Origin of the sequence: Enterococcus sp. AZ191 (genome assembly GCF_051713845.1) — a bacterium.
Taxonomy (GTDB): Bacteria; Bacillota; Bacilli; order Lactobacillales; family Enterococcaceae; genus Enterococcus_B; species Enterococcus_B durans.
Map to the genome: position 1 here is coordinate 2631613 of NZ_JBIOQS010000001.1, position 57671 is coordinate 2689283.

Annotated in this window: 53 protein-coding genes, 3 rRNA genes and 2 pseudogenes (2 of these 58 only partly in view); 12 read left to right on the top strand and 46 right to left on the bottom strand. The window is 38.8% G+C overall.

Features of this window, described 5'->3' with window-relative positions; all coding sequences use genetic code 11:
- The 3 genes from IGI47_RS12770 to IGI47_RS12780 all read right to left on the bottom strand — a co-directional run.
- Positions 1-248 carry the 5' end (the start) of a histidine phosphatase family protein gene (locus IGI47_RS12770; protein ID WP_438784382.1) on the bottom strand. 409 nt of this gene lie to the left of the window's left edge, so only the first 248 of its 657 coding nucleotides appear in the window; the start codon lies at positions 246-248; its stop codon lies off the left edge, out of view.
- Positions 249-397: 149 nt separating this feature from the next.
- The gene (gene trmL, locus IGI47_RS12775; protein ID WP_438784383.1) at positions 398-901 is read right to left on the bottom strand and encodes a tRNA (uridine(34)/cytosine(34)/5-carboxymethylaminomethyluridine(34)-2'-O)-methyltransferase TrmL; all 504 of its coding nucleotides are present in this window, start codon (positions 899-901) and stop codon (positions 398-400) included.
- A 223-nt stretch (positions 902-1124) separates the two neighbouring features.
- On the bottom strand, positions 1125-1982 hold the full coding sequence (locus IGI47_RS12780; protein WP_311931222.1) for a methyltransferase domain-containing protein: 858 nt from the start codon (positions 1980-1982) through the stop codon (positions 1125-1127).
- Positions 1983-2117: 135 nt separating this feature from the next.
- Here IGI47_RS12780 and IGI47_RS12785 point away from each other — a divergent pair, with 135 nt between their 5' ends.
- Positions 2118-2756 (top strand): copper homeostasis protein CutC, encoded by a 639-nt coding sequence (locus tag IGI47_RS12785; protein ID WP_438784384.1) that lies wholly within the window; start codon positions 2118-2120, stop codon positions 2754-2756.
- 263 nt (positions 2757-3019) lie between these two features.
- Here the strand turns inward: IGI47_RS12785 and mgtE are convergent, their stop codons facing one another.
- From mgtE to IGI47_RS12805, 4 genes are read right to left on the bottom strand one after another with little or no spacing between them, the layout of a single operon-like run.
- Positions 3020-4381, bottom strand: a complete 1362-nt coding sequence (gene mgtE / locus IGI47_RS12790; RefSeq protein ID WP_438784385.1) for a magnesium transporter — start codon at positions 4379-4381, stop codon at positions 3020-3022.
- A 17-nt stretch (positions 4382-4398) separates the two neighbouring features.
- The gene (locus IGI47_RS12795; protein WP_438784386.1) at positions 4399-5298 is read right to left on the bottom strand and encodes an RluA family pseudouridine synthase; all 900 of its coding nucleotides are present in this window, start codon (positions 5296-5298) and stop codon (positions 4399-4401) included.
- A gap of 1 nt (position 5299) precedes the next feature.
- Positions 5300-6097 carry an NAD kinase gene (locus tag IGI47_RS12800; RefSeq protein WP_005879010.1) on the bottom strand — a complete coding sequence of 266 codons (798 nt, stop codon included), beginning with the start codon at positions 6095-6097 and terminating at the stop codon, positions 5300-5302.
- Entirely contained in the window at positions 6075-6779 is a 705-nt protein-coding gene (locus IGI47_RS12805) for a GTP pyrophosphokinase (protein WP_438784387.1), read from the bottom strand. The genes IGI47_RS12800 and IGI47_RS12805 overlap by 23 nt, the downstream gene beginning before the upstream one ends.
- Positions 6780-6909: 130 nt before the next feature.
- On the opposite strand from IGI47_RS12805, the gene IGI47_RS12810 reads away from it, so the two are divergent.
- The gene (locus IGI47_RS12810) at positions 6910-7485 is read left to right on the top strand and encodes a CYTH domain-containing protein (RefSeq protein ID WP_438784388.1); all 576 of its coding nucleotides are present in this window, start codon (positions 6910-6912) and stop codon (positions 7483-7485) included.
- 117 nt (positions 7486-7602) lie between these two features.
- Positions 7603-8274, top strand: coding sequence for a ClpXP adapter SpxH family protein (locus IGI47_RS12815; RefSeq protein ID WP_311931231.1), 672 nt, complete (start codon positions 7603-7605; stop codon positions 8272-8274).
- A gap of 293 nt (positions 8275-8567) precedes the next feature.
- Here IGI47_RS12815 and IGI47_RS12820 read toward each other — a convergent pair whose 3' ends face one another.
- The 9 genes from IGI47_RS12820 to IGI47_RS12860 all read right to left on the bottom strand — a co-directional run bounded on the left by IGI47_RS12820 (position 8568) and on the right by IGI47_RS12860 (position 16913).
- Complete coding sequence (locus tag IGI47_RS12820; protein WP_311931233.1) at positions 8568-9080, bottom strand: type 1 glutamine amidotransferase domain-containing protein; 513 nt, start codon at positions 9078-9080, stop codon at positions 8568-8570.
- A gap of 123 nt (positions 9081-9203) precedes the next feature.
- Complete coding sequence (pheA, locus tag IGI47_RS12825) at positions 9204-10061, bottom strand: prephenate dehydratase (RefSeq protein ID WP_438784389.1); 858 nt, start codon at positions 10059-10061, stop codon at positions 9204-9206.
- Between the two features lie 2 nt (positions 10062-10063).
- Positions 10064-10564 carry a shikimate kinase gene (locus tag IGI47_RS12830; protein WP_438784390.1) on the bottom strand — a complete coding sequence of 167 codons (501 nt, stop codon included), beginning with the start codon at positions 10562-10564 and terminating at the stop codon, positions 10064-10066.
- Positions 10561-11847, bottom strand: coding sequence for a 3-phosphoshikimate 1-carboxyvinyltransferase (gene aroA / locus IGI47_RS12835; RefSeq protein ID WP_438784391.1), 1287 nt, complete (start codon positions 11845-11847; stop codon positions 10561-10563). Before aroA ends, IGI47_RS12830 begins: the two co-directional genes overlap by 4 nt.
- Before the next feature lie 4 nt (positions 11848-11851).
- Positions 11852-12928, bottom strand: coding sequence for a prephenate dehydrogenase (locus IGI47_RS12840; RefSeq protein ID WP_438784392.1), 1077 nt, complete (start codon positions 12926-12928; stop codon positions 11852-11854).
- A gap of 11 nt (positions 12929-12939) precedes the next feature.
- Positions 12940-14106 (bottom strand): chorismate synthase, encoded by a 1167-nt coding sequence (aroC, locus tag IGI47_RS12845; RefSeq protein WP_438784393.1) that lies wholly within the window; start codon positions 14104-14106, stop codon positions 12940-12942.
- Positions 14107-15171 carry a 3-dehydroquinate synthase gene (gene aroB / locus IGI47_RS12850; protein WP_438784394.1) on the bottom strand — a complete coding sequence of 355 codons (1065 nt, stop codon included), beginning with the start codon at positions 15169-15171 and terminating at the stop codon, positions 14107-14109.
- A gap of 16 nt (positions 15172-15187) precedes the next feature.
- A complete protein-coding gene (gene aroF, locus IGI47_RS12855; RefSeq protein WP_311931238.1) occupies positions 15188-16207 on the bottom strand; it encodes a 3-deoxy-7-phosphoheptulonate synthase in 1020 nt (339 codons plus the stop codon).
- Positions 16208-16736: 529 nt separating this feature from the next.
- Positions 16737-16913, bottom strand: a complete 177-nt coding sequence (locus IGI47_RS12860) for a hypothetical protein (RefSeq protein ID WP_167592163.1) — start codon at positions 16911-16913, stop codon at positions 16737-16739.
- A gap of 395 nt (positions 16914-17308) precedes the next feature.
- Between IGI47_RS12860 and IGI47_RS12865 the strand changes: the two genes are divergently transcribed.
- The 3 genes from IGI47_RS12865 (at position 17309) to IGI47_RS12875 (ending at position 19473) form a co-directional block, all read left to right on the top strand.
- Positions 17309-18700 (top strand): Y-family DNA polymerase, encoded by a 1392-nt coding sequence (locus tag IGI47_RS12865; protein WP_311931239.1) that lies wholly within the window; start codon positions 17309-17311, stop codon positions 18698-18700.
- Positions 18663-19157, top strand: a complete 495-nt coding sequence (locus tag IGI47_RS12870) for a hypothetical protein (RefSeq protein WP_438784395.1) — start codon at positions 18663-18665, stop codon at positions 19155-19157. Before IGI47_RS12865 ends, IGI47_RS12870 begins: the two co-directional genes overlap by 38 nt.
- A 61-nt stretch (positions 19158-19218) precedes the next feature.
- A complete protein-coding gene (locus IGI47_RS12875) occupies positions 19219-19473 on the top strand; it encodes a hypothetical protein (RefSeq protein ID WP_311931242.1) in 255 nt (84 codons plus the stop codon).
- A gap of 652 nt (positions 19474-20125) precedes the next feature.
- Here IGI47_RS12875 and IGI47_RS12880 read toward each other — a convergent pair.
- The 22 genes from IGI47_RS12880 to IGI47_RS12985 all read right to left on the bottom strand — a co-directional run bounded on the left by IGI47_RS12880 (position 20126) and on the right by IGI47_RS12985 (position 43300).
- Entirely contained in the window at positions 20126-20575 is a 450-nt protein-coding gene (locus IGI47_RS12880) for an ABC transporter permease (protein ID WP_438784467.1), read from the bottom strand.
- Between the two features lie 5 nt (positions 20576-20580).
- Complete coding sequence (locus IGI47_RS12885; RefSeq protein WP_438784396.1) at positions 20581-21243, bottom strand: ATP-binding cassette domain-containing protein; 663 nt, start codon at positions 21241-21243, stop codon at positions 20581-20583.
- Complete coding sequence (locus IGI47_RS12890; protein WP_311931245.1) at positions 21240-21662, bottom strand: hypothetical protein; 423 nt, start codon at positions 21660-21662, stop codon at positions 21240-21242. Before IGI47_RS12890 ends, IGI47_RS12885 begins: the two co-directional genes overlap by 4 nt.
- 270 nt (positions 21663-21932) lie before the next feature.
- Positions 21933-22415, bottom strand: a complete 483-nt coding sequence (locus IGI47_RS12895; RefSeq protein ID WP_438784397.1) for a hypothetical protein — start codon at positions 22413-22415, stop codon at positions 21933-21935.
- Complete coding sequence (locus IGI47_RS12900) at positions 22416-22634, bottom strand: hypothetical protein (RefSeq protein ID WP_311931248.1); 219 nt, start codon at positions 22632-22634, stop codon at positions 22416-22418.
- A complete protein-coding gene (locus IGI47_RS12905; protein WP_311931250.1) occupies positions 22631-22918 on the bottom strand; it encodes a S16 family serine protease in 288 nt (95 codons plus the stop codon). The genes IGI47_RS12900 and IGI47_RS12905 overlap by 4 nt, the downstream gene beginning before the upstream one ends.
- 1000 nt (positions 22919-23918) lie before the next feature.
- Positions 23919-25298, bottom strand: a complete 1380-nt coding sequence (locus tag IGI47_RS12910) for an FAD-dependent oxidoreductase (RefSeq protein ID WP_311931251.1) — start codon at positions 25296-25298, stop codon at positions 23919-23921.
- A 383-nt stretch (positions 25299-25681) separates the two neighbouring features.
- On the bottom strand, positions 25682-26845 hold the full coding sequence (locus IGI47_RS12915; RefSeq protein WP_438784398.1) for a pyridoxal phosphate-dependent aminotransferase: 1164 nt from the start codon (positions 26843-26845) through the stop codon (positions 25682-25684).
- Positions 26846-26872: 27 nt separating this feature from the next.
- A complete protein-coding gene (locus IGI47_RS12920) occupies positions 26873-27973 on the bottom strand; it encodes a M20 family metallopeptidase (protein WP_438784399.1) in 1101 nt (366 codons plus the stop codon).
- Entirely contained in the window at positions 27933-29282 is a 1350-nt protein-coding gene (locus IGI47_RS12925; protein WP_311931256.1) for an aspartate kinase, read from the bottom strand. Before IGI47_RS12925 ends, IGI47_RS12920 begins: the two co-directional genes overlap by 41 nt.
- On the bottom strand, positions 29279-30280 hold the full coding sequence (locus IGI47_RS12930) for an aspartate-semialdehyde dehydrogenase (RefSeq protein WP_438784400.1): 1002 nt from the start codon (positions 30278-30280) through the stop codon (positions 29279-29281). Before IGI47_RS12930 ends, IGI47_RS12925 begins: the two co-directional genes overlap by 4 nt.
- 14 nt (positions 30281-30294) lie before the next feature.
- A complete protein-coding gene (gene dapD / locus IGI47_RS12935; protein ID WP_438784401.1) occupies positions 30295-30990 on the bottom strand; it encodes a 2,3,4,5-tetrahydropyridine-2,6-dicarboxylate N-acetyltransferase in 696 nt (231 codons plus the stop codon).
- Positions 30991-31006: 16 nt separating this feature from the next.
- Positions 31007-31711 (bottom strand): 4-hydroxy-tetrahydrodipicolinate reductase, encoded by a 705-nt coding sequence (dapB, locus tag IGI47_RS12940; RefSeq protein WP_438784402.1) that lies wholly within the window; start codon positions 31709-31711, stop codon positions 31007-31009.
- Positions 31708-32589, bottom strand: a complete 882-nt coding sequence (gene dapA, locus IGI47_RS12945) for a 4-hydroxy-tetrahydrodipicolinate synthase (RefSeq protein ID WP_311931259.1) — start codon at positions 32587-32589, stop codon at positions 31708-31710. Before dapA ends, dapB begins: the two co-directional genes overlap by 4 nt.
- Entirely contained in the window at positions 32590-33393 is an 804-nt protein-coding gene (gene dapF, locus IGI47_RS12950; RefSeq protein ID WP_438784403.1) for a diaminopimelate epimerase, read from the bottom strand.
- A complete protein-coding gene (gene lysA, locus IGI47_RS12955; protein WP_311931261.1) occupies positions 33390-34637 on the bottom strand; it encodes a diaminopimelate decarboxylase in 1248 nt (415 codons plus the stop codon). The genes dapF and lysA overlap by 4 nt, the downstream gene beginning before the upstream one ends.
- 345 nt (positions 34638-34982) lie before the next feature.
- Positions 34983-35621, bottom strand: coding sequence for a PAQR family membrane homeostasis protein TrhA (gene trhA / locus IGI47_RS12960; RefSeq protein WP_311931262.1), 639 nt, complete (start codon positions 35619-35621; stop codon positions 34983-34985).
- A 99-nt stretch (positions 35622-35720) separates the two neighbouring features.
- Positions 35721-36545: a class C sortase gene (locus tag IGI47_RS12965; protein ID WP_311931263.1), complete on the bottom strand. Its 825-nt coding sequence runs from the start codon at positions 36543-36545 to the stop codon at positions 35721-35723.
- 27 nt (positions 36546-36572) lie between these two features.
- On the bottom strand, positions 36573-38423 hold the full coding sequence (locus IGI47_RS12970; protein WP_438784404.1) for a SpaA isopeptide-forming pilin-related protein: 1851 nt from the start codon (positions 38421-38423) through the stop codon (positions 36573-36575).
- A complete protein-coding gene (locus IGI47_RS12975) occupies positions 38407-39819 on the bottom strand; it encodes a SpaH/EbpB family LPXTG-anchored major pilin (protein WP_311931560.1) in 1413 nt (470 codons plus the stop codon). Before IGI47_RS12975 ends, IGI47_RS12970 begins: the two co-directional genes overlap by 17 nt.
- Positions 39816-42755 (bottom strand): SpaA isopeptide-forming pilin-related protein, encoded by a 2940-nt coding sequence (locus IGI47_RS12980; protein ID WP_438784405.1) that lies wholly within the window; start codon positions 42753-42755, stop codon positions 39816-39818. Before IGI47_RS12980 ends, IGI47_RS12975 begins: the two co-directional genes overlap by 4 nt.
- A gap of 71 nt (positions 42756-42826) precedes the next feature.
- On the bottom strand, positions 42827-43300 hold the full coding sequence (locus tag IGI47_RS12985) for a hypothetical protein (RefSeq protein ID WP_438784406.1): 474 nt from the start codon (positions 43298-43300) through the stop codon (positions 42827-42829).
- 354 nt (positions 43301-43654) lie between these two features.
- Between IGI47_RS12985 and IGI47_RS12990 the strand changes: the two genes are divergently transcribed.
- Positions 43655-45145, top strand: coding sequence for a helix-turn-helix domain-containing protein (locus IGI47_RS12990; RefSeq protein ID WP_438784407.1), 1491 nt, complete (start codon positions 43655-43657; stop codon positions 45143-45145).
- Positions 45146-45210: 65 nt separating this feature from the next.
- On the opposite strand, the gene efp is transcribed toward IGI47_RS12990, so the two are convergent.
- Positions 45211-45774 carry an elongation factor P gene (gene efp, locus IGI47_RS12995; RefSeq protein ID WP_123862674.1) on the bottom strand — a complete coding sequence of 188 codons (564 nt, stop codon included), beginning with the start codon at positions 45772-45774 and terminating at the stop codon, positions 45211-45213.
- Between the two features lie 365 nt (positions 45775-46139).
- Here efp and IGI47_RS13000 point away from each other — a divergent pair.
- The 4 genes and pseudogenes from IGI47_RS13000 to IGI47_RS13015 all read left to right on the top strand — a co-directional run bounded on the left by IGI47_RS13000 (position 46140) and on the right by IGI47_RS13015 (position 49602).
- A pseudogene (locus IGI47_RS13000) lies at positions 46140-47056 on the top strand (PLP-dependent cysteine synthase family protein).
- Between the two features lie 63 nt (positions 47057-47119).
- Positions 47120-48268 (top strand): cystathionine gamma-synthase, encoded by a 1149-nt coding sequence (locus IGI47_RS13005; protein ID WP_438784408.1) that lies wholly within the window; start codon positions 47120-47122, stop codon positions 48266-48268.
- Positions 48269-48400: 132 nt separating this feature from the next.
- Positions 48401-48859, top strand: a complete 459-nt coding sequence (locus tag IGI47_RS13010) for an S-ribosylhomocysteine lyase (RefSeq protein WP_104660926.1) — start codon at positions 48401-48403, stop codon at positions 48857-48859.
- A 272-nt stretch (positions 48860-49131) separates the two neighbouring features.
- The gene (locus tag IGI47_RS13015; RefSeq protein ID WP_438784409.1) at positions 49132-49602 is read left to right on the top strand and encodes a glutathione peroxidase; all 471 of its coding nucleotides are present in this window, start codon (positions 49132-49134) and stop codon (positions 49600-49602) included.
- 46 nt (positions 49603-49648) lie between these two features.
- Here IGI47_RS13015 and rrf read toward each other — a convergent pair.
- The 3 genes from rrf to IGI47_RS13030 all read right to left on the bottom strand — a co-directional run bounded on the left by rrf (position 49649) and on the right by IGI47_RS13030 (position 54637).
- A 5S ribosomal RNA gene (rrf, locus tag IGI47_RS13020) occupies positions 49649-49764 on the bottom strand.
- 92 nt (positions 49765-49856) lie between these two features.
- Positions 49857-52770, bottom strand: a 23S ribosomal RNA gene (locus tag IGI47_RS13025).
- A gap of 307 nt (positions 52771-53077) precedes the next feature.
- Positions 53078-54637, bottom strand: a 16S ribosomal RNA gene (locus IGI47_RS13030).
- Together the 16S, 23S and 5S rRNA genes form the textbook arrangement of a ribosomal RNA operon.
- A gap of 531 nt (positions 54638-55168) precedes the next feature.
- Between IGI47_RS13030 and IGI47_RS13035 the strand changes: the two are divergent.
- A pseudogene (locus IGI47_RS13035) lies at positions 55169-55363 on the top strand (ABC transporter ATP-binding protein); the annotation flags it as partial.
- Positions 55364-55373: 10 nt separating this feature from the next.
- Here the strand turns inward: IGI47_RS13035 and IGI47_RS13040 are convergent.
- From IGI47_RS13040 to IGI47_RS13055, 4 genes are all read right to left on the bottom strand, one after another.
- Entirely contained in the window at positions 55374-55586 is a 213-nt protein-coding gene (locus tag IGI47_RS13040; protein WP_142422731.1) for a hypothetical protein, read from the bottom strand.
- Positions 55587-55779: 193 nt separating this feature from the next.
- Positions 55780-56406 carry a hypothetical protein gene (locus IGI47_RS13045; RefSeq protein ID WP_438784410.1) on the bottom strand — a complete coding sequence of 209 codons (627 nt, stop codon included), beginning with the start codon at positions 56404-56406 and terminating at the stop codon, positions 55780-55782.
- A 454-nt stretch (positions 56407-56860) separates the two neighbouring features.
- Entirely contained in the window at positions 56861-57202 is a 342-nt protein-coding gene (locus IGI47_RS13050; RefSeq protein WP_005876101.1) for a YlbF family regulator, read from the bottom strand.
- 65 nt (positions 57203-57267) lie between these two features.
- Positions 57268-57671 carry the end of a PBP1A family penicillin-binding protein gene (locus tag IGI47_RS13055; RefSeq protein ID WP_438784411.1) on the bottom strand. It continues 1768 nt past the right edge of the window, so the window shows 404 of its 2172 coding nt (coding positions 1769-2172); its start codon lies off the right edge, out of view; it ends in the stop codon at positions 57268-57270.

A 57671-nucleotide genomic window follows, 5' to 3' on the forward strand; every position in this document is an offset into this window, starting at 1 on the left:
CTCAACTTATCTATATAAATGATTTCAACTGGATGGGCTAGCTCTTTATTTATCCCTTCTGCTGTATCACGTGCGCGTTTCGCTGTACTGGAGTAGATTGCCTTGAACGGCACATATCTCACTTTTTTACCAAAAGCTTTGATTTCTTCATAGCTTTCTGCTAAAAGGGGGGAGTCTCCGTTGCTGCCTTGAAAACGGCGTTCAAGATTCCATTCTGTTTTTCCATGTCTTGTAAAATATAATTCCATTTGCATCGGACTCCTTGCTGTCACTTTTTAAAAGTAGTGTCTGCTAATTAATAGAATAATGGCTCTGCTGAGTAAATAAAATTGCTAGTAAAGGGCATTCCCCTTTTCCTTTGCTTAATGCTTGAGCCAGGACATTTGCTAAATGGCCTCTAGTCTAGCTTATCATTTTCATAGTGATGTGTTAACTCTAAATTGGGAAATCCTTGTTGTCGCAATGCTTCGTAGACGATCATTGCCGCAGTATTTGACAGATTCAATGAACGGACATGTTCATCATTCATCGGGATTCTTAAACATTTTTCTTTATTTTCACGCATGAATTCTTCTGGCAAGCCCGTTGTTTCTTTCCCAAATAAGAAGAAGTGTTCTTCTCCATCTGCAAAATTTTCATCACTGTATACCTTATGGGCAAATTTTGAAATCAAATGAAGTTTTCGATCACCTAGATAAGACAAAAAAGCGTCCAAATTAGGATGGTATGTGATGTTCACGTCATTCCAGTAATCTAATCCAGCACGTTTCAAATGTTTATCATCTGTTGAAAATCCTAGAGGTTCAATCAAATGGAGTGGTGTATTCGTTGCAGCACAAGTCCTTGCAATATTTCCAGTATTGGCAGGGATCAATGGTTCAAATAAAACGATATGGTTCATAAGGATCAATCCTCTCATTTATATGTTAGTTCATTACTCTCTTTATTTTTGCATAAAAAAAAACGTATCAACTCGGTGTCAGTCACTGCGAGTCGTTACGTTAGTGAAGCTCTTCTCACTAACTTTTATCAGAACAGGAACCTGATAAAAACCAATGAAAAAACAACTTGTGGCTACTATACCACCTATAAACTCTTTTTGCAACCTTTCAAAAACAATATTTCTATTGGAATCGTTTTCTCTTATTTCCTTTTAATAATTCTACATCAATTGTAATTTTTTTCAAAGGATCCTGGGCTAATTGCTCTTTTATCGCTGGGCTGACCTGCCATTCTAAAGGTGACATCGCTAAGAGATCTTGCTGATTTTTTTCAGGTATCTCAAATTCATATGTCACACGTTGACGTCCAACTAACTCCAGAGAATCAGCGAATTTGGCTACTACTCGCTCATTTGAGTACTGTTGTTTTTCTGGTTGATCCGGATAAAAAGCTTGTCGTAGTTCTTTTAGATAATTTTCTTGAGGGACGATTTTTAAGATTTCTCCATCATTGGCCAGTACCCGTTGAAATTCTTGGTAATGAGAAGGTGAAAAGATATTCAAGACCGTATTGAATTGCTGATCTTCAAAAGGAAGATTCGTCAAATCCGCCACACACCAAAATGCAGAGATAGGATGCTCTGTCGCTGCGTACACCCCTTCTTTTGAAATATCAAAACCCACAGCGCGGTTTAACGGATGCAACTGGTCGAGAGCGAACAAGAAACTTCCCTCTCCACACCCAACATCTAACACATCTGCCTCTTGGGGCAATTCTTGTGCTAATAATTCGAGAACCGGTTGATACATTCCAGATTGGATCATTCTGCGCCTAGGTTCGAACATTCCTTGATCATATTCTGTCTTCACAGCATGGGATAAGAAATATAGCGTGCCTTTTCTGGAGAGATCGAAATGATGGTTCTGCCGACACACCAAACCATTATTCGTTGTTTCAATCTTTGTGTGACACAGTGGACAACGAAATAGTCCTTTATTCTCCAGCAAAAACTGGCGTCCTTTGTCGATTTTTTTTAACATTTTTCCGCTCATTTCTCGTTTCAAATAGTAAACGTTGATTTTACACTTTCATCTTACCGTTAGAACAAAACTTTAGCAACTACAAAAAATATGTTACAATCTCCATGACTAAGGCGAATATAAAGGAGCAAGAAAATGATCAAAGAATTTTGCGCAGAGAACTATACAGCGATCCCTTTAGCAATCTCAAGAGGAGCAAACCGTATTGAACTATGTGACAACTTAGCTGTTGGAGGAACAACTCCCAGTACAGGTGTCATTGAGGAAGTGTTAAGTTACGCAGGGGAAAAGGAAATACCGGTTATGACGATCATCCGTCCGCGTGGAGGCGACTTCGTCTATAACGATATCGAATTAAAAATCATGCATACAGATTTGATTGAAGCAAAAAAATTAGGAACTGATGGTGTCGTTTTGGGCTGTTTAACTCCTTCTGGCTGGATCGACGAAGAAGCAATGGAATTATTGCTTGAAACAGCGGAAGGATTACAGACCACTTTCCATATGGCATTTGATAGTATCCCTAAAGACCGCCAGTTTGCAGCAATCGACTGGTTAGCAGAACATGGCGTTGATCGTATTTTGACTCATGGTGGCGATGCAAGTGACTTAATTGAAGCTCATCTTGATCATCTCAAACAATTGATTGCTTACGCTAATGGGCGCTTGATCATTCTTCCCGGCGGAAAAGTCAATTATAAAAACGCCGAATCTGTAGCAACGGCGCTAGGTGTTACTGAAGTCCACGGCACAAAAATCGTACCATTAGACTAAAAAAGAGGTCGAGACAAAAGTCGTTTAGGTTTGAGAAATTGGCAAGAAAAACGAACAATACGTTTTTTGTATTGCTCGTTTTTCTTTTGAAATTTCCGAAAAGCCTGACTTTTGGACGCCGTTTATTCGAGAGTCTGTAGCAAACCTGATTTTTAGATTTATCTCGCGTTTTTTTATTCATTCCATCATTGTCTGTTTATATAAATAGTATTCTAGTCATTTCACTTCGGGAATTCATCAAAATACTTTGAACAGAATCATTTCTACATAAAATATCCCATAAATAATGAAGCGATATTGAAATAAATCAATACACTTGTCAAATCACTCAACGTTGTGATGAATGGTCCACTTGCAACTGCCGGATCAAAGCCAAGTCGGTCCATCAACATAGGAATCAGACTGCCTGCTAAGTTGGCAACCGTAATCGCAAACAGCATCGCAATCCCTATAACAAAGCCCAGAATGAAATTGTGCTTCCAGAAACCAACAATCAAGAAAATCGTTAATCCAGTAACCGCACCAGTCACTAGTCCAGTTAATACCTCTGCCAAGATCAAACGAACAAACCCATGATCTTTTTCATCTGAGATAGCTAATCGCCTTACAGCAACCGCCAAGGACTGTGTACCAGCATTTCCAGCTGTACCAGTTATCAGTGAAATAAAGACAGCTAGAATACTTGCTTCACTGACTAAATCTTCATAATGACTGATAAGTGAAGCTGTTGACATTCCTAGAAAAAGAAGCGTAACTAACCATGGCAAACGCCTGGAAGCTGCCTTAACAGGGTTCTCATTGATTTCCTCTACGTTGACCCCTGCTAAACCAGAATAGTCACTCGCTGCTTCATCATCAATAACATCAATGATATCATCGACTGTAACGATCCCTAATAGATGATCATCATAATCTGTGACTGGTAATGCCAGAAAGTCATAGTCACGGAAAGTTTGAGCGACATCTTCTTGGTCATCGCCTACATGAACAGACAATACCCGTTCACTCATGAGGTCAGAAATCATCGTGTCATCATCATTTACAATCAAATCACGCAAAGAAATAACACCAACTAACTGTCCTTCTTGATTGACTACATAGATATAGTAAATCGTTTCTGCAACATCTGCTTCATTTTTCAACACGTACATTGCAGAACGTACGGTTTGATTAGCAACGATCGAAACAAACTCAGTGGTCATGATCGCACCGGCTGTTTCATCTTCGTAATGCAGCAATTCTTTGATCTCGCTGGCATCATCTGTCGACATCAAGCTTAAATATTTCGCGATTTGTTTTTTATCTAGTGTATTCAATAAGTCGACAGCGTTATCCGTATACATTTCTGACAACATTTCTGCTGCATAACTCGGACGCATTTCGTCTAAATACTCTTTCATGTGCTCATTGTCTTCTTCGATCACATCGAACATATCCGCTAATTCTTTAGGAGACAAATACGTGTAGATCAGTTGGCGGTCTTCTTCGTTAAGGGATTGATAAAATTGCCCCTGCTCATAAATATGCATCTCCAAGAAGCTGTTTCTAAATTCCTGAATATTATTCTCTCTCAAATCCTGAGATAACTGGGCAAATCTTTCCTCTAATTCTTGATTTTCATCCAAACCAATCTCACCTCACCTTAATCTTCAAACCGTTGAACGATAGCTGCCATGTCCTGTGCCAAAGGCTGCTTAAATTCTAATAATTTTTGTGTGAAAGGATGATAAAAACGTAGATCATAACAATGCAATGCTTGCCGTTCAATACCTAGATCCATTCGTCCACCATACATTTCGTCACCTAAAAGGGCACAACCAATCTCAGAAAAATGAACTCTGATCTGATGGGTTCTTCCAGTATGCAACTGAATATCCACCAATGCAATTTCAGAGTCTCTTTTTTCTAACCAGTATTCGGTTTGCGCACTTCGACCATCGACATGGACCTGACGCTTCAACAATGATGAATAGTCCCGTGCAATGGGTAAATCGATCCAACCATGTTCCTTTAAATCAGCTAAACTTCCACTAATAAGTGCTTGATATTTTTTGATAAACTTTTTTTCCCTAAGCTGAACGTCTAATTTCGCATGTGCAAAACCATGTCTTGCAAACAGCATCAAACCAGAGGTATCGCGGTCAAGCCTCGTGACAACGTGAACGACCTGATCCTCATAACCTTGTCGTTTATAGTATGCTTTTACACGATTCGCCATAGTTCCATTCGGGTGGTATTGTGCTGGAATCGAAGAAGTACCAGCTGGTTTATTGACCACCAAAAGATGATCATCTTCATATATAATGTCAATCGGTGTCTCATCTAAGAGTACCGTTTCATGCTCACCTTCAGCAGGAATCACAATGGTTACCTTATCATTGTCTGAAAGAGAAAACAAGACATTTTCTCTTTTGTCATTTACTTTGATCGTTCCACCTTGAAACTTTATTTTAGCTAGCAAACCTTTAGAAATACCTTTTTCTTTTAAAAAGTATTTTAATTGTTGCGGCTGCTCTTTTTCATATCTCCATTCAAATTCCATACTATCCCTCACCAATAAAGGCATCTTTTACACGATGCCAAAAATGCATATGACGATACGACGCAAAATGGATCCGTTCTTTCGCGATTCGATAGTAGATGGAACGGATATTTGATTCTGCAATATCGAGTTGATCGACCGTCACAAGATAGTCTTCTGTATTTTCTAGTTTTATTTCTACCCACTCATCCTGTGCGATGACCATCGGTGAGCCTAATGTTCGAAACACTCGGTTGTTCAATGAAGCAATTTCTGCTAATTGAAAGGCATTGATACTTGGGTGGATCACAGCGCCACCAATACTTTTATTATATGCTGTTGAACCAGTAGGCGTTGAAACAGCTAGACCGTCTCCTCGAAAACTTTCAAAAAGTTCGTTTTTAATGTAGACATCCGCCACCATCGTTCGATTGGAACGCTTGATTGTCGACTCATTCAACGCAAAATAATGTTGATCTGGCTTGTCATCTACGTAGCTGATACGGACATCCAACAAGGGATAACTGACACTCTGCTCACGATTGGTCTGCAAGCTATCCACAAGTTCTTCTAATTCGTAATCTCGCCAATCGGTATAAAAACCTAAATGACCGGTATGCACACCTAAAAAACGAACATCGTTCAACAGATGCGTATACCGATGAAAAGCCGATAGTAAGGTGCCATCTCCACCAACAGAGATCACTAACTCTGGCTGTTGTTCATCTGTTTGGATCCCCGCTTGTTCCAAAAGATGCTTCAATCGCTCAGTTACTTCTAAGGTTTTGCTTTCTTGATTATGAACGATCGCTACCTTCATCTTTTGCCTCCTCTTTCAGCCTTTCTCTGGTGAGTAATGTCCGATAATAGATATCATCCGATTTTCCTCTGCCATGAGAAAATAGGCGTTGTGCCTCCTGGATTTCTTCTCGTATATTCGACATCTCTTCATCTAGTTGGTAGGCTGCTTCCGCCGCCCGTTGAAGTCGTTCACTCATTTCTTCTGGAAATACGCCTTGGTATTTATAGTTTAATGAATGTTCGATCGTTGCCCAAAAATTCATTGCTAATGTACGAATTTGAATTTCAGCGAGTATTTTCTTTTCGCCACTGATCAATTGGACTGGATACTCGATGACCAAATGATAAGAACGATAGCCACTTGCTTTTTTATTCGTGATATAGTCTCTTTCTTGGATAACCTTCATGTCTTTACGATTACGAATGATCTCTACCACTTGATGGATATCTTCAACAAATTGACACATGATCCTCAAACCAGCAATATCCGACATTTCTTCTTCTAAACGTCCCATGGGGATATGTCGTAACTGTGATTTTGTGATGATGCTATCAACCGGCTTCACTCTTCCCGTCACAAATTCAATCGGAACATGACGATTCTGTTCTCTGAATTGTTTACGGATCCCACGTAGTTTTACTTTTAATTCTGATACTGTTTGCTCATATGGTGCTAAAAATTCTTCCCAGTCTCGTTCCATAGCTGATCCCTCTACTTCATTAACATTCTTTTTCATTTTACCATATAAATGTAGTTTTTTTGTACCTCTCGCCTTTTTGTATTGACCAAAAAAGAAATTTTAGGCAGAATAGATAAAAGGAGTGTTACATATGTCTAAAATGTTAGAGATCGAATATAAATCTATGTTAACTGAAAAAGAATACGATCAGTTGATCCAACACTATCAATTAGAACCAAAAGATTTTACCGTCCAAACAAATATTTATTTTGATACACCTGATTTTCAATTGGCGAAAAAAAATTGTGGGCTGCGTATCCGCCTTTTAGATACATATGCAGAATATACGTTGAAAACTCCTGAAGTAGCAGGTCGGCTTGAAACAACCGATACATTGACAATGGAAAAGATCGATTCCTACTTGAATCAACATGTTCTACCTACATCAGGGGCTGTCTTTCAGAAACTTTCTGAATTAAACATCGATCCAGAACTATTGATCGAAACTGGAAAATTAACGACTAAACGTGCAGAATTCAAAGTAGCAGAAGGTCTTTTAGCGATTGACCAAAGCTTTGGAGAAAATCTACATGACTTTGAATTAGAACTAGAGGTCGCTGACGCTACTGTTGGAAAAATAGCTTTTGAACAGTTTTTAGAAGCCCATTTTTTACCTTATCGTCCAGCAAAAAATAAGATCCAACGCATGATTGAATCTAAAGATTAAAATTCTATCATTTTCACAAGGCACTTGAGTTCATTTTTTATCATTTTTCTGTTAAGTTATAGGTTGTGAATGAAAGAATTCACTAGTTGTATAGAATCTATTTTGGGGGAGATTCATATGATCGAAATTTATTTATTTGTTAATCCTTTGGGGAAACGCTGCTTTAAATTAGAACAACAATTGTTACAATTTATTGGCGAAGAATACGGAAAAAAATCGAAAGACAAGATGCAATTTCGCTTTCTTCCACTGGTTAATTTGCAGACAATTGGGGATGTCATGCAAAGTAACGGAATTTCTCAAAAAAATCTAACCGAACGGAACCAACTATTTTCAATGACTTACTCTGCTGCATTAGATTGTAAAGCTGCACAGTTCCAAGGAAAGAAAAAGGGACGGCAGTTCTTGATCAAATTGCAAGAAGCAGTGGGTTGTAGAAAGTTACCATATTCTCCAGCGCTTGCTGAATCCCTCTTTGCCGAAATCGGGGGCGATCTAAAAATGTTCAAAGAAGATCGTCAATCAGAATTTGTCAAAGAAGCCTTTTTCTCCGATCAAAAAATTGCTCGTGAGATGGGAATCACTAAGCATCCTTCAGCTGTAGTATATAACTACTCCTGTGAACACGACTTTGGTGTATTAATCGAAGGTTCTAACACCGTTCGACGTATCAAAGAAATTTGTAAAACAAAAGATGACTCTTATCAAGTTTTCAATGGTGAACATTTACATACAAATGCTTCTCGATTAAACTCAGGAAATAGCCATTTATATTTACTTTCTAATTAAAAGTTGTGTTGAATAGACTATTACGAAATTCTTTCGTGGTAGTCTATTTTTTGTTCAAAAATGGATTATTTTGTTTCCCAGTCGCTTGTTTAGGTGATGACACGAAAAAAAAAACAATGAACATCATCATGGAATTCCCACAAGTTGTCATCACTTGATTTCTAGCTACAAATACACTCTTTTAAACAAAAAAACGACCAAGTGTCTAATTCAAGATTCTTGGTCGACTATTTCTGTACTATTGTCGTTATTATAGATTTTGATTCAGTTTGTTGAGAAATACCCTTTTACACTTACTTAGCTAATACTTCCACGATCGTACGATCAAATTCAGGTAGATCATCTGGATTACGGCTAGTCACTAGTTGTTTATCCACTACTACTGCTTCATCTTTCACTACGGCTCCGGCATAACCAATATCTGGTCGAACGGTGTCATAGGCAGTCATCGTACGCCCTTTTATTAAACCCGTTTGGATGAATAATTGTGGTCCGTGACAGATTGCAAATAATGGTTGGTCATTTTTTAAGAAATAAGAAACAAAATCAACGAATCGTTGATCTGCTCGTAGTTGATCCGGTGAAAATCCCCCTGGTATCAATAGCGCGTCAAAGTCTTCAGGAGACACTTCATCGATGCTTTTTTCAATCGTAAATTCAGTTCCTTTTTTCCCTTTGATCGTTTGTTTTGCTTCAAACCCAATCAAAGTAACAGAATGCCCCGCTTTTTCCAAAGCTTCTTTTGGTGATGATAATTCTACATCTTCCACCAAATCAGTAACGATTGCTGCAACTTTTTTTGTCATTTATCCTCTTCCTTTCTTATCGCTTAATTTAAGCCTAAAGGAATTGAAGAAAGTGTGCAACTAATCTGTTTATACTAATAGTAATAAGGTGTAATAAAGCATTCTGACCGAATCGTCCTTTGTTTATTGTGCTGGTTTCACTTGATCGATTTGATACACTGGATATTGACCAATCAAATGTACTGGAAATTGTTGCTCTTGGAGTAAGCTTATCGCTTCTTGTAATTCTTTCGCTTGTGCTTTGACTGCTACGTCGATCACAAAAAAGTATTCCCCTAGCTGCGTTTTTTGCGGACGAGATTCGATTTTTGTCAAATTCAATTGTTTCTGGGCGAAAACAGCTAATACCTGATACAGTGCCCCCGGATGATTTTCTGGCAGATCAACAAATAACGTTGCTTTATAATCGACTGCCTCTAGATTTGTGGCGCTTGGTTTTGAACCAAGTAGCCAAAAACGAGTTTCATTATTCACGATCGTCTGGATATCTTTTTGAACGACAACGAGTCCAAACTCTTTTGCTGCAGATAACGGGCCAATTGCCGCTAATGCTTGCTCCGGATGATTTGCTACTTGTTGCGCGCCTTGAGCGGTTGAACCAACTTGTTCGATCTCGACTTTTGGAAAATGAGTTCTTAGAAAAAGCTGTGACTGTGCCAACGCCTGGGGATGACTACAGATTTTTTTTGTCTGTCTCCACTCTTTTTGTTGCTCTTTGTGAACCATCAATTGCTGACGAATCGGAAGAATGATTTCCCCTTGAATAGAAGGCAACGTTTCATAAACATGATCTAATGTCGTTAGGACAGAGCCTTCGATCGAATTTTCGATGGGCACCATCGCATAAGTTATTTCCTGATTCAGCTGTGCATCGATCAAATCAATCAACGAGTCATACGATATCCACTCACCATTTTTAAAATAGCTAGTTACTGCACTATAAGTAAATGATCCCTTCGGACCTAAATAACCGATTTTCATCATCATCCAACCTGCTTTATGATTTCTTTTACGATTTCTTCTGGCATTTTTGCAGTTGTCTCAATCGTTAGTTTTGCTAATTTTTCATACATTTTTTCTCGTGTTGCCAATATCGTTTTTAGCTTCTGATCACTATTTTCTACAGCCAAAGGACGAATATTGTCTTTGTCTTGCCGTATACGGTCGATCAGAATTTCTGCTTGTCCTTTTAAATAGATCACGAACTGATCTTGCAATACTTTTTGATTCTCTTTTTGTAAGATCACACCGCCGCCAGTTGCGATAATGGCATCATTACTTAATGCTTCTTTTAATAAAGCGGTCTCCTGCTCCCGAAAAGCTGCTTCACCAAACTCCGTGAAATAATGATTGATGGAACACCCCAAACGAGCCACCAATACTTCATCCATGTCGATCACGGGTTGCTCCAAGCAAGCAGCTAATTTTTTACTGATTGTCGTTTTGCCAGCACCCATGAAGCCAATCAAAACAATGGCCGTCATGCTTGCTCCTCCTTGATCAGTTGTGCAAGATCCTTAAAGAATGCTGGATAAGAAATATTTACCGCTTCTGGATTTTCCAGCTCCACAGGTTCCTCTGTCAATAAAGCCGCAATCTGCAACATCATACCGATTCTGTGATCCCCATGACTGTCGACTTTTGCCCCATGCAAAGGCGTAGGACCATGGATAATCAATCCGTCATCTGTCGCCTCGATCGAAGCACCCATCTTCGTTAGTTCAGCGGCAGTGGCATCGATCCGATTCGTTTCTTTGACTTTAAGTTCTTGCGCATCTTTGATAATTGTGGTGCCATTTGCCTGAGTCGCTGCTAAAGCAATGATTGGTAATTCATCGATCAATCGCGGAATGATTTCTCCTTTAATCTCACAGGCATTCAATGTAGCCGATCGAACAATCAGATCAGCAGCTTGATTTTTTTCATCTTCATGAATTTGTTCGATTGTTGCACCCATTTGTTTCAACACATCAATGATTCCTGTACGTGTCGGGTTGATACCGACTTGTTTAAGGATAACTTCACTATTTGGCAAGATACTTGCAGCGACTAGATAAAATGCAGCAGAAGAAATATCTCCTGGAACTGTTACTTCTTGACCGCTAAGAGATTGTCCACCTTTCAAAGTGATTACTCGGTCCTCTATGTCGATTTGACCACCAAATTGCTTGATCATTTCTTCTGTATGATTCCTTGATTTTTCTTTCTCGATGATTTTCGTTGTCCCTTTTGCTTGTAACGCTGCAAAAAGAATGGCCGATTTTACTTGCGCACTCGCAATCGGCATCTGGTATTCAATCTCATGTAATGTATGACCAGATACTCTTAGTGGCGGAAACTCGGCATGTTCGATTCCCTGTAATTCAGCACCCATCTCTCGAAGTGGTTTCATCACACGTTCCATGGGACGGCGATTTAACGAAGCGTCTCCAGCGATTTCAGAAGTAAAGTCACTTCCTGCCAAGATGCCTAAGACAAGGCGCATCGTTGTCCCTGAATTTCCTGCATCTAATCGAGTAGCAGGGGCTGTCAATCCGCTAAATCCTTTGCCATCAATATAAATCTTTTCATTTTTTTCTATGATGGTGACGCCCAATTGTCTGAATACAGCAATCGTGCTCAAGCAATCCTCTGCTTTTAAGAAATTGTTCACGATTGTTTGCCCCTGACTAATCGCACCAAACATGATACTGCGGTGAGAAATCGATTTGTCAGCAGGAATGGTTAATTCCCCATTGATGCCATGTTTTGTGGTCAATAACTTCATTCACTCAACTCCTTACCCGACATTGAAAATTTTCTGCTTCTATCAACGCTTTTCCTTTTAGCAAGTCGGCTTGATTTTTAAATGACAATTCTAATACGCCAAAAACATCTTCCCTTGTTTCCTGGATCTTTAAATTGATGATCGAAATGCTTGCATGACTCAAAGAAGTAGTGACTTTTGCGACTGCTCCAGCGATATCGGGGATATCGACGTACAGATCATAAAAGGCAGGGATTGCCCCTTGTTTTTTCTGTGGTAAATGATCCCTAGTCTGTTTTGCTTGTGTAAAAAAATCATAAACAGCTTGCTGATTATTAGCTGCTAATTCATTTTTCAGATTTCCCATAGATATTTGCCAGTTTTCCAGCAATTTCAATAAAATATCTTGATTCGTGATCAAAATATCTGTCCACATCTTAGGATCAGAAGAGGCAATCCGAGTAATATCTTTAAAACCGCCAGCTGCAAGTTGCGAAGCACGTGGATATTTTTGACTTAGCGTTTCACATGCCCGCACTAAGCCAGCTGCAACGATATGTGGCAGATGACTCAATACGCCAATGATTTCATCATGGCTAGAAGCATCCAAGACGACAAACTTCGCTCTCGTTGGCTGCAGAAGATCTTTTAATTCGTCAATACGATCACTCTCAAGGTCATTCGTAAAGATATAATATGCTTCTTCAAACAAATTAGGGTTGCCCGCTCGAACACCGGACTTATGCGACCCCGCCATTGGATGGCCACCAATAAATGTAAATGGTAAGTCTTTTGCTAATTCCATTACTTTTGCTTTCGTGCTTCCTGTATCACTCACTAACACCGAATTTTTAAGAGGAAGATTTGCCAATATTTTCAGATATTCCAGACTGACTTGAACAGGTACAGCCATCAAGATGATATCCATCTCACTTGCTACTTCAATCCCAGAAACGACCTGATCCACTAGTTGGACCTCTTTGGCTATTTCCCTTGTTTCCTCCGAATAATCCCAGCCGTAAAGAGTGACATTGGGTCCTTTGATCGCTCGACACAATGATGCACCGATTAATCCTAACCCTATTACCAATACTTTTTTCATGGTTGCCTCCATTAAAATTCTTGGATCATTTGTCGGTGGTCATTAACTGCCTTTTTCAGCTCAGTTAGATTATCTGCCGGAAAATGGTCGAGAATTTCCATAGCTAAAGTTGTAGCAATCACGTGTTCTGCAACCACGGATGCTGCTGGGACAGCTGTGCTATCCGAACGTTCAACGCTTGCTTTATAAGGTTCTTTTGTATCAATATCCACACTCATCAATGGTTTGTACAAAGTCGGGATAGGCTTCATGACTCCTCGAACAATGATCTGCTCTCCGTTGGTCATCCCACCTTCAAAGCCACCTAAGTGATTGCTTGCTCTTTGATAGCCGTTTGTTTGATTCCACGTGATTTCATCCATCACTTTTGATCCTGGACGAAAAGCCGACTCGAAACCGATCCCAAACTCTACCCCTTTAAATGCATTGATACTTAACATCGCTTGTGCTAATTTCCCATCTAGTTTTTTATCCCATTGGACATAGCTGCCTAACCCAGCTGGTACGTTCTCCACTCGAACTTCTACAATACCACCTAAAGTGTCTCCAGCTTTCTTGGTTTCATCAATCAGTGTTTTGACTTGGTCTTCAATGGTCAAATCAACCATGTTGACTTCTGATATTGCTATTTTCTCTTTGATTTCAGCAACCGAAAGTGTCATCGGTACTTCTGCCTTGATTCCGCCCAAAACAGCAACATGGCTCACAATCTCAATATCCAGTGCGGCTAAAAGCTGCTTCGACAAAGCCCCAATAGCGACGCGCATCGTTGTCTCTCTGGCAGAAGAACGTTCCAATACATTTCTAAGATCACGATGTTGATATTTCATGCCACCAACTAGATCTGCATGTCCTGGACGTGGTTTTGCCACACGGCGTAATTGTTCATCTTTTTCAGAAACCGGTTCTACAGACATCACCGTTTGCCAATTTTTCCAATCACGATTCTCAACGATCATCGTGATTGGAGAACCCAATGTTTTGCCATGACGGATACCTGACGTAAGTTGTACTTGATCTTTCTCGATCTTCATTCGCCCGCCTCGGCCATATCCTCCTTGACGTCTTGCAAGTTCCTGATTGATTTGGTCGACTGATATCGCCAGACCAGCTGGCACACCTTCGATAATCGCAGTTAGTTGTGGTCCATGAGATTCTCCTGCAGTTAAGTAACGCATCTAATCACCTTCTTTTAAATAGTCGTTCATCTCTTTGATTGGTATCGTCTGCACCTTCGCTTGACCGATCTTCTCTAATAAAATGATTTTCAAATTTTGTCCACGTGCTTTTTTATCATGTGTGATTGCTTGGAACAATTCATCTTCTTGCCAAGGTGTATAAGCAGTCGGTAAATGATATTTTTGATTCATTGCAATGATTTGTGCGGTGATTCCTTCTGGCATTTCTCGTCTTGCTTCTGCTTTCCGACTGATTTGGACCATCCCGATTGCTACCGCTTCTCCATGGCTGATTTTCCCATATCCCGCGGTATTCTCGATGGCATGACCAATCGTATGTCCAAAGTTTAGTAGCAAACGACTGCCATTATCATATTGATCTTCTTCAACTACTTTTTTCTTTACACGTAAAGCTTTTTCAATGACCGCTTCACTATGTGCCACTAGATCAGCGATACCTGTATAAGCAGCTAAATCATCCCATAAACTTTTATCATTGATTGCTCCGCACTTGATGATTTCTGCAATGCCTTCTTGGATTCGTTTTTCAGGAAGTGTCTGCAATGTTTCTGGATCAATCAGCACTCCATCTGGCTGCGCAAATGTCCCGATCATATTCTTCGCTTTTGGTCCATTCACCGCTGTTTTTCCACCGATACTGGAGTCAACTTGTGCCAACAAAGAAGTCGGTACTTGGACAAAGGCGATCCCCCGCATATAAGTAGATGCGACGAAGCCAGCTAGATCGCCGACTACGCCTCCCCCTAATGCAATGATCCCATCACGTCTAGTGAATTGTTCTTCCGCTAGAAAATCATAAAGCACAGCTGCCATTTCAAGGGATTTACTTTTTTCACCAGCTGGTACCACATAGTGGACTACTTCATAGGTTGCTTCCAATTGTTTTTGAATCTGTTCTCCATAAATCGGAAATACATTTGTATCGCTGATGATAGCAATTTTTTTATTTCCCCATAAACCACCGATCCATTCGGAGATTTGTTCGAGAGAATTTCGCTTAATGACAATCTCATAGCTTTTTTCTGGTAAGACAACTTCTAACATTTTCCGCTCCTCTTTTCTATAAAGCGTTGATCTCTTTCATTGCTTCCACTAAAATATCTACTTCCTTCATCATCTTCAAGTAGTTCTTTTCATTCAATGATTGTTGTCCATCTGACCAAGCATGAAGAGGATCTGGATGGATCTCTACGATCATTCCATCAGCACCACTTGCTACACCAGCTCTAGCCATTGGAGAAACAAGATCCCAAACTCCTGTACCGTGACTTGGATCAACAATGATCGGGAAGTGGCTTAATTTTTTGATGATTGGGACAGCGCTCAAGTCAAAGGTATTTCGCGTCGCACGCTCGTAAGTACGGATACCACGTTCAATGAAGATGACGTTGAAATTATTTTGGACAGCAATGTATTCTGCCGCATTTAACCACTCTTCAATTGTACCCGAAATTCCTCGTTTCAAGCCAATTGGTTTACCTGTTTTACCAACAGCCTCTAACAAACGGAAGTTTTGCATATTGCGGGCACCAATCTGAATGATGTCTGCGTATTCGCAAACAACATCGATATGTGCTTCATCCATTACTTCGGTGATGACTTTCATACCGTAATGATCTGCTGCTTTACGCATCATCTTCAATCCTTCTACACCTAAACCTTGGAAAGCGTAAGGTGAAGTTCTTGGTTTATATGCACCGCCACGTAAAATTTTTGCACCACCAGCTTTTGCCATACGTGCCGTTTCCATGATTTGTTCTTCTCCTTCAACGGAACAAGGTCCAGCCATTGTCACAAAACTACCGTCACCGATTTTGACCCCGTCCACATCAACGATCGTATCTTGTGGATGAAATTCACGTGAAGTTAATTTATACGTGTTTGAGATAGGTACTGCTCGTTCCACGATGTCGTATCTTTCAAAAGGAACATCATTGATAACTTTGGGATCGCCTAAAAGTCCTAGAACAAAGCGATCTTTTCCATGATTGATTTGAACATCTAGCCCCTCTTCTTTAATACGTGAAATAACGGGTAGTAACTCATTTTCTTTGATACCTGGTTTAATAATCAAAATCATAAAATAACATCCTCTGCTCTTTATTTTTTAGTTTACAATTGCTTCATGGCTTTTTTATTCAATAGAATCGATAGATATTCCGTTTGCTTTCTAACGACCTAAGTGTTTGCTTCTCTTTGCTCCTCCTTTATGTATTAAAAAAGCCCACCGTAGAAAATCTACAGTGGGCCATGAATAAATCAAAGAAAAAAGCCACTATAGATTTTTCATCTATGCGGCGAGCAAGTCATCTCAAACATCCTTAGCCATCATAGATACAAACAAGCGCTGATGTTTGTACCCATAACCTCATGAATACAAACCTATCTAAAATAGCTAAAGTAATAATTATTCAGTTGTGTACATAGGGTCATTTTCATAAAAAACCGCTCCAAACTGATTTAAGATTGAACTTAGTATAGATTTGTTTCTGAAAGATGTCAATATCTTTTTCATGATTTTCTTTTTTATTTTTCAATCTAGAGAATATACGAACAACTCCAGCTGCAAAACTTCGTATATTTTGATCCTTTTCATTATTTGTTTATAGTTACTTTTCTAACCTTTTATCTTGTTTTCTACTTCCCGCCCAAAAAGCAAAACATACAGTACATTCGGTAATAATAAATGCCACTACCGACCAATGATAAAAAATCGTCAATCCGAGAATAATAATAATAGCAACAGCTAACATCGCATCTTTCGTTCCAATATTCAGCATATACATTTGTTTTCCCCCATTTCTTTAGTAACCAACTCTATTCTCAATAACTTTTCTGTAAAACAAGTCGAAAAAAGAAAAGTAAATCTCTTTATCCTGTTCAATGGATTCTTTTACAAATCATTCACATTTGAGGCACTCAGCATCCTATCGAATCGATTTCGTGCTCATTGGCAATATCTAAGGCAAAAGTAAAAATAACTTTTCATTTAATAATTTTCCATGAAATGATCATTTTTCTTCTATTTATTACCGCTAGTATAGCGCTTTTCATTTCTATCAGCAATCATAAACAAAACATTTCTTCAAAAGAATGACTGTTTTTAGAACTAAGTTATGTGATTTTTCCATTGACATAAAATGCGAACGTGTGTTCTAATTGCTAATGAGAGGTGACTGTTATGTTTAAAAATCAAAACCCTAAATTTGATTATACAAAAGAACCTTCCAGGGATATTCTTTGCATTGATTGTAAATCTTTCTACGCTTCTGTTGAATGTGTAGAGCGTAACTTAGATCCTTTAACGGCCAAACTTGTTGTTATGTCTTATCCGTCTGATCGCTTAGAAGAGCGAGGAAGTGGATTGATTTTAGCCTCTAGTCCGGCTGCAAAAAAAGCCTATGGTATCACAAATATCAGCAGAGCAAGAGATTTGCCTTTCCCCTATCCGCGTGATTTATACATTGCACCGCCGAGAATGGCCTATTACATGAAAAAAAATCAACAAATCAATGCCATCTACAAGACTTATGCAGATGAATCGAACCATCACGTCTACTCCGTTGATGAAAGTTTTCTTGATGTCACGAATAGTCTGAAACTTTTTAAAGTAAAAAACGCTTGGGATCTAGCAAAAATCATCTGTAAGGATGTTTATCAGCAAACTGGTATCTACACGACTGTCGGTATCGGTGATAATCCATTGCTCGCAAAGTTAGCTCTAGATAACGGAGCCAAAGATAACCCAGAGCGAATCGCTGAATGGCGCTACGAAAATGTGGCAAATAAGGTTTGGCACATCCCATCACTGACCGATTTTTGGGGGATCGGTCGCCGAACAGCTAAACGTCTCAACCGTATGGGTATCACTTCGATCTACGATTTGGCACATGCAGACTATTATCGGCTAAAAGAAAATATGGGAGTCATCGGTACGCAACTGTTTGCACATGCTTGGGGAATCGATCGAAGTTTTTTAGGAGAAAAATATATGCCTAAATCGAAAAGTATCGGCAACAGTCAAATTTTAAATCGTGACTACACACGTCAAGAAGAAATCGAGATCGTCATCAAAGAAATGGCGGATCAAGTAGGTACCCGATTGCGTCGCGAACATGTAAAAGCGCAAGTCGTCAGTCTCTGGGTAGGATTTTCTTTGGGGTATAAAGATAGCCAAGGCAAGACAGGATTTCATCAACAAACCACCGTCGAAGCGACAAATTCAAGTCAACGATTAGCGGCTGTCTTGTTGGACCTCTTTCACAAACATTATCGCCGGCAAGACATTCGAAGTATTGGCGTGAATTGCTCCCATTTGGTCCACACAGACAGCTTACAATTAAATTTATTTGATGAGCCTGAAGTGCAAGTCGCAAATGCAAAAATCGATTTTGTTGTAGATAAGATCCGACAAAAATATGGATTCAGATCGATCGTCCATGCCCATAGCTTGTTAGAAGGTGGTCGAGCAATTGCACGAAGCTCTCTTGTAGGTGGGCATGCGGGTGGATTAGCCGGTATAGAAGGTGAAGGTCATGCGTCGAACGAAAAAGGAATTTCTCGATTACAATGAATACCGCGACCGCCCTTTTGGATTGAAATGGGGCACAGCATTTGCAATGGATGAACTGATGAGTGGGATCAAAAAAAACGAAGCATGGGCTATCAAAGAAATCCAGCCGCTAACTCCGATGTCTCGTAAGGAAATCGATGCCGTACTATTAGAATCTTTTCTTTACCATAAAAAAATCACCCTTCAACGAAACACAAAAGACAAATTTGGCAGATACCTAGAAAATGTTGAAGGCACATTTACTGGTGAAGCTTACGATGATTACTTAGTTCTTGAAGATACGAAGATCTACTGGTCAGATATTCGTCATATTGAGAAAAAAGAGAAGGAAAAATGGTTCACGGTCGCTTTTTCTGACGATGTATCCATACAACCATCCTTACACTCAAAACAGAACATCCAAGAATTGGAACAGATCAAAGATGAATTTTATCAACAATTCCCTGAAGAGGAGTAAAATTTTTATTTATCCCTTCATTACTTATCATTATTCGTTTCCTCCCATTTTTTAGAAAGAAGTGATTCTATTGAAAACTGCTGATAAACATTTTGAAACTATTGTCATTACTACTTTTATAGCCAAGCAACTCATCATTGTCCACTGTAAAAATGGACAAACATATCATGGATTTGTCCAGCCTAATCTCACAGAAAAAGGCTTCATGTTAGAGGAACAATTTATTTCTTGGGCGGAAGTCCTAGAAGTCCAGTTGACGGATCAATATTTTCAATTTTGGGAAGATATTTTACATTTGGAAAACGAACACAGCTGAATCGAGTAATGAGTAAAAAAGTAGGAAAATGAACTTTTTCTATCAACCAAATGCATTAACATTAAAAGAGTTGTGGGAGCAATCAAAAAGGCTCTTAAAATCAAAAAAGAGGTTGGGACAGAAGTGTATAACTCCGAGAAATAAGAAGAGATTCACGAAAATTGCTTTTCAAATTTTTGTGAATTTCGGCTTATTTAAGAAGGAGTTGCTTCTGCTCCCACCGTTTATTCGTTTTTAAAGAATAAGACAGAAGTGTTTCTTACTTTTGTCCCACGCTTTTTCAAAATTCTATGGAATAGTTAGCTCGATTTATAAAATTACGATTGGCAAAAATTACTCCTTATTTTATCGGTTTGACCACAAGAAAAGCTACATGTAGGCATATTTCCCCATCCAAAGAAATGGCGAATCAGTTTCTAAAAATGAAGTTCTTCAATTGCTAGTAAGCCTCTCTAAGGGCTTCCTTTTTATTTCATCTATTTAGGATAGCGAGTAATGACCTTCAATAAATTTATATTATCCCTGTATATCAAATCACTAAACAAACGCAAAAAGAAACACCAGAGTTATCAGTAATACATGCTGAATTAATATGAATGATCTAACCCATTTATTCTACTTTTTCTATAAATATATTTGAAAATAAGGTAACCTACAATGAAATAAACGATTGACCAACTAAGGCCCCCAGCTCAATCAATGATACCCGTTTATTATTTATTAATTCTCTACTGATACGTATCCCTAACGCAATTGGTATATAATTCCCTACTCTTTGAATAACTCCCGGTAAAAGATCATACGGAATAATCGCTCCAGTTAAAAATAATAAGGCATACGATATAATTGATTCAAAAGAAGCCGTTTTAGTATATTTTAAAGTTAAACTAACCAATATAAGAGTGAATCCTAAGATACCAATAACTGTGATAAAAAATATTGGAATTAGTACTAAATGAAATCCAATTTTTATTTTCAAAATCATAATCATAAGTATGGTAAACACTGAAAAAATAATAAATGTGATTATCATACTAACAACATGATCGGGGTAATAAGTTCGAATCTCACTCCAATATTTTTTGAATTCTCCACTCAACATTTTTATCACGGTAATTCATCACCCGATTCTTTATATATTTTATTCAACGTTTCTTCAATTGAAACTTCTACTTTCGTAAACCTTTCCAAAACGAAAAAATTCTCATTTATATTATCCCTAATAAATTGCGTAGCATCTTGTTTATCTGTAAAAAATTGTTTTCTAGATTCTTTTTGATATCTTTTGTCTAAAAAATCAACCCTATATTTTTCACCAGGGTATAAAGTTTTAAATTCTTCTTTTTTTCCAGTGAATATAATTTTTCTCTTGTCTATTACAATAATATTGTCTGCGAGTTTTTCCACTATTTCTGCTTGATGAGAAGTTAATATAATTGTTTTTTTCTTACTTTTAGACAAAAATAAAATATTTTCACATAATTCTCTACTCGCCTCAAAATCCAAGCCCAATGTTGGTTCATCGAGAAATAAAACCTGTGGATCTGTAATCAATGCAATAATTAGAGACAACTTTTGTTGCATTCCTCTTGAATAAGTTCCAACTTTTTGTTTCATAAAGGCTTCTAACGAAAATTGGTAGATAAGTTTCTGGATAGTTGAATCTAAATAACTCATTTTTGAATTGTATAATGCTAAAAAATATTCAATATTCTCTTTACCAGTTAGGTAAGCGTATAAGTTATCAACGGATTCTAGTACTGCTGTCACTTCATTATACATTTTTGGAGATGGATATTTAGTAGTGTTAATTTAATAAAATTAATAATTTGTCGCATTGTTAATTCTGTCATTACTAATTTATCTTCTATAATATTTTGATAGCAATAACCACATGTTAAATTACAATCATAGTTTAAATGTATTACATATCTACATACTTTATTTGAATATTGATAGAATTTTTTGGTATTCTCAAATTTGTTAAGATCATCTATTTCATCTCCAACTATAAATCCTTCGTTAATCAAAAAATTCTTTTCTTCTTCACCAAGAGAATCCAATATCTTCTCTTTTATAGGAATCTCATCAGGCATATAAAGACTGACAGCGTGCTTATTTAACATATCAAAAAAGATCATTTCTTCATTATTGTTTTTTTCCAATATCACATACTTATGGAATTTCATAATCCATCGCTCATTTCTTTTAAGTTTTTTTGTATGAAAACTTTGATAAGAATTCTGATATTATTTTCTCTGTATCAACGACCTTTTCTTCTAATTTAAGCAAGTGTTCATCCATTTTAACTTTCACATTTTCTATAAACTCTTTTTCTTTCAAATCATTAACAGCCCCTACTTGTATGTAAAAATGATTATCAGAAATAATAAAATGGTTTATAATATCAAAGTGAAGATAATTTTGTTCACTGTTAAAACAACAATCGCTCATATTTTTTATTTTAATACTTGTAATAGTATATATTTTTTTATTAAAAACTTATTTTTATCTCCTGTAGCAATTAAAATTAGAGGGAAATTATCATTTAAACTAATGATCCTGTTTATATATTTCATCTCTGTTAAATTAATTTTTATCGTTAACTGGTAGTTTCGTAAATAATTTGCTATAAGGAGTAACTTTTTAACTTCTACATTTTCGATTTTTCCAACAAAATCAATGATTAGTGAATTACTATTAAAAACTGAGCTATTCAACTTATATTTCAAATATCTTTTTTCTGAAAAAACTTCTGGAATGTAATACCCTTTTTCAATTACTTCCCTTTCAAACTTATTCGTAATCAATTCAACCCTAGTCCGACTTTTTAAATTTTGGATTTGTTTTTTAGTATATTTATTTCTTTCGCCTGTAAAAAAATTATATAACAATACATCGTTACCTTTCTCCCTATCTAATGTTAATATAGATTTTCTCATTTATTCCTCCTCAATTAGTTCTTTAATATTTTTAATTCCAATAATTTTATTACTCTCATTCTCAATTTCCGAAGAATGTAAATTTCCATCTGGGATAATAAAATAATCATAAGTACTCTTATTTCTTAAATAGAAATCAATTTTATTTTCAAACCCACCAATCTCTAGTACATTCCCTAATAAATCAATCTCACCTGTAATTAAAAGATTTCCTTTCAAATTAATCTTACCTTTTTTTGCAACAAAGCTATTAATATTCCTAAACCTGCTGATGTACCATCCTTGTACATATCATAGTTCAAAAAATGTATGTGCATATTATCACATTTCTGCTCATAAATACTTGAAAAAATTGTCCTAGCTATATTAACAGAATCAACTATTGTTTCTCCAACATTCCCAGTAATAATACTAGTATCTATATAGTTATTGAAAGTAATTTGAACTTCAAAGGATGAAACTGATGAATCTTCTACTGATAAAGCAGGTATAAAAATAGGCAATTTAGTTCTCTCCAATCTATGAATAGGCTTACATTTTTTTGTTATCCTACCAAGGTGGTAACTGTGACTGTCTTTGTGACTTTTGACAGCAAGAATAATTTTTAGCTAAGTTTGTTGTTTTTACTTTACTATTTAAAGATTTAAAACTTTTATTTTTTTCAATTTTTTTTCATCAAATCACCTCTGTCTTTCGTAAGCCTATTCATTAAAAAAATGTATAATAATTCACATTTTTTATCAACTAAATTATAGAATATAGTGAATAAATTAAATTTTTTTACATGATAAACTGTTGTTCTTGTTACTTCTGTATCTATAACTATGAAAGTCCATGCTTTCATCTGCCTAGTGTATGTGGTTTAAAGCGGATAACCACTTTAAAAGTCAGCTACTTTGCTAAAAACTGAGCTGTCTTTATTTTCTAGTAAACTATATGAGAGTGCAAGCAAAACTAAATTTTCCTCTCGTATAATTTATCATATTATCGAATATTCCCCATTCTTTTTCACGAATTGATCCGTCGTTCCTTCAATTTTTTTATTTGTGGATATAGTTTGTCTAAATCGTAAAAAATATCGTCAGAATTGATAATCTGGTTAGAACTAGAGGTAGGTAGTTTTTAATAGCAAATAGCACTTTTTCACTTTGTTGTGTTACTTCTTCCTACTTGATAGTTTCCCTAAGACATTAGGAAATCTACAAGAGCACCATCTAAAATAGTTAATTACTTTTGGCTAGAAAAGTAAACCAAGTTTACTGTTTGAAAGATCGATGAAAGAATATACAGATTTCGTTTACCTAAACGCTTAACTAACATAAAAGAAACTGGTCAAACTCCCGATTTTTTTAGAAAACAAATGAGGATGAAACAAAAAGTAACCTCACTCTTGTCTCATCCTCTTCCTCAATTAAAAATCTCTTCGTAATTCTTGAAGTCTAGCAACTTCTACACTTTTTATTGACTGTTTTTCATAAAAAAATGCTAAGGGATTTTTTTATGCTACTCAACAAATGGTTCTTCTCCTAAAGCTTGTTGGGCTGCTAAATTAAGCATACTCCATTGGCGATCAAAACCTGGTTGGAAGAAGAAATCTGCTTCCGCTAGATCCTCAATCGTTAGTTTTTGTTGGATGGCTAAAGCCAAAACGTTGCCTTGTGCTGTGATATCGTAAGTTGATAAGACGGCACCACCAAGGATTTGATGTGTAATAGGATCAAAAAACAATTGGATAGATACTTTCGTATTGCCAAATTTTTCAGGAACATATTTTGGACGTAAAGTATCTTCGTAATAGGAAGAACGGATAGTGACCCCTGCTTTTGATGCTGTGAAACTATTCAATCCGCTAGCAGCAAAATGATAATCAAATACACTTAACGCAGAGGAGCCAACAACACCACCAAATGGTTTATTTGGTACTTTTTCAAACAAATGCTGAACGACATAACGTGCTTCTCTTCTTGCTACTGTTGCTAAAGCAATTGGCATTTTTGTACGCGCTGGAACGGAGTAAGCTAATGTTGCATCGCCAACTGCATAGACATCTGGCACATTTGTTTGAAGATACTCATCCGTAATGATCCAACCACGTTCGTCTAGATCGACTACTCCTTTTAACCACTCCGTATTGGCTTTGACACCAGCTGCTTGAATGACAAGATCTGTGGCGATCTCTGTTTTTTCTGTCTGGATAGCTGCTACTTGCCCTTCACCAGTAAACGCATTGATTTTTGCTCCCGTTACCACGTTGATTCCTTTTTCTTTTAGATGCGCTTCTAAAATATCTGTCATTTCTTTATCTAAATAAGTGCCTAATGGGCGATCAATCACATCTAATAAAGTCACTTCTTTTCCTGCCTTGCAAAAAGCTTCTGCTGCTTCGATCCCGATATAGCCAGCACCGATTACCGCAACTTTCTTCACGCTTGGATCAGTTAATTTTGCTTTGATTTTCGTTGCCCAATTATAGCCACGCATTAAGTATACGTTGTCTAAATCAGTCCCTGGAACAGGCAATGAATTCGGTGTTACACCTGAGCTTAAGATCAATTTATCGTATGCATAGTCTTTTATTTGGTCATCTGAAGAACGAACAACCGACACAGTTTTTTTATCTGCATTGATTGCTGTCACTTGATGATTGTTTAAAATATGAACATTTGATTGTGGAAAGTTTTCTGGTCTGAAATTTCGTACGTCATTGACATCTGTTACTTGATCTTCTAAATATAATTCCATTCCACATGACATGAATGAAACGTAATCTCCCGCTTCAAATAAAGTAATATCGACATCTTCTCCATACCTAGATAACAATTCTAAGATTGATTGATGTCCTCCGTGTGATGCACCGACAATGATAACTTTAGTTTTTTCCATTGATGAAACCTCCTTGTTCAATTATTTAGAATTATTCTAAACAATTCAAACATAACACTCCGTTTTTTATAAATCAAAAGAAATGCGTTCCACATGAAACTCAATAAAAAAAACATTTAATACGTCGATGCCCCCGATTTAGTAGTGATAAACGCAAATAACCCGTTGATCCTAAAATCAAGACGATTTCACGATCAACGGAGGTTGGGACAGAAGTATTTAACTCCGAGAAATAAGAAGAAATTCACGAAAATTGCTTTTCAAATCTTTGTGAATTTCGGATTATTTAAGAAGGAGTTGCTTCTGCTCCAACCGTTTATTCGTTTTTAAAGAATGAGATAAAAGTGTTTCTTACTTTTGTCCCACGCTCTTTACTTGGTAGATTATTTACCTAAAAAAGTACGGATACGTCGGCAAGCTTCTTCTAGTTGAGCCATACTGCTGGCGTAAGAAATCCGGATAAAGCCTTCTCCTTCTGGACCAAATGCAGAACCTGGAATACAAGCCACTTTCCCTTTTTCTGCCAATTGCAAACAAAAATCCCAAGAATTAAGCGTAATTGTTTCTGGCAACTTGCAAAACAAGTAAAATGCACCATCTGGTTGTGAAATATGAAACCCTAACGGAGTCAGTTCTTTTAAAAGATAATCTCTTCTCTCCACGTAGCGTTCTTTCATTTTTACCCCGTCATTCATTCCTGCTGTTAAGGCTTCAACCGCTGCTTTTTGCGAATTTGTTGTAGCAGAAGTAACAAGGTATTGATGGACTTTGATGATTTCATCGATCAAATATTTTTGAGCGAAGATGAAGCCGATCCGCCAACCAGTCATCGCATGAGATTTAGATAGCCCATTGATGACGATCGTCTGTTCTGGTAGATACGTCGCCATAGAAACATGGTCACTCACATAATTCAATTCTGAATACACTTCATCACTAATGACGAATACGGGATGTTGTTTGATTACTTCAGCTAGTTTTATCATTTGTTCCGCAGATAATAATGTTCCTGTTGGATTACTAGGGTAATTCAAAATGATTGCTTTGATCGACTCACCATAAGTTTCAAATGCTGCCTCTAACTGTTCTGGTTGGCAGATAAAACCTGTTTCTGACGTATCTAACGTGATCAGTTCCGCACCTACTAGATCGACCATTGGTTTATATCCTGGATAAGCCGGTGCTGGTATCAACACCTTATCGCCTTCTTCTAAGACGGCTAATAAGGAAGCTGCGATCGCTTCAGTAGCTCCCACAGTCGTCAATACTTCTGTTTGGTAATCATAGTCCAAACCGTAACGTTTTTTCTGAAATGCACAAGCTGCTTCACAAAGTTCTGGCAGTCCTCTCATTCCAGTGTAGTGTGAATAATTTTCTTCAATTGCAGTGATACCTGCTTGTTTCACATGTTCGGGTGTAGAAAAATCTGGTTCACCTAAAGTCAGTTTGATGATACCAGGAATCGAAGAAATTTGTTGATCGAAATCTCTGATTTTTGAAATTTCCACGGTCTTAAGTCTCCGATTAAAACGGTTGGTTAAATTCATTTAGTTCTCTCCTCTATGTCGCTGTTGCTACTTAGTCAATAGTTCCTTTGTTTCAAGAATCGTTTTATACCAAGCCACACCTTTTTCTAAAACTGCCATATTGAAATCAAACTGAGCATCATGAAGTGCTGGTGTATCTCCTACACCTAAAAAGAAAAACACACAGGGATATTTTTCGGTGTATACACCAAAATCTTCTGCCTGTAAAACTGGCTCTTCAAGCTCATGCAATTTTTCCGAATGTGCTAATGCTGCATACAGTTTTGCATCATTGTTAACAGCGGGATATCCATCATTATAACGGAAATGGATTACAACATTTGATTTTTTTTGAAAATTTTCGGCTAAATCAGCTAATTGATCTTTTAAAAAGCGTTGTGTTTTTCGACTATAAGAACGGATACTTCCAGAGATGACAACTTCATTTGCTAGCACATTACGGATGGTTCCCCCGGTTATTTGTCCGAATTTCAGCAAATGATAGAGAGCCGCAGGCAAGCTCTGATCAAAATCATACACTTCTTTCATGAAACGTACGGCATTTTCAATACTATCGATGCCCTTCTCACTGGAAGCAATATGTGCGGACTTTCCTTTGATGATAATATCTGTTTCACTGCTTTGAGCCATGAAAGCGCCCGCTCGTGAATACACTTCTCCTTCCGGTAAACCCGGCCATAGATGAAAGCCAAAAATTGCTTTGACTTGATAATGATCCAGTAAACCAGTTTGGATCACACTTTCTGCTCCCCCTGAAATTTCTTCTGAAGGTTGGAAAATCAATACAACGTTGTACAATAATTCATCCACATGCTGTGACACATATTCTGTTAACCCCAATAACATTGCCATATGTCCGTCATGACCACAGGCATGCATGAATCCTTCATGCGTCGAAGCAAATGGCAGATCCGTTTCTTCTTTGATGGGTAATGCGTCGATATCGGTACGAAAGGCAATCGTTTCCTGTTGATGATTGTCAAAATAAAGCAATAAGCCTGTTTCTCCAATTTCATGGAGAACACCTCCGCTATTTTTGACCTGTTCGTACAGATATTTTTTTGTTTTGAATTCATGAAAACCGATTTCAGGAATTTGATGTAATGCTATCCGATGTTTCGCTAACATGAGCAGTCACCATCCCTTCATAAATTCCTTTTACCACTATTTCATACTGATCGTTTGCGACGCCAATGATCAGATTCAATTCCTGTGCCCCTTGCGATAAAATCGATGTGCGGATACCCAGTTGATTCAAGATCGATAATACTTTCCCTGATAATCCGATCAACTCTTTATGCGGTCCTCCGACAACGGAAATCAAAGCCAACTCATCAATGATTTCGATTTCTTCTACCCCTAATTTTTCTTTTAGTTCTTTTGTGATCAAAAACAATTTATCGGCGATTGCTTCAGCAGACACAACAACACCGATATTATCGATTCCAGATGGGATATGCTCAATCGAGATACCATAGTTGGCAAAGATACTCATTGCCTTCCAGATAAACCCAATCTCATCTGACATATGTCTCTTGAATAGTGTAATCGAAAGAAAGTCTTTCCGCCCAGCAATCCCTGTCAATCCATTTTCTTTCTCTACTTCATGGTTGGATATCCGTGTGCCTTTGGCTTCTGGTTTATTGGTGTTTTTGATTTGGATCGGAATATCTGCTTCCTGAACAGGAAAAACAGCTGCTTCATGTAAGACGTTTGCTCCCATATACGCCATTTCTCTTAATTCTCTAAAAGAAATTTCTTCAATGACTTTCGGAAAATCGATGATTCGCGGATCTGCCATCATGATTCCCGAGACGTCTGTCCAATTCTCATAGCTTTCAGCATCCAATGCTTTAGCCAACACAGCTCCTGTGATATCACTTCCGCCACGCCCCAATAGTTTTTCTTTTCCAAATGGATTTGCCCCATAAAAACCTGGAACCACTAGGGTCGTTTGCTGTTCATAAAATGAACGAACTGCCTGAATCGTTTTTTCGTAGTCGATTTCTCCTTCATAATCAAAGAAAATCACTTCTTTTGCATCAACAAATGTGTAATGGAGATATTCTGCCATTAGCTGTGCTGTCAGATACTCTCCACGACTAACCAGATAATCTTGAGAAACTTTTTCATTCTGCAACCTTGTCTTAATCGCAGACAACTCTTTTTCAATCGGAAAAGTCAACTCCAATAGATCTCTTACCTGAATAAAACGATCACAGATTCGTTTCCAAAGTGGTGTCCAATCCACATCATGCTGGAGATAGGCATGGATCAAATACAATAGATCAGTTACTTTGTCATCTTCATTCGTTCGCTTCCCTAAAGCAGAAACCACGATTACTTCTCTTTTTGGATCAGATAGAATGATTGATTTTACTTTTCTAAATTGTTCTTCGTTGGACATCGACGAACCACCAAATTTAGCTACTTTCATTCCTGCCCCTCCGTCAATTCCGTTAGCAGTGCTTTAGCAATCTGAACAGCATTCGCAGCTGCACCTTTTCGGATGTTATCGGCTACGGTATAAAGAAGAAGGCCATTTTCTGATGCCATATCCTGACGTATTCTCCCCACATAGACCTCATCTGTCCCTTTCGCCAAAATGCTTGTAGGATAACGGTGAGTGGGTAAATCATCAATGACTTTTATGCCCGAAAAATTCTGTAGGCATCGGCGAACTTCAGCCAGTGTAAAGTCTTTTTCTAGTTCAACCGCAATCGAAACACCATGTCCTGTTTCAATAGGCACCCGCACACAGGTAGCTGAAACTGGAAGATCCGGTTGGTGTAGTATTTTTCGGGTTTCGTTGATCATTTTCTGTTCTTCTTTGGTATATCCATTTTCTAACGCCACATCAATTTCTGGCAGAGCAGTTTGACTAATATCATAAGGATAAAGAAGAGGTTCTTCTCCTTTTTGTGTCCGCTGTAAATCTTCGATCCCCTTTTGACCAGATCCTGACACTGCTTGATAAGTCGAATAGTTCACTCGCGTAATACCAAACGTTTGTTGTAGTGCTTTTAAAGGTAGAACGGATTGGATCGTTGAACAATTGGGATTAGCAATCAACTTGTTCAAGCGATGATCTTCTAAGTTTACTTCTGGTACGATCAATGGGATCTCTGGGTCTTCTCGCCAAGCTGAAGAATTATCTATTACGACCAGCCCTTGTTCTCGTGCAATGGGACCAAAAGTTTGAGAAACTCCTGCTCCAGCTGAAAATAGCGCTAAACCATACCCTTCAAATGAAGTCTTAGTCAGTTCTTCGACTGTATATTCTTTCCCCTTAAATACACAGACTTTTCCTGCAGAACGTTTCGAAGCTAACAGCTTGAAACGTCCTACCGGAAAATCATATTCTTCTAAAACTTTCAAGATGGTTTGGCCGACTAGACCAGTCGCTCCAACTACACAGGTATCTATTTTGCGCATGTTTCTCATCCTTTCTATAACTCACGTAGTGCATCGATCAATGCAGTATTTTCTCTAGTTTTGTCGTCTTTGATTTTCAATACACGAGCGGGGGTCCCCCCAACGACCGTATCTGGTTCTACGTCTTCTAATACAACTGCTCCGGCGGCTACCACCGCATTTTTGCCGATTCGAACACCTTCGACGACCACCGCATTTGCTCCTACAAGTACGCCATCTTCCACAATGACTGGTTGAGCTGAAGCTGGTTCGATCACCCCGGCTAAAACAGCTCCAGCACCGATATGACAGTTTTTTCCGACGATTGCTCGTCCTCCTAGTATTGCTCCCATATCGATCATTGTCTTTTCGCCAATCTCTGCCCCGATGTTTATGACAGCTCCCATCATGATCACCGCATGATCACCAATGGTCACCTGATCTCTAATGATCGCCCCTGGCTCAATACGGGCATTGATCGTTTTACTATCTAGCAATGGGACTGCACTATTTCGGGCAGTCTGTTCAATCTCGATTTCGAGGATTTTATCTGCCTCTTTTTCTAAGACTGGCGCAATTTCATCATAATCGCCAAATACGATTTGACTGTTTCCTTGTCCGAATACCTTCGCTTGACCAAATGTGATTGGTTCTGTCACATTTAAAAATACCTTCACGGGTGTTTTTTTCTCCACAGTTTGAATAAAACGAATAATCTCCTGAGCATCCATTTTCTAATCCACTCCCTTACGCTAACATATCTTTCAATTGATACCATCCTGCTGGTTGATCCTTCAACCAAATTGCTGCATTTACCGCTCCATCGACAAAAATACGATTTGAAAAAGCCTCATGTTTGATACTCAATACTTCATCAGTCGTAGCAAATAATACTTCATGTTCACCAGGTAATGAGCCCACGCGGATACTATGGACGCCGATTTCATCGTCATTTCTTGGCTGTTTTTCCCAACTATAGACTGGGGTAAGCTTTCTCACTTCTTGGATGCTTTCGATCAGTGTCTTTGCAGTACCAGAGGGAGCATCTTTTTTTTGACTATGGTGTTTTTCGATCAACTCGATCTGCCAGTTCTTTAACGCCGCTGTTGCTTGTTGGACTAGCTGGTTCATGACTAAAACACCTAAAGAAAAATTCGAACTATATAAAACAGGAATGTCTTGCCCTGCTTGCTGGATTTTTTGAAACTGTTCCGAGCTATACCCAGTTGTGCCAATCACTAACGGAAGCTTTTTTTGCAGGCTATAGGTAAGTAGCTTCTCTAGGTTGTCTGGATGAGAGAAGTCAATCATGATTTCCGGTTCTTCAGTAAATACGAACACTTCTGTTCCAGTTAATGAAGAAGTAAGTGTTACGGCTTCATCTCCGTAAGTTTGAACGACTTCTTGGATTCTTTTTCCCATTTTGCCATCCCCGATGACCCCGATTTTCATTCTTTCTCACTTCCTTTCACTTCTAGTAATCGTGCAAGCTGTTCCTTTTTTTCTTCTGCCAAAGAAACAAGCGGCAAGCGTAAAGGACCTGCTGGTAATCCGAGTATCTCCATTGCTGCTTTTACAGGGATTGGATTCGTTTCACTGAATAACGCATGGATCAATAGCAGCGCTTCTAATTGGATTGCTTGAGCTTTTTCAATATTTCCATTGTTAAAGGCACTGACCAGATCATGGACTTGCTTAGGCTTTATGTTTGCCCACACACTGATGACTCCACTTCCCCCTACACTTAATACAGGTAAGATCATATCGTCATTTCCGCTATAAAGTACAAAGGCTTCGTTCAATAGTCGGGCGACAGCCATTACATATGAAATATCGCCAGACGCTTCTTTGATTCCAATGATTTTGGGATGTTTTGCTAACCTTTCTAAAACTTGGATGGGGATCGTCATTCCCGTTCTGGAAGGCACATTGTATAGTATGATTGGAACTGGAGATTGATCTGCAATCGCAGTAAAATGAGCAAGTAAGCCAGCATCACTTGTTTTATTGTAGTAAGGAGTAATCACTAAGACTTGATCCGCCCCTAGTTCGGCAAAGCGGTTCACACGTTCAATCGTTTTTTTTGTTGCATTTGTTCCGGCTCCTGCGATCACAGGCACTTTGCCATTGACTTTCTCAACTGTGAACCGTAGAATCTCCTCTTCCTCCTCTGAAGAAAGTGTCGAGGATTCGCCCGTTGTCCCTAATACAAGTAAAGCATCCGTTTTTTCTGAAAGATGAAATGTAATTAGTCTTTCTAACCCATCGTAATCAACTTCACCCTGTTCATCCATTGGCGTAATCAGCGCCACGATTGATCCTTCTATCACTTAATTTTCCTCCCATTCTATTGACCATTCCCGAACAGCTGGCCCCTTCATCTTGATCTGCTTCTCACCTGAAATAATTAAATCGCCTAGTTCCAAGTGGACAGTCGCCTTGGGCTCAGAAAGATAACCATGATCTTTTGCTACTACATAAGCTGCACAACAACCTGTGCCACACGCAAGTGTCCAACCAACGCCCCGTTCGTAGGTACGTACAATCAGTTCCTCGTTATTCAAAACTTGGACAAAGTTGACGTTCGTTTTCTCTTTGAATAAAGGATGATGACAAATTTGCTCTCCTACATCACGTGTCAACTCTGCTAGTGCATCTTCAACAAATACTACAGTATGGATTGTCCCCATAAATAAACTGGTGATCTTGATACCTTTTTGGTGAATCGTCAACTCTTGATCAATGATTGGTTCTTCCTGTTCCACCGCTAATTTATCCGTTGAATAATCTGGGCTGCCAATCATTGCTTCACAATAAAAAGGATCCTGATTTAAAATTTCGACTTTGATGTTTCCCACTAATGTGTGTACATCGAACTGTGATGCTTGAATGATTCCTTGGTCGCGAACATAACGCGAGAAGCAACGGATACCATTCCCACACATAGGCGCACGACTACCATCTTTATTGTAATAAATCATTTCAAGCGGTTCAGTTTTCACGGCAATCAATCCATCTGTATCGAAATTTTCTTTGCCACACAATTGGATAGCTAATTGGCTATAGTCAGTGACTCCATAGTAATCAAGTAGAATAAAATCATTTCCGCAACCATTATATTTGTAGATCATCATAACACTTCACTCCTTAACAAATCTGCGTAGGATTGTCTGCGCACCACGATCTTCGATACACCGTCTTTGACAAACACCACTGCTGGAGTAAGTGCTCTATTGTAATTGCTACTCATGGAGTAACCATAAGCGCCTGTTGCATAAACAGCTAGAATATCACCTGGTTCTGCCACAGGTAGATAGGTTTCTTGGATCACTACATCCCCAGATTCACACATTTTTCCGGCAACTGTTACCTTCTCGCTTTTTTCAGACTGCAACTTTGTAGCAATATCACAGGTATATTCCGCTTGATAAAGTGCCGGGCGGATATTATCTGTCATTCCGCCATCGACAAAATAGTATTTTTTATGTGGTGTTTCTTTGATAAATCCAACAGTATATAAAGTCGTCCCTGCTTCACCCACAATACTTCTTCCTGGCTCGATCATCAGTTGTTGAATAGTTTGTCCTTGTTTTTTCAAAGCTTGTTCTGTATAACTGACTAACTCCTGTACGGATTTTTCGATTGGTAATGGTGCATCATTTTCTGTATAACGAATGCCAAATCCACCACCAAGATTCAATGAAAGGACGTCATCAAAATCCTGTAAATAACTAACCAGTTTATCAATTTCAGCTAACCACGCAGACATTTCAAAAATTTGAGAGCCAATATGCGCATGGAATCCTTCCAATAGAAGCTGTTTACTGTTTTGTATGATTTTTAATGCCTTTTGGCAAGCTTCGCTTTCGTAAAGCATGCCAAATTTCGAATCAATATGGGCAGTCACAATGTATTCATGTGTGTGGGCTTCGATCCCAACATTTAATCGAATCATAACATGGACTTTTTTGTTGTATTCTCGACTTAAAGCATCTAATATTTCGACTTCCATTTCGTTATCTGCAATAAAATGTCTAAGTCCATTTTCTATTGCATAACCCAATTCGTCTGGCGTTTTGTTATTTCCATGAAAATAAATTTCTTCTACTGGAAATTCAGCTTGCAATGCTGTGTAAAATTCACCACCACTGACAACGTCTAGGCCTAAATCATATTTTTTGATTAGCTTTAGCATTTCAACCGTTTGAAATGCTTTTGATGCATACAATATCTTGGTCTTAAAATGATCTGATTGAAATCCTTGTTTAAATGCCTTTATCGTATCTTCCAATTTTTTCTCATCATACACATAAAGGGGGGTTTGATATTTTCCAACTAATTGACTTACAGGAATTTCACCGATCATTAATTCTGACATACAAGATTACCTCTTTTCAAAAAAATAGTTTTTTCTCATCAAATTGAAATTATCTTTGAGTGGGATTTGAATTTTATTTGAATAATATTAAACAAAATTTTCTGAATTGTCTAGTATATTCTGAAATATTTTCAAAAAAACATTAATCCTTTATTTTTTGTATATTTAACAAACTATAGGAAATATTAACAGAAAACAATGTATATGCTCACTCGATTTTACATTTTTATACACACAAAAAAGAACTCAAATATTTTTTTGAGTTCTTTCATTCATTCTATTCTTCATTCTATTCTTCATTTTTTTCTGCCTTTTATGGCATTCCACTGAGCATCCAAGTGATTTTCAACCAAAATATAAAGCTAAAAACATCAATGAAGCACCTAGCATGACGAATAAATGCCAAATGACATGGGTAAACTTTTTGCTTTTCATACTATAGAAAACAGAGCCGACCGAATAGGCTAAGCCACCAGCTACTAACAGCAACAAACCAGTCAGATTGATGGATTGGTATAATTTAGGTAGAACGATGACGATCCCCCAGCCCATCACGTTGTAAATGATCGTTGATATTTTAGACACCTGAGAGGCCTTAGTCAATGTCAAACATTTATAAATGATCCCGACCACTGCCGTTGCCCAGATAACACTAAGAAGTAAGACACCTGAGAGGCCTTGTACCATCAACAAGCAAAATGGTGTATAGGTTCCGGCGATCAATAAGTAGATCGAACAGTGATCAAAGACTTGGAATACTTTTTTTGCTTTTGTAAAAATCAAACTATGAAAAAGTGTAGATGAAAAAAAGAGCAAGAAAAGCGAACTACCGTAAATGATAAATGCAACATAATCAAGGGTAGTATGTGCCCGATCCATCAAAAGATCAAAACAGACAAGACTCATCAAGGCAGCGATCCCATGAGTGACTGCGTTGAGCACTTCATTCACGATATGATACTTACGACTAAATTCTATTTCCATTTTTTTATTTCCTCCCATCAAGCCAGTCCTCTATTCAGTAATTCCATTATACAACGTTATCAAAACTTTTACACCTAGTTTTAAAAACTATATCAAATCTTAACGTTTAACGTAGAAAATAAGAACGCTCCCTATTCCAATAATCACTAATGTGAACAAAACGATAACTAGATAAAATTGATACTTTTTTTGTTTCGTTAACTGATTGATTACTTTTTCCGATTTATTTTCTTCATAGTCTATTCTATGTCCACGTACCAATAAACGGTGGCTGTTGACCATATAAGGAGTACAGGTGACCAATGTGACCAGATCTTGTCCCTCTTCAATCAATAATTCATCGGTTTCAGTTGGCTCTACGATTTTGATCTTATCCACCTCATAAACCAATCTTTTTCCATAACTATCGATAAAAAATAGATCATTCATCCCTAACTGATCTAGATCCGTAAATAATTTTGCTTTTGGCAACCCACGATGGCTAGAAAGCACCGCATGGGTGCTCTCTCCGCCAACCGGATAAGAAGTTCCTTCGAGTAGAGTGGCTCCTTTTTCTAATAATAAAGAAGTTGTTTGGTCAAAGATCGGTAAACGAACATGAATTTTGGGAATCGTCAAAACACCAACGGTATGCTTTTCGAGATACGTTTTTGTCTGCTTTTCTGTGGCTTCTGTATCGAAGGGATCGCCTCCAGACAAGCTGTTTTTTTCTGCAATTTTTTGATTATCTTCTACATATTTTTCCCGAATCTTTTTTAGCGCTTCTTTGTTTTTGCGTTCCGCTTGTTTTTGATAATTTGCAATGATCTGTTGATCTAAATAATCATTGATCGTATCACTAATAAAAGGATAGACCAAAAATAGGATTCCTATGGCAAATACTAAGACCATAAAAATATCTAAATAGCGATGTATCCTGCTCATTTATTTTCACCTAAATTAGATTTCTCATCAAGAATTACGCTTTTTTTTCAAAAAATAACCAACGGCAATAAGTGATAATCCTAGACCGATTGTGATGGAAAGGTAAATACCTTTTCCACCTGTAGAAGGAAGAAGCCCTTTGTGCTTATTCGGTACTTTTTCTGGTTCTACCAACTGGCCTGCACGTTGATATGAATATTCGTCTACGACAAAGGAAATACGATCATGTAACAAGACATAATCCTTAGGTGCTTGCGTTTCTTCTAAAAAATACGTGCCATATTTCAAGCCAGTGATATCGATTATTCCATCTTCTCCAGCAACAAATACGGTTGCTTGATTTTTTTCACTCGTCCAACTTACTGCATTTGTTTGTGAGTCGATGACCAAATAATCTGATGCATCTATATTTTTATCTCGTACGACAAACTGAGCCCCTGCTAACGGCTGATTTGTAGATACATCTCCATCAACTTTGACGAATCGTTTTCCGCCTGTCACGATCTCAGTAGTTGGCGGCGTTTTGTCCTCGGTGTAACCATTTTCTACCTTCGCTTGATTCTTGTATCCTTTTGTTGGGTCTGCCAATTCATTCAAATGCATGAAGTATACAAATCTCAACGTATTTCCAGGAGTCAATAACGGAATATAAGCTGGAGCAACAGCAACAGTAAAACCATTTTCTTGCAATGTAACGGTATAGTTTACTGGATCGATTACTTTGTCTCCATCATAAAGCGTATAACCAAGTGTCTCACTAAGAGATAAAGCAGGATCATGAGTATCAATTAAGTGAAACTTTGTATACTTGTTGTTTTCTCCTTCTTTATCTGCGATTCCTTGTGGGATATTAACAGAAATCTCATAGTGAACATGCTCGCCGATCGTTACATCTTGACCTTTTAATTTCGGAGTCGTCTTTTCCACTTTCGATGTATCATTCGTGATTGTTTTTTCTACCCGTGTCTTTTCTGAGGTAATCTCAAATGATGTCTTTCTTTGCTCCTCGATGATTGCCGCATTATCAGGTGCTTTGACTTCTTCTAAAACATAAGCGCCCACTTCTAAATGATTCACTATTAACTGTCCATTATCAGTTTTCTCTTCAGAAAAATCTGTGTCGCCAATATCATACATATAACCTGTCACAAAATGTTTAGCGGCTGTCTGATCGGTTGTCCACGTATATAATCCATCTTTCACGCTATGGATATACTTGACTATTCCTCCTTCTGTTTTCGAAAGAATAAATTCTGCACCATCTAAAGCTTCTTTTTCCGCAGAACCGATTTTTTTTACGATCAACGTTCCTTCCGGTGTGACCGTATTTTTAGGATAAAGATGGATGGTGTCTAATTCTTCTGTTCCGTATTCATACGAACCATCTTCTTGTTTGATCATCTCATACATCGGAAAAGCAATGACCATGTTAGCAGCTGGCGTGATGCCATCTTTTTGTTCTTCTTTGATGACATATACAGCGTCTTTTCCGTCTTGCATTTTTGGCAGGTTCAATGTCAGATTTCCTTCGCTATCTGTTATCCCTTGAGCGATTGGATTGCCTGGTGTCAAAGATTGAACTGCCTGTTTTGCTTCATCGACAGTGGCTCCTTGCTGTCTCTTTTGATAGAATTCATTTGTTACATCATAAATCTTGAATTCCACCATGGACAACCCTTGGTATTGATCAAATTCTGACATGATTTTCCCTGTATTTTGTAATGTTCCTGATGTTGAAAGCATTTTTTTCTTATGGATGATCACTTGTGCTGAACCAGTATCTGCTGAAACTGCATGATTTCCACTTCCTAAAAAGCAAATGGGCACAAGTAAACAAATCAATAAATAAGCATAATACAATTTACTTGTTTTTTTCATTTTTTGCGCCTCTTTTCTTTAATTGCCATCCACCTATTCCAACAAGCCCTATCCCAATGATTATTAATCCAATGTAAGATTGGTCATTGGTTTTTGGAAGGATGGACGATTGATTTTCTTCTTTGTTGATAATTTCAAGTGGTTCCACTAATTGGTCATCAACTTGGAAAGAATTTTCTTTGACCATAAAAGTAATCTCGTTTTTACTTTTTATATAGCCGGCGGGGGCTTTGATTTCTTCTAACGAATAGCTACCATCTTTTAGCCCGCGAATAGAAAAATGACCATCCTGTCCCGACGTCAACAAATAAGCATTTTTTCTATCTGTACGCCAAACTATTCCTTGGCTCGTCTGATGCAGATATTTCCCCTCGCTATTTTTTATTCGAAAAACGGCTCCGGGTAATGGGGTCTTATCCTGACTGTCCACTTTGCAGAATCGTTTTCCACCCGTTCGTACGCCTGCCGTACGATAGTACTTTTGACTCTCCGTCTCCATCGTTAGTGTATTTTCTAACATCTTGTCTGGCGAAGCATCTGTACCGATCCTCATTTGGTAAGTGAGGGTCAACTGCTTTCCTGCTGATTGTTTCAGTAGGTCATTAGTCAACGTCATATCGAATCCATTAGCTTGTTTTTTGAACGAAACCCCCTCGACAAGTGTCGTGCCATCTATCTGAGCCACTATTGTCTGTGGCAATAAGATCAAGTTTTTATCTGAGCGGTCTTTCAACTGGTAACTCTGAGCATTGGGAATGCGCGTTGTGACACTATAAGTGACAAGTTCTCCAATGGAGAAACTTTTTTGCTTTCCTGCTACTTTTTTTTCTAAGAACGTAGTGTTTTCCTGAAGCTCGTTTTTAGGATATAAGTGGATAGTCGACAATTCCTGGTCATCCTTGTCTTTGAGTGGCAAGACCAACACTAGATTTGTCGCTTTTTCCTGCACGATTGTCGGTGTTTTTGTTTCTGTAAATAGATAGACACTATCTCGTTTCTGGCTGTCTTTTTTTGGTAGCCAAAAATGGGCGATTCCGTCTTCATTACCCACTTTTTTCGTTACTTGTTCTTCAATCTGTCTACCAGCTACAGCGCCTTGGTTAGCAATTTCTTTTTGTGCTTCTTCTATACTGACCCCTTCTTTACGGAGTTGATAAAAGCTTTCTGTCACATCATAAACCGTAAAAGTTACATCATTTAATCCTCGATAATTTTGTAAAAAAGTTTGTTCTTGACCTGTATTAAATTGCTCATCTGGCATTTTCTCATGTTCAAACAGTAATTTATGCAAAATGATCTGCACTGTATCTGCTTCACTTTGTGCAATACTTTCTTTTGAAAAACTCAAGAAGCAAAAAGGAACCAAGCAAAGAATGAGCCATTTTAGTTTTTTCATTTCATCACGCCCTTTCCGTGATTTCTCATGAAGAGATAAACACCTGAAATAATAAGAGCAACAAGCCCCACTAGATAGATGCCAAGGCGGCCGGAGCCTCCTGTCTCAGGTAATGGCACTTTCGCTTTGTTCGTGACATCCAAGCTGATTTGATTATTGTCATCACCATCAACCAAGACATCCTCCACTGCGGTACCATCGATCGTGACTGTACCATTTTCCTTGATCACCACTGTCACACTCTGTTTCAGTCCTTGATAGCCTTCTGGTGTGTATGTTTCTGTCAAGGTATACGTACCTGGCTGTAGATTTTCAAATAAGAAGGTGTCTGTTTTCTGCCCCTCTTTTGGCAATTCGCTATCCACACCATTTCCTTGTAAACGGAATTTTGCTCCAGACAAGGCTTTTCCATTGTCTTCTTTTTTGTAAACGGTCAAGTCAAACGGTTTTAAGTGATTTTCATGTGTTAGTGTCCATTGTTCTTTTGTTTCGACATTGCTTCCGTCATAGTGGATCTCTCCATATTCATCGATCGTAAACACATAGTTACCAGGGATCGTATCATAACCATCTGGTCCTTTGGTTTCTACCATTCGATATTCTCCAGGATCACTAACGCTGAATAAGGCCAACCCGGCAGTATCTGTCTCTTTTGTGGCTATTGTCTGGTAGTTTCCTGTGCTTGTTTTTTTCTGTAAATCAAAAGTTGTCTTTGCTAGATTGACTTGTTTTCCTTCTTGGGTCGTATACTTGCGAATGCCTATCGGGATCTTTTTGAACTGGTTCGTGACCGTCAATGTGATCGTATCGTCTTTGATCGACGTGTCTTTATCATCAATGGTTACTTTCCCTTCATCCGATACCTTGATCATCCAAGTCTGTTTTTGTGACAACTCATGCCCCTTAGGGGCTTTTACTTCGGTCAAAGTATAGGTTTCCCCTTTGTCTAACCGTGCATTGTCTGGTAAAGAATAAGTGCCATCATGGTTATCTTTCAGTGTTACATCAAGTGTCCCACCCTTTAATTGGAAAACAGCCCCTTCTAGAGGTTGTTCACCTGAAGAAGATTGTTTGATTATTTTCAAGTTCAATGGTGTAAACTGTTTGATGTTTTTCCAAGTCGTATTGTTCAGCATATCTGAGGTATAACCAGGTACATCAAGTTCTGTGATAGCTTGGTAAGTAAAATCTTTCCCTTGATTGTTATATTTTGGTAAGAAGATGTTTTCTTGATAGCCAGCCCCACTTGTTTCAGAAAGTTGAGTGACATCACTTCGTGTCCATGTATCCCCTGTGTCACTAGCTGGTTTATTCAATTGGACAAAGGCTGTTTGCCAACTGTTAGGATCAACCGTTTGGGTTCGTTTCACTTCATACGTTACATGATCTGGCCGACTACTTTTATTGTGGTCGAATTCTTCCCATTGTTTCGTAAAGTTTAGTTTGACACCAGGTGCTTTCGCCGAAGGGATACCAAATTCTGCTAGCTCACTTGACTCAGATAATGGCTGCAAGGTTGTTCGTTCATTCATCTGATACCAATGATCCGGTTGGAATGTGTTACCTTCCGTTTGGATACGTACTTGGTAATGGATCTGGATTTCTTGGTCTTTACCTAAATAGATCTGATTGCTTTTGATCGTCGTACCATCTATAGTTACTTTTGGCATGACCTCTATTGAATTAGTCCCAACATCTTTGACTTCAAGAGAATGTTCTTCATAAATGAAAGGCTGCGCAATTGGGTCATTTACTTGTCCATTGGAGATCGTCCCAGAGAGATGGATCGCTTTTTTTGTCAAATAATCGGAGATGTCCGATGCTTCTGCTGCCGATTCGTAGTAAAATTCGCCATTCGTATCTTGAGAAACCATTTTACGCATTTTTGCTTCGACCTGAGCCTTAGATAGTCCTGCAGCTTCATCTCCTTGTAATTGGATACCCAGTCCGTGGATCTCAATTCCTTTTTCTTTCAATGCCATTGCTTCACCGATCGTTGCGATGAAAGTACTATTGATGAGTTTGTTTTCTCCATATTGATCCTGTGCATACATTGGTCGCGCAATCAATGACGTGTTGCCTGGTTGATCTTCTCTGTCCGAGAAAACAGTGCCGTAATACTCTTTATCTTCTTCTGTATGGACTTTTGTTACTTGATAAGAAAACGTTGGTACGCCATCGGTTAATAAAACGATGATTTTTTCATGTCCATTATTATTTGAAAGCATATTGCCAGCTTCTCGCAAAGCTTTTTGCGTAAACGTTCCACCTTGAGTGTACAAAGGGGTCAAATTTTTCACTTGGTCCTTCACTGAATCAAAAGGCGCAATCGGTAATTCAGCATTGCTATAAGAATAACCATTACTAGAATAGCCCACATAACCTAAATTGATTTTATCTGTTACCCCACTATGATCCAGTGTATCAATAAAATTATTGATCCCCCTTCGCACTTCTGTTAACCGGTGTTCTTCGTTCATACTTCCAGACCAGTCAACCACCAGAACGATATCTAGCGGTGCTACTTCTTTTTGGACATTCCCCCGAACATTTAAAAAAACATCATATAAACCTGGGGATGTCGTCTCCTTAGCAAATTTTCGGATAGCGTAGTCTGCATTCGTGCCCGTTCCCCCGTATTCAATATAGGAATTCGTTTTATTGTCTGAGTCGCCATCCCAATCAGTGAGACCATCCCAGTGATTGCTAGCGTCTTTATTTCCTTGATGGTTGATGACATTCACATCCCCGGTTGGTTTCCACCCAGCCTTAGGATAGATACCTGTTTCATCGGTCGTATATTCTGGTTGAATCGCGTCTAACACCCGTTTCGTTGATGGTAAAGAAGACAACACAGGCGCTTCAAACGGTTTAGTAATCTTTTCTTCACTTGTTTCTTCCGTTGTTTCTTCTGTTGTAGCTGCTGTTTCTTTCATCTGTTCCTTTGTTGTAGATGTATGGAACATAGACAACTGGCTTGTTTCTTTCGTTAATTGCGTATTGGGGTCTATCTTGACCTGACTGAATATTTTTTCACTGGTTCGGATAGCAACATGTTTTCATTTTGCTGTTGGACTTGTAGAGAAACTTCAAGTTCCTCACTTTCCTCTGGCCAATCAATCTTGAATGTTTTTACTGTCTCATTCGTAAAAAAATCAGTCGTAGTCACCCACGTTTTTCCATTCAGATCAGAATATTCTGTATATTCATCAGAAATAGAAAAGGGGACTGGTTGGTTTGTTTCTTTATCTGCTATCTCCAGTAGAAACCTTCTTCCTTCTGTGTTTGCATGGACTTTTGTTTCCAAGACAAGTTCATCTGAAGTTTGATAACTAGTTACTTCACCATATTGATTATTGAGCACTGCACTACTTGAATCGTCCATCGCTTCTACAGGTTTTTCCATGCTTTGGAATAGCAAATGAATGAAAAAAACGATTCCTATCACACCCAACAAATAGAAAAGATAGCTCTTCTTCATTCTTTTCCCTCCTTAGAAAAAATTTAAAATTCAATTAAATAGTATAAAAAAAAGAGAAAAATAACTAATTTTTCTCTGTCTATTCTTATTTGTTTTTCATGAAAATAAAATCGTTATAGAAAACTAGGGGATCATAAGTAGTTAAAACGTTTTAAGAAAATTCCGTGTTATTCATCTGTTTATAAAAAAGTTATTTTTTCTTAAAACAAAAAAAATAAGCTATAACTTTGAAATAACATAAATATTCTTATTTCTTTAATTATTTAAAAAAATTTAAAATGTGAGACAAGTATTTACAGAAGAGAAAAAATACGTTAATAATAGTACTACTAAATTAGAAAAGATGGTGATTAATTGATCGAGCAGATACTATTAGATGAGCATGCAAGAGAGAAATTACATGTTTATGGAAAATTACTGACCCTACCTCCTGGTGAATATATGTTGGACCATTTACGAGAAAATCTAGAAGTAGCAATCAGCCAAGTTCGATTAAAAAAATTACTTGTTTCCATTCAAGAAGATCTAGAGAATATCTATGAAACAAAAATATTTTCTTCTAAAAATAAGTTATTTATAGCGGAAGAAATGATTCAGTACAATCAATATCAGAATTTTCTTTCAACTAAAAGTATTCCCTATCAGTTGCTGCTCAGTATCATCACAAACCAAGATGCTGACCTTATGGCCTTTTGCCAACGAAATTACATCAGTCGTTCAACTTGTTTTCGTCAGACGAAAAAATTAGCCCACTATTTGAAGGAACACGAGATTACGTTAAATCTATCAAACTTAACGATAACTGGTTCAGAAATGTTGATAAGGATCATTTTTTTCAATTTCTTTTGGTTCGTTTCTTTAGGAGAAAGTTTAGATGAACTCAGTTTTAGCCATGAACTAGAAAAATTAATTTATAGACATGAAGGCACAAATTTAAAAAATAAGTTTGAGATTGGCAAGAGAGAAGCAATGCTTCATTGTAAGATCAGCCTTTTACGTATAAAAAATGGTCATTTTACTGATATCTATCAGCTAACTACAACCTCCTTTATTCCTAATGGAACAAAGCTGGATTTTTTTTATGATTATTTCCAAATCGCTGACCTGAAACTAGATATCCTAGAAGTCAACTCTTTGTTTTATTTGTTTTATTATTGGCCATTCCTTACTTCTAATCAGGATATTCGATTACCTGTCATTGCCCATTCTTATCAGAAAATAAACGACTCTTTAAAAAAAATATTGCAAGAATTCAATACACACTGTAGCCAATATATCAGCGATTTTCAGTTTCAAGAAGATCCGTCTCTTTACTTGAATATTTATCTTTCTGTTTTGAATTTTAGTTTGTTCAAACAGAAGATTCCTTTAACAACCTTTTTTATTTCTTCCTACATCACAGAGAAATATCCTATGCTCCATATTTTGACTTCTAAATTAGAAAGTTTTTGGAAAAAAATAGCACACCGCAAAAATTTTTCATGGCTAAAAAATTGTAGCCATGATCTAGCCTTTATCCAAGCCTGTCTACTTTATCCTCACTATGTAAAACTAGAAGAGAAATATAAATTAAAGGTAGGATTCATTAACGTCTCAGAGCATTTGATTTCCTCTGAAATCATTAATTTGGTCGAGAAGATCCCTTTTGTCGATATTGAGAGAATCACTCTGCCGATCACTAAAGAATTCGATTTTTTTATCTTCGGCTCTCCCCTTTTGGTACCAGATGGATTGGACCCATCCACCTATCTCGTTGTCGATTTTTGTCGCTATAAAGATTTCGAAACGACACTTTATCAAAAAATTTTGAAGGTTCATAACACAAAATTACAAGAACAGGCATAAAAAATAAGGACTCTTGATGCGTTCCATTCTTGGATACCATCAAAAGCCCTTATTTTAGTTAAAAATTATTTTGACGCACGTTTCACGTAAGTTCCTTCTGCTGTATTGATTTCAAGTAGTTCATCTGCTTCAACGAAATCAGGAACGTTGACAACTAGACCTGTTTCCATTGTAGCTGGTTTACCTGAACCAGTAACAGTAGCCCCTTTGATTGAAGGTTGTGTATCAACGACACGCAACACAACAGTTGTTGGCAATTGAACCCCGATCACTTCACTACCAAAGAATTGAATTTTAACTTCCATATTTTCTAGGATGTATTTCATTTCTTCTTCTACAGTTTCAACTGGAATTTCATATTGTTCATATGTTTCAAGATCCATGAAGAATGCTGTATCATCCATTGTGTATAAATATTGGACAGCTTTCGTATCAATGTGTGCTTTTTCAAATTTTTCTTCAGGTCTAAAAGTCGTATCGTAAGTTGCTCCTGAACGAACGTCTTTTAATTTCATACGCATAACTGTATTTCCTTTACCAGGTTTGTGGTGGCTTGCGTCTAAAACTTTAATTAGTTTGCCGTCTTGAACAAATGTCATTCCGGCTCTTAAATCACTTGCTGAGATCATTATTTTTGCTCCTTCTTATCTTAATCATAATCAACTTTATTGTATCAGACAACTGGCCATAAAACTAGGAAATTATCTCTTTTTAAGGTTTAGTCTTTGACTTTCACTTTTTTTCATGCTATTTTTAATTCAATTCTTTTTAGGAGGGAAACAACATGACTATCAGCAATCATAAACAATTGAATCGTTGCTGTTGTATGGTGCCTAAGAGCAGCATACTATTTGTCATGTCTATTAATAGCCCTTCATATAGTTGAGTATCTCTATTTACATTTATCCTTTAATGGACACTCATCTGATGATTTTTCAAGGAGCTGATTTAATAGTCAGCTCCTTTTTTATTTTATATTTTTTAGGAGGATTTCATGATTATTACAACGATTACAGATGCGATTGGTTCAACGCCCATTTTTAAATTCACTGAAAAAGATTATCCCATGCCTAAAGGTTCAGTGATCTATGTCAAACTAGAAAATTTAAATCCTGGAGGAAGTATCAAAGATCGTTTAGGAAAGTATCTAATTACGACTGGCGTAAAAACAGGAAAAATCACAAAAAATACGACCATTATCGAACCCACTGCCGGCAACACCGGTATTGGTCTCGCAATTGCCGCATTGAGCTACCAGTTAAAAACGATTTTTGTCGTTCCAGAAAAATTCAGTCTTGAGAAACAGCAAATAATGAAAGCATTAGGCGCTACCATCATTCATACACCAAGTGAGTTAGGCATTCTAGGTGCGATTGAAAAAAGTAAAGAGTTAGCACAAGCGATACCTGACAGTTATCTCCCATTACAATTTGAAAATCCTGATAATCCTGCTGCGTATTATCATACGCTAGGTCCAGAACTCCTTCAGGAATTAGGAAATCAACTCACTAGTTTTGTTGCTGGTATCGGTAGTGGCGGAACTTTTGCAGGAACAGCCAGCTATTTGAAGGAACAGATTCCTGCCATCCAATTAATTGGCGTTGAACCAGAAGGCTCCATTTTAAACGGTGGAAAACCACACACTCATGCAATTGAAGGAATCGGAGTAGAATTCACCCCACCTTTTCTTGCAACACTTCCGATTACTCGTTTTGAAACGATTTCTGATAAAGAAGGTTTCGACTATACCAGACAACTAGCCGAAAAAAAGGTTTGCTGGTTGGTAGTTCCAGTGGCGCTGCTTTTGCCGCTGCTTTACATGAGGTCCAACGTTTACCAGAGAAAAGTACGGTTGTAACGATTTTTCCAGATACAGCTGATCGTTATCTATCTAAGGGAATCTATGAATAGATTCTTGTTTTTAATCGACATGTTAGACAATAAAAGAATCATCTACTTTAGGAGGAATTAATCATGCACATTCAAACAAAATTGATCCACGGTGGAATTAGTGAAGATCCAACTACTGGAGCAGTCAGTGTTCCCATCTATCAAACCTCGACTTACCGTCAAAACGGTGTGGGCAAACCCAAACACTATGAGTATTCTCGTTCAGGTAATCCAACTCGGTTTGCTTTAGAAGAACTGATTGCTGATTTAGAAGGCGAAGTAAAAGGCTTCGCTTTTGCTTCCGGTTTAGCTGGTATCCATGCCGTATTTTCCCTTTTTCAAGCTGGTGATCATCTCTTGTTAGGGGATGATGTCTATGGTGGAACATTCCGCTTGTTTGACAAAATCCTCACCAAAAATGGCTTAGAGTATACGATCATCGATACCAGTGATTTAACTCAAATCGAAAATTCTATCCAACCAAATACTAAAGCTTTATACCTAGAGTCACCAAGTAATCCATTGTTAAAAATCACTGACCTTGAAAAAAGTGCTGAGATTGCCAAAAAAAATCATTTACTTACAATCGTTGATAATACCTTTGCCACACCTTATTTTCAGAAACCTCTTGATTTAGGTGCAGATATTGTTTTACACAGCGGTACAAAATATTTAGGTGGGCATAGTGATGTCGTTGCTGGTCTTGTCACTACCAATAATGAAGAATTAGCTGACTCCATCGCTTTTTATCAAAATGCAATAGGTGGTGTGTTAGGCCCACAAGATAGTTGGCTACTGCAACGGGGAATCAAAACATTAGGTGTACGTATGGAAGAACATCAAAAAAATGCCTTTCGTGTAGCTGAATTTTTAGCAAACCACCCTAAAGTAGAAAAAGTCTATTATCCTGGTTTAGCTACTCATCCAAATCACACACTCGCACAAGCACAAATGAGTGGATTTAGTGGGATGGTTTCCTTTACGTTAAAACAAGATGAAGAAGCAATTCCCTTCGTAGAAGCATTACAATTATTTATCGTAGGTGAAAGCTTGGGGGGCGTTGAAAGTCTCGTCGAAATTCCTTCTGTTATGACCCATGCGTCTGTTCCCAAAGAAAAACGGGAAGCAGCAGGAATCAAAGATGGCTTGATCCGATTGTCAGTAGGTATCGAATATGGAGAAGATCTTTTAGATGATTTGACCCAAGCAATCGAACACTTAATAAAAAGATAAAAATCATTTCAGATTACTACACCTTAAAAGAAATAAGTGTTAGAATCTATATGAATAGCAGCTTGATTATGGAATGTTCACTATTTTCTTCCATAAACAGCTAGTATGAACAATAGTTAGGGGTAATCACACATGAGAATGAACGTTGAAAGTTTTAATCTTGATCACACAAAAGTAAAAGCACCTTATATCCGAGTTGCTGACCGTAAAACGGGAGAACATGGGGATGTTATCATTAAATATGATGTCCGTTTTAAACAACCAAACAAAGAACACATGGACATGCCAAGTCTACATTCTTTAGAACATTTAACAGCAGAATTGATTCGTAACCATGCGGACTATATTGTTGACTGGTCTCCAATGGGATGCCAAACAGGTTTTTATCTAACTGTTTTAAACCATGAAAGTTATGATGATATTTTAGATATCTTAGAAAAAACAATGAAAGACGTACTAGAAGCAACGGAAGTACCAGCAAGCAATGAAACTCAATGTGGCTGGGCTGCTAGTCATACATTAGAAGGTGCGCAAGCATTAGCACGTGAATTCTTAGCAAAACGTGACGAATGGTCTGAAGTAGAAGCTTAAACACCCTGTTTTAGACAAAAATGGGTCTGGATAATTCACTATATTCAAACACTTGATTGAATAAACGGACTAGCTATTTAATCAAAATAAGCGTATGATTTGAGCACAATCAATTTATGTATTCTAGTAGATTATGTAAGACTATTTTGCTTTGAAAAAGCCGGACGATCTGAAGATACTTTTCAATATTTTCGAGATTGTCTGGCTTTTTTTAATCATTTCATGAAGCAAGAAATCATAATATTTTGGAAATACCTTAGGAGGAATTACTGATGAGCATTTATGACTTTACCGCCACACTAGAAAATGGCACAAGCTATTCATTAGATAAATACAAAGGTCAACCGATGATCATTGTCAATACAGCTACGAAATGCGGATTAGCACCACAGTTCAAACAATTAGAAGAACTTTACGAACAATATCAATCTAAAGGTTTGATCATTTTGGGATTTCCATCGAATCAATTCAAACAAGAAGTTGACGATGCAAGTGATGCCGCTGAAGCTTGTCGCACCACATACGGAGTTACCTTCCCGATGCACCAACTGACTGAAGTCAATGGGTCGCATACCGATCCACTTTTTGCTTATCTAAAAGAACACGCGTCTGGCACATTAACAAATGCAATCAAATGGAATTTCACTAAATTTTTAGTAGATAAAAATGGTGATGTCGTTGAACGTTTCTCTCCACAAACTTCTCCCACAAAAATGGTCGATGCGATTGAAGCAGTTTTATAGAAAAACAAAAAAGCAGATGAACTTTGTTCATCTGCTTTTACCATTTGCGTGGCGACGTCCTACTCTCACAAGGGGCAACCCCTCACTACAATCGGCGCTAAGAAGCTTAACTTCTGTGTTCGGCATGGTTACAGGTGTATCCTTCTCGCTATCGCCACCACACTGTGGTGTTATCTTTTATTGAGTTTGCATTTTGCTCACTCAAAACTGGATTTGAAGTTTAAGTAATGTCCGAGTTCTTTTCTTTTAACCATTTGGTTAAGTCCTCGATCGATTAGTATCAGTCCGCTCCAACCATCACTGGCCTTCCACTCCTGACCTATCTACCTGATCATCTCTCAGGGATCTTACTTTCTTAAAGAAATGGGAAATCTCATCTTGAGGTGGGCTTCACACTTAGATGCTTTCAGCGTTTATCCCTTCCCTACATAGCTACCCAGCAATGCCCTTGGCAGAACAACTGGTACACCAGCGGTAAGTCCATCCCGGTCCTCTCGTACTAAGGACAGCTCCTCTCAAATTTCCAACGCCCGCGACGGATAGGGACCGAACTGTCTCACGACGTTCTGAACCCAGCTCGCGTGCCGCTTTAATGGGCGAACAGCCCAACCCTTGGGACCGACTACAGCCCCAGGATGCGACGAGCCGACATCGAGGTGCCAAACCTCCCCGTCGATGTGGACTCTTGGGGGAGATAAGCCTGTTATCCCCAGGGTAGCTTTTATCCGTTGAGCGATGGCCCTTCCATGCGGAACCACCGGATCACTAAGCCCGACTTTCGTCCCTGCTCGACTTGTTGGTCTCGCAGTCAAGCTCCCTTCTGCCTTTACACTCTTCGAATGATTTCCAACCATTCTGAGGGAACCTTTGGGCGCCTCCGTTACCTTTTAGGAGGCGACCGCCCCAGTCAAACTGCCCATCTGACACTGTCTCCCACCACGATCAGTGGTGCGGGTTAGAGTGGCCATAACGCAGGGGTAGTATCCCACCAGCGCCTCCATCGAAACTAGCGTTCCGATTTCTACGGCTCCTACCTATCCTGTACATGCGGTACAGACACTCAATATCAAACTACAGTAAAGCTCCATGGGGTCTTTCCGTCCTGTCGCGGGTAACCTGCATCTTCACAGGTACTAAAATTTCACCGAGTCTCTCGTTGAGACAGTGCCCAAATCGTTACGCCTTTCGTGCGGGTCGGAACTTACCCGACAAGGAATTTCGCTACCTTAGGACCGTTATAGTTACGGCCGCCGTTTACTGGGGCTTCAATTCGTACCTTCGCTTACGCTAAGCACTCCTCTTAACCTTCCAGCACCGGGCAGGCGTCAGCCCCTATACTTCATCTTACGATTTTGCAGAGACCTGTGTTTTTGATAAACAGTCGCTTGGGCCTATTCACTGCGGCTGATCGAAGATCAGCACCCCTTCTCCCGAAGTTACGGGGTCATTTTGCCGAGTTCCTTAACGAGAGTTCTCTCGCTCACCTTAGGATTCTCTCCTCGACTACCTGTGTCGGTTTGCGGTACGGGTCATTGTTTTCTCACTAGAAGCTTTTCTTGGCAGTGTGACATCAGGAACTTCGGTACTATTATTTCCCTCCCCATCACAGCTTATCCGTGTAGACAGAAGCATTTGACTCCTATCAAGACTTACTGCTTGGACAGACATTTCCGATCGTCTGCATTCCTTAGCCTCCTGCGTCCCTCCATTGCTCAAACAAAAACAACGAGTACAGGAATATCAACCTGTTGTCCATCGCCTACGCCTGTCGGCCTCGGCTTAGGTCCCGACTAACCCTGGGCGGACGAGCCTTCCCCAGGAAACCTTAGTCATTCGGTGGACAGGATTCTCACCTGTCTTTCGCTACTCATACCGGCATTCTCACTTCTAAGCGCTCCAGCAGTCCTCACGATCTGCCTTCAACGCCCTTAGAACGCTCTCCTACCAATACACCTCATGGTGTACTCCACAGCTTCGGTAATATGTTTAGCCCCGGTACATTTTCGGCGCAGGGTCACTCGACTAGTGAGCTATTACGCACTCTTTAAATGATGGCTGCTTCTAAGCCAACATCCTAGTTGTCTGTGCAACCCCACATCCTTTTCCACTTAACATATATTTTGGGACCTTAGCTGGTGGTCTGGGCTGTTTCCCTTTCGACTATGGATCTTATCACTCACAGTCTGACTCCCGGATATGAATGAATGGCATTCGGAGTTTATCTGAATTCGGTAACCCGAGATGGGCCCCTAGTCCAAACAGTGCTCTACCTCCATCATTCTCAAATCCGAGGCTAGCCCTAAAGCTATTTCGGAGAGAACCAGCTATCTCCAAGTTCGTTTGGAATTTCTCCGCTACCCACACCTCATCCCCGCACTTTTCAACGTACGTGGGTTCGGTCCTCCAGTGCGTTTTACCGCACCTTCAACCTGGACATGGGTAGATCACATGGTTTCGGGTCTACGACTACATACTCAAACGCCCTATTCAGACTCGCTTTCGCTGCGGCTCCGTCTCTTCGACTTAACCTCGCATGCAATCGTAACTCGCCGGTTCATTCTACAAAAGGCACGCCATCACCCATTAACGGGCTTTGACTTGTTGTAGGCACACGGTTTCAGGTTCTATTTCACTCCCCTTCCGGGGTGCTTTTCACCTTTCCCTCACGGTACTGGTTCACTATCGGTCACTAGGGAGTATTTAGCCTTGGGAGATGGTCCTCCCGGATTCCGACGGAATTCCTCGTGTTCCGCCGTACTCAGGATCCTCCTAGGTGCCTTCCAAATTTCATCTACGGGGTTTTTACCCTCTTTGACTGACTTTTCCAAGTCATTCGATTATCTGAAAGAACTACCATATCGGAGTCCTACAACCCCAATGAGCAAGCTCATTGGTTTGGGCTTTTCCCGTTTCGCTCGCCGCTACTCAGGGAATCGAATTTTCTTTCTCTTCCTGCAGGTACTTAGATGTTTCAGTTCTCTGCGTCTACCTCGAATGCGCTATGTATTCACGCAAACGTAACATCCTATAAAAGATGTTGGGTTTCCCCATTCGGAAATCTCTGGATCATAGCTTACGTACAGCTCCCCAAAGCATATCGGTGTTAGTCCCGTCCTTCATCGGCTCCTAGTGCCAAGGCATCCACCGTGCGCCCTTATTCACTTAACCTTATCAACCTTGCGGTTGGGTTTTGATCTTTCTTCTAGCGATAGAAGTCCGATCAAGAAAATAAGCAATTGAACTTATTAAAAAACTCTATCCAGCTAAACAAATGTTTAGCCTTCAAATTCAACGCGGTGTTCTCGGTTTGTATTACTTAATTTACTTCAAATATCCAGTTTTCAATGAACAAAGTATTCTCTTGAGAGTATCCTCTAATGTCGAAGTCATAACCTGACTCTTCAATTATTGAGTAAACCTCTCAAAACTGAACAAAGTATAAAACAACCAGTGTAGTCTCCGTAATATTCCTTAGAAAGGAGGTGATCCAGCCGCACCTTCCGATACGGCTACCTTGTTACGACTTCACCCCAATCATCTATCCCACCTTAGGCGGCTGGCTCCAAAAGGTTACCTCACCGACTTCGGGTGTTACAAACTCTCGTGGTGTGACGGGCGGTGTGTACAAGGCCCGGGAACGTATTCACCGCGGCGTGCTGATCCGCGATTACTAGCGATTCCGGCTTCATGTAGGCGAGTTGCAGCCTACAATCCGAACTGAGAGAAGCTTTAAGAGATTAGCTTAGCCTCGCGACTTCGCGACTCGTTGTACTTCCCATTGTAGCACGTGTGTAGCCCAGGTCATAAGGGGCATGATGATTTGACGTCATCCCCACCTTCCTCCGGTTTGTCACCGGCAGTCTTGCTAGAGTGCCCAACTGAATGATGGCAACTAACAATAAGGGTTGCGCTCGTTGCGGGACTTAACCCAACATCTCACGACACGAGCTGACGACAACCATGCACCACCTGTCACTTTGCCCCCGAAGGGGAAGCTCTATCTCTAGAGTGGTCAAAGGATGTCAAGACCTGGTAAGGTTCTTCGCGTTGCTTCGAATTAAACCACATGCTCCACCGCTTGTGCGGGCCCCCGTCAATTCCTTTGAGTTTCAACCTTGCGGTCGTACTCCCCAGGCGGAGTGCTTAATGCGTTAGCTGCAGCACTGAAGGGCGGAAACCCTCCAACACTTAGCACTCATCGTTTACGGCGTGGACTACCAGGGTATCTAATCCTGTTTGCTCCCCACGCTTTCGAGCCTCAGCGTCAGTTACAGACCAGAGAGCCGCCTTCGCCACTGGTGTTCCTCCATATATCTACGCATTTCACCGCTACACATGGAATTCCACTCTCCTCTTCTGCACTCAAGTCTCCCAGTTTCCAATGACCCTCCCCGGTTGAGCCGGGGGCTTTCACATCAGACTTAAGAAACCGCCTGCGCTCGCTTTACGCCCAATAAATCCGGACAACGCTTGCCACCTACGTATTACCGCGGCTGCTGGCACGTAGTTAGCCGTGGCTTTCTGGTTAGATACCGTCAAGGGATGAACAGTTACTCTCATCCTTGTTCTTCTCTAACAACAGAGTTTTACGATCCGAAAACCTTCTTCACTCACGCGGCGTTGCTCGGTCAGACTTTCGTCCATTGCCGAAGATTCCCTACTGCTGCCTCCCGTAGGAGTTTGGGCCGTGTCTCAGTCCCAATGTGGCCGATCACCCTCTCAGGTCGGCTATGCATCGTGGCCTTGGTGAGCCGTTACCTCACCAACTAGCTAATGCACCGCGGGTCCATCCATCAGCGACACCCGAAAGCGCCTTTCAAATCAAAACCATGCGGTTTCGATTGTTATACGGTATTAGCACCTGTTTCCAAGTGTTATCCCCTTCTGATGGGCAGGTTACCCACGTGTTACTCACCCGTTCGCCACTCTTCTTTTTCCGGTGGAGCAAGCTCCGGTGGAAAAAGAAGCGTACGACTTGCATGTATTAGGCACGCCGCCAGCGTTCGTCCTGAGCCAGGATCAAACTCTCATAATAAAAGTTAGAACAATCTTGCGATTGTTAAGCTCAATTTGTTTGCTAGCATATTGCTTGCTTGTTAAAAATGTTTGTTGTCTTGAATCAATCAAGACGCCCTACACATTTGGTTTGTCTTACTTTGTTCAGTTTTCAAAGGTCTACTTGAATTGCCGTAGCAACTTTTACATCATATCAGAGTGACAAGTGAATGTCAACTGTTTTTTAAAAGTTATTTTCGATTTCGTTTTTAGAAATCTTTCAGCAACTCGTATATCGTAACTCATTTTTTGTTATTTGTCAAGAACTTTTTTGAAGTTCTTCTTGATTAGATCAAGCTTTTCAATAGGTTCTTTTCAAACGACTTAGTTATCTTATCACGTGCTTTTATGTTTGTCAATGAATTTTTCTAAATAAATTTCATTGAAGTTTTCACGTTTCAGCAACGTTGTTTACTTTACCATAAAAAAAATAAAAGGTCAAGTTAAAAATAAATTTTAGCTAGACCTTATTTTTTTCTTCTTATTCTTTTAATCTCTACCTTTGTATTCATCGGAAAAAAAGATTCGACACGCACTGGATTATTTGACCGAAGCAGCGACCACATTTATTGTTGCCCATCGACTTTCTACCATCAAAGAAGCAGATCGCATCATTGTGATCGAGAAAGGAAAAATCATCGAAACTGGGACCTACGAAGAATTAATGACTAACAAGGGGTATTTTTATCAGATGCAACATGAATAACGAAAAGTACTTATTTTCGTTTCCGTATTCCTTTGTAGATAGCAAACGGCACAATGATGACACAAAATAAGACAATGATGTCTGTCAGGTATTTTTCACTGAACACAGAAGAAAGCACTTGGGCAGTCGTCAAAGAATAAAATGCTGGTAGTAAGATAATCGTGAAAAGATACGAACCGATGATTTCCCAAAAATCTTTCCAAGAAAATTTTTTATTTTTCATTCTGATACACCACCTTACTTTAAATCGTCAACTGAATCTTTAAACGAGAACCATCAGGAAAACTATCTCTAGTATAGCAGATACACCTTGATAGTTAAGAAACAAACCTGTCTTTCCAACTACTTTCAGCATAAACAAAAAAATCTCTGCACACAACGATCGGTTGTTATCGTCTATACAGAGTTTTTTTGTTTTATCTTGAATCGGAATCAACAGAACGGACAAGAAAAGCTCTTTGTCTAATCTGCAATTCTTTGACTGCTATCCCATGAAGGATCACAGTTTTTCTGGAGACTCCACTATCTGAACGTTGCGGTATTTTTCTTAGATCAATCCTCTTTTTTGGTGGCTCAGACGTTTGGTGAGAAGTGCTTGAATGCCGTTGCGTATTTGATCGACCCATCGGGTATTCTGACTGTTCATACTGCTGGTTCTGATTTGCTTGCTTCATTTGATGATGAGTTTGCCAAGCTGTTTTACAGGATTTAAAGTAGTTCACATGTTGTTCTACTCGTTCGTTGAGTTTAGTATATTTATTTTTTCGTATGTATTTCATCAGAAAGTTCTTCTTGTTTTGGCGCCTTCCAGAAACTTCTTTATTTAAACTAGCTAACCAATTAATACTGCTTTCATAGTTGGTAAAGCTATCCACAGTCTGCTTCTGTGCATACTGACATGCGGCATCTTGTACCGTATTTTCCAGTTTCATCAGATACGTCAAGAGTGTTTTAGTCTTAGATTTTGCGCATAGTTCCGTCATTCGTTTGAAATTAAAGCATAGCGTATTCTCAATACCTAAAAAATATTTTTCCTGCTCCATCGCTAGTTCCCCTTAATATTTCTGTATTTTAGTTACTATCTAAGTAACCATAGCAAAATATGTTGGAGAATGGTGGCAATCGCAGAACTATTTTTTCTTCAAACGAAAAAAATAATCTTCCCTCAGAATTGCTCATTGAAGCAGTCAAAACAATAAACAGATTTTCTCTACTTCTCTCATTTTATCCCTCATGTTTCGACCATCTTAAAATCTGGAAAAGCCGTTTTTCACGCTAAATTCATTCAAAAAAAGCGTGGGACAAATCTAAAAATCAGTTTTGCCACAGATTCTAGAATAAACGGCGGCCAAAAGTCAGTTTTTTCGGAAATTTCGAAAAAAACGAACAATACGCTTTTTGTATTGCTCGTTTTTCTCTCCAATTTCTCAAACCTAAACGACTTTTGTATCGACCTATTTTTCCATTCTTTACTTCAGTCCATACTATTCAAGATTTCTATTCACTATATAAATCTCTGACTGGTGTCATGATGATTCGGTTTAAATCATTGATGATCGTGCTGAATCCTTGTTCTTTTTGCATCAAATCATTGATGACTTCTTCTGCTTGGATTTTCATTGCCATCTCTTGGGCTTTGGCTGCATCTTCATCACTGAATTCTTGACCGCTCATTTGTTTTTCTTGCAATTCGATTTGCATTGCTTGGAAATCTTTAAATAACTGATGCGCTTCTTCATTGGCTTTTACTTTTGCATAAGCTTCTTCCAAAGCCTTGAATTCTGGTAATTCGCGGATTTCACGTTCAATTTGATTTGCGCTATCATAAATATTTGACATAATTAGCCTCTTTTCTTTTTTTAGTCCCTTTTATTGTAACATTTGTTTATCCGTTTTCATAGAGTCTACTCTCCTTGGTATTTACGCCAAAGATCCTTGGCTGCTTCTCCGACTCCTTTGACACCATCTTTCACTAGATCGCCAAATTTTTTCAGGCCATCTTTTGCCTGCTCGCCATACTGATTCAGGTTATCTTGCCACTGACTCGTTTCTCCGTCAGATTGCGTGTTATTGTTCACTTGATCGGCAGCAACGACTTGTCCGCCTGTGGCATATGCATCCGCCACACTAAAACTACTTTTATCTGTGTAAGGAAGGATTCCTTCTGCTGCTGACTTGAAGACTCTCCCGACAACATTCCCACTGGTACCTTCTAAATAGTGGATCTCACTCGATTCTTCGTATCCCATCCAAGTAGAAATCACTACATCAGGGGTATATCCTACGATCCATTGGTCGTTGGCTTTGG

Excerpts from the sequence above, each read along its gene's own strand:
- IGI47_RS12865 (WP_311931239.1), top strand. The coding sequence starts at position 17,309 with ATGTTTAAAAATCAAAACCCTAAATTTGATTATACAAAAGAACCTTCC.
- dapB (WP_438784402.1), bottom strand. The coding sequence starts at position 31,711 with ATGAAAATCGGGGTCATCGGGGATGGCAAAATGGGAAAAAGAATCCAA.
- IGI47_RS12800 (WP_005879010.1), bottom strand. The coding sequence starts at position 6,097 with ATGAAGGTAGCGATCGTTCATAATCAAGAAAGCAAAACCTTAGAAGTA.
- efp (WP_123862674.1), bottom strand. The coding sequence starts at position 45,774 with ATGATCTCAGCAAGTGATTTAAGAGCCGGAATGACATTTGTTCAAGAC.
- IGI47_RS12895 (WP_438784397.1), bottom strand. The coding sequence starts at position 22,415 with ATGAGAAAATCTATATTAACATTAGATAGGGAGAAAGGTAACGATGTA.
- IGI47_RS12860 (WP_167592163.1), bottom strand. The coding sequence starts at position 16,913 with ATGTATATGCTGAATATTGGAACGAAAGATGCGATGTTAGCTGTTGCT.
- aroA (WP_438784391.1), bottom strand. The coding sequence starts at position 11,847 with ATGAAGTTATTGACCACAAAACATGGCATCAATGGGGAATTAACCATT.
- IGI47_RS13005 (WP_438784408.1), top strand. The coding sequence starts at position 47,120 with ATGCACATTCAAACAAAATTGATCCACGGTGGAATTAGTGAAGATCCA.
- IGI47_RS12820 (WP_311931233.1), bottom strand. The coding sequence starts at position 9,080 with ATGACAAAAAAAGTTGCAGCAATCGTTACTGATTTGGTGGAAGATGTA.
- IGI47_RS12915 (WP_438784398.1), bottom strand. The coding sequence starts at position 26,845 with ATGAATTTAACCAACCGTTTTAATCGGAGACTTAAGACCGTGGAAATT.
- lysA (WP_311931261.1), bottom strand. The coding sequence starts at position 34,637 with ATGTCAGAATTAATGATCGGTGAAATTCCTGTAAGTCAATTAGTTGGA.
- IGI47_RS13045 (WP_438784410.1), bottom strand. The coding sequence starts at position 56,406 with ATGGAGCAGGAAAAATATTTTTTAGGTATTGAGAATACGCTATGCTTT.
- IGI47_RS12805 (WP_438784387.1), bottom strand. The coding sequence starts at position 6,779 with ATGGAACGAGACTGGGAAGAATTTTTAGCACCATATGAGCAAACAGTA.
- dapD (WP_438784401.1), bottom strand. The coding sequence starts at position 30,990 with ATGGATGCTCAGGAGATTATTCGTTTTATTCAAACTGTGGAGAAAAAA.
- IGI47_RS12890 (WP_311931245.1), bottom strand. The coding sequence starts at position 21,662 with ATGAAATTCCATAAGTATGTGATATTGGAAAAAAACAATAATGAAGAA.
- IGI47_RS12880 (WP_438784467.1), bottom strand. The coding sequence starts at position 20,575 with ATGTTGAGTGGAGAATTCAAAAAATATTGGAGTGAGATTCGAACTTAT.
- IGI47_RS12830 (WP_438784390.1), bottom strand. The coding sequence starts at position 10,564 with ATGACGGCCATTGTTTTGATTGGCTTCATGGGTGCTGGCAAAACGACA.
- aroC (WP_438784393.1), bottom strand. The coding sequence starts at position 14,106 with ATGCGTTACTTAACTGCAGGAGAATCTCATGGACCACAACTAACTGCG.
- IGI47_RS12785 (WP_438784384.1), top strand. The coding sequence starts at position 2,118 with ATGATCAAAGAATTTTGCGCAGAGAACTATACAGCGATCCCTTTAGCA.
- IGI47_RS12810 (WP_438784388.1), top strand. The coding sequence starts at position 6,910 with ATGTCTAAAATGTTAGAGATCGAATATAAATCTATGTTAACTGAAAAA.
- trhA (WP_311931262.1), bottom strand. The coding sequence starts at position 35,621 with ATGGAAATAGAATTTAGTCGTAAGTATCATATCGTGAATGAAGTGCTC.
- dapF (WP_438784403.1), bottom strand. The coding sequence starts at position 33,393 with ATGATGATCTACAAATATAATGGTTGCGGAAATGATTTTATTCTACTT.
- IGI47_RS13050 (WP_005876101.1), bottom strand. The coding sequence starts at position 57,202 with ATGTCAAATATTTATGATAGCGCAAATCAAATTGAACGTGAAATCCGC.
- IGI47_RS13010 (WP_104660926.1), top strand. The coding sequence starts at position 48,401 with ATGAGAATGAACGTTGAAAGTTTTAATCTTGATCACACAAAAGTAAAA.
- IGI47_RS12920 (WP_438784399.1), bottom strand. The coding sequence starts at position 27,973 with ATGTTAGCGAAACATCGGATAGCATTACATCAAATTCCTGAAATCGGT.
- IGI47_RS12925 (WP_311931256.1), bottom strand. The coding sequence starts at position 29,282 with ATGAAAGTAGCTAAATTTGGTGGTTCGTCGATGTCCAACGAAGAACAA.
- aroB (WP_438784394.1), bottom strand. The coding sequence starts at position 15,171 with ATGTTAGAAGTTGTCTTACCAGAAAAAAGCTATGAGATTGTCATTAAG.
- IGI47_RS12975 (WP_311931560.1), bottom strand. The coding sequence starts at position 39,819 with ATGAAAAAACTAAAATGGCTCATTCTTTGCTTGGTTCCTTTTTGCTTC.
- IGI47_RS13015 (WP_438784409.1), top strand. The coding sequence starts at position 49,132 with ATGAGCATTTATGACTTTACCGCCACACTAGAAAATGGCACAAGCTAT.
- IGI47_RS12815 (WP_311931231.1), top strand. The coding sequence starts at position 7,603 with ATGATCGAAATTTATTTATTTGTTAATCCTTTGGGGAAACGCTGCTTT.
- IGI47_RS12985 (WP_438784406.1), bottom strand. The coding sequence starts at position 43,300 with ATGAAGAAGAGCTATCTTTTCTATTTGTTGGGTGTGATAGGAATCGTT.
- IGI47_RS12840 (WP_438784392.1), bottom strand. The coding sequence starts at position 12,928 with ATGAAAAAAGTATTGGTAATAGGGTTAGGATTAATCGGTGCATCATTG.
- IGI47_RS12870 (WP_438784395.1), top strand. The coding sequence starts at position 18,663 with ATGCGTCGAACGAAAAAGGAATTTCTCGATTACAATGAATACCGCGAC.
- IGI47_RS12965 (WP_311931263.1), bottom strand. The coding sequence starts at position 36,545 with ATGAGCAGGATACATCGCTATTTAGATATTTTTATGGTCTTAGTATTT.
- IGI47_RS12970 (WP_438784404.1), bottom strand. The coding sequence starts at position 38,423 with ATGAAAAAAACAAGTAAATTGTATTATGCTTATTTATTGATTTGTTTA.
- IGI47_RS12930 (WP_438784400.1), bottom strand. The coding sequence starts at position 30,280 with ATGCGCAAAATAGATACCTGTGTAGTTGGAGCGACTGGTCTAGTCGGC.
- IGI47_RS12980 (WP_438784405.1), bottom strand. The coding sequence starts at position 42,755 with ATGAAAGAAACAGCAGCTACAACAGAAGAAACAACGGAAGAAACAAGT.
- IGI47_RS12795 (WP_438784386.1), bottom strand. The coding sequence starts at position 5,298 with ATGGAATTTGAATGGAGATATGAAAAAGAGCAGCCGCAACAATTAAAA.
- aroF (WP_311931238.1), bottom strand. The coding sequence starts at position 16,207 with ATGATTTTGATTATTAAACCAGGTATCAAAGAAAATGAGTTACTACCC.
- IGI47_RS12910 (WP_311931251.1), bottom strand. The coding sequence starts at position 25,298 with ATGGAAAAAACTAAAGTTATCATTGTCGGTGCATCACACGGAGGACAT.
- IGI47_RS13040 (WP_142422731.1), bottom strand. The coding sequence starts at position 55,586 with ATGAAAAATAAAAAATTTTCTTGGAAAGATTTTTGGGAAATCATCGGT.
- pheA (WP_438784389.1), bottom strand. The coding sequence starts at position 10,061 with ATGAAAATCGGTTATTTAGGTCCGAAGGGATCATTTACTTATAGTGCA.
- trmL (WP_438784383.1), bottom strand. The coding sequence starts at position 901 with ATGAACCATATCGTTTTATTTGAACCATTGATCCCTGCCAATACTGGA.
- IGI47_RS12780 (WP_311931222.1), bottom strand. The coding sequence starts at position 1,982 with ATGTTAAAAAAAATCGACAAAGGACGCCAGTTTTTGCTGGAGAATAAA.